55 protein-coding genes (2 of these 55 running past the window's edge) are annotated in these 57,671 nt (G+C 42.2%); 23 read left to right on the plus strand and 32 right to left on the minus strand.

The window, feature by feature from the left end:
* From treC to ACTWP7_RS08430, 3 genes are all read right to left on the minus strand, one after another.
* A protein-coding gene (gene treC, locus ACTWP7_RS08420; protein ID WP_443122912.1) for an alpha,alpha-phosphotrehalase crosses the window boundary here: on the minus strand, positions 1-254 show its start. 1,429 nt of this gene lie to the left of the window's left edge; the window shows 254 of its 1,683 coding nt (coding positions 1-254); it begins with the start codon at positions 252-254; its stop codon lies beyond the left edge, outside the window.
* Between the two features lie 15 nt (positions 255-269).
* Positions 270-1,679, minus strand: coding sequence for a PTS system trehalose-specific EIIBC component (gene treP / locus ACTWP7_RS08425; RefSeq protein ID WP_443122805.1), 1,410 nt, complete (start codon positions 1,677-1,679; stop codon positions 270-272).
* Between the two features lie 137 nt (positions 1,680-1,816).
* Complete coding sequence (locus ACTWP7_RS08430; RefSeq protein ID WP_443122806.1) at positions 1,817-2,020, minus strand: PTS glucose transporter subunit IIA; 204 nt, start codon at positions 2,018-2,020, stop codon at positions 1,817-1,819.
* A 389-nt stretch (positions 2,021-2,409) separates the two neighbouring features.
* Here ACTWP7_RS08430 and ACTWP7_RS08435 point away from each other — a divergent pair, with 389 nt between their 5' ends.
* The 4 genes from ACTWP7_RS08435 to trhO all read left to right on the plus strand — a co-directional run bounded on the left by ACTWP7_RS08435 (position 2,410) and on the right by trhO (position 7,456).
* Positions 2,410-3,597 carry an MFS transporter gene (locus ACTWP7_RS08435; RefSeq protein ID WP_443122807.1) on the plus strand — a complete coding sequence of 396 codons (1,188 nt, stop codon included), beginning with the start codon at positions 2,410-2,412 and terminating at the stop codon, positions 3,595-3,597.
* A gap of 779 nt (positions 3,598-4,376) precedes the next feature.
* Entirely contained in the window at positions 4,377-4,925 is a 549-nt protein-coding gene (locus tag ACTWP7_RS08440) for a cysteine hydrolase family protein (protein WP_443122808.1), read from the plus strand.
* A gap of 141 nt (positions 4,926-5,066) precedes the next feature.
* Positions 5,067-6,428 carry an MFS transporter gene (locus tag ACTWP7_RS08445; protein ID WP_443122809.1) on the plus strand — a complete coding sequence of 454 codons (1,362 nt, stop codon included), beginning with the start codon at positions 5,067-5,069 and terminating at the stop codon, positions 6,426-6,428.
* Positions 6,429-6,514: 86 nt separating this feature from the next.
* Entirely contained in the window at positions 6,515-7,456 is a 942-nt protein-coding gene (trhO, locus tag ACTWP7_RS08450) for an oxygen-dependent tRNA uridine(34) hydroxylase TrhO (RefSeq protein ID WP_014645063.1), read from the plus strand.
* A gap of 38 nt (positions 7,457-7,494) precedes the next feature.
* Here trhO and ACTWP7_RS08455 read toward each other — a convergent pair whose 3' ends face one another.
* From ACTWP7_RS08455 to thiD, 3 genes are all read right to left on the minus strand, one after another.
* Entirely contained in the window at positions 7,495-7,944 is a 450-nt protein-coding gene (locus ACTWP7_RS08455) for a regulatory YrvL family protein (protein ID WP_014645064.1), read from the minus strand.
* 96 nt (positions 7,945-8,040) lie between these two features.
* Complete coding sequence (locus ACTWP7_RS08460) at positions 8,041-8,676, minus strand: Type 1 glutamine amidotransferase-like domain-containing protein (protein WP_014645065.1); 636 nt, start codon at positions 8,674-8,676, stop codon at positions 8,041-8,043.
* 58 nt (positions 8,677-8,734) lie between these two features.
* Complete coding sequence (gene thiD / locus ACTWP7_RS08465; RefSeq protein WP_014645066.1) at positions 8,735-9,535, minus strand: bifunctional hydroxymethylpyrimidine kinase/phosphomethylpyrimidine kinase; 801 nt, start codon at positions 9,533-9,535, stop codon at positions 8,735-8,737.
* Between the two features lie 115 nt (positions 9,536-9,650).
* Here thiD and ACTWP7_RS08470 point away from each other — a divergent pair, with 115 nt between their 5' ends.
* From ACTWP7_RS08470 to ACTWP7_RS08485, 4 genes are all read left to right on the plus strand, one after another.
* Positions 9,651-9,995 (plus strand): MGMT family protein, encoded by a 345-nt coding sequence (locus ACTWP7_RS08470; protein WP_443122810.1) that lies wholly within the window; start codon positions 9,651-9,653, stop codon positions 9,993-9,995.
* A 31-nt stretch (positions 9,996-10,026) separates the two neighbouring features.
* Complete coding sequence (locus ACTWP7_RS08475; protein WP_443122811.1) at positions 10,027-10,962, plus strand: PD-(D/E)XK nuclease family protein; 936 nt, start codon at positions 10,027-10,029, stop codon at positions 10,960-10,962.
* Between the two features lie 96 nt (positions 10,963-11,058).
* Entirely contained in the window at positions 11,059-11,691 is a 633-nt protein-coding gene (locus ACTWP7_RS08480) for an SDR family oxidoreductase (protein WP_224895793.1), read from the plus strand.
* Positions 11,692-11,840: 149 nt separating this feature from the next.
* Positions 11,841-13,103, plus strand: a complete 1,263-nt coding sequence (locus ACTWP7_RS08485; RefSeq protein WP_443122812.1) for a tetratricopeptide repeat protein — start codon at positions 11,841-11,843, stop codon at positions 13,101-13,103.
* 29 nt (positions 13,104-13,132) lie between these two features.
* On the opposite strand, the gene ACTWP7_RS08490 is transcribed toward ACTWP7_RS08485, so the two are convergent.
* Entirely contained in the window at positions 13,133-14,008 is an 876-nt protein-coding gene (locus tag ACTWP7_RS08490) for a 5'-3' exonuclease (RefSeq protein ID WP_014645071.1), read from the minus strand.
* 199 nt (positions 14,009-14,207) lie between these two features.
* On the opposite strand from ACTWP7_RS08490, the gene exaC reads away from it, so the two are divergent.
* Positions 14,208-15,728, plus strand: a complete 1,521-nt coding sequence (gene exaC, locus ACTWP7_RS08495; RefSeq protein ID WP_443122813.1) for an acetaldehyde dehydrogenase ExaC — start codon at positions 14,208-14,210, stop codon at positions 15,726-15,728.
* Between the two features lie 24 nt (positions 15,729-15,752).
* Complete coding sequence (locus ACTWP7_RS08500; protein ID WP_443122814.1) at positions 15,753-16,118, plus strand: DUF779 domain-containing protein; 366 nt, start codon at positions 15,753-15,755, stop codon at positions 16,116-16,118.
* A gap of 35 nt (positions 16,119-16,153) precedes the next feature.
* Here the strand turns inward: ACTWP7_RS08500 and ACTWP7_RS08505 are convergent, their stop codons facing one another.
* The gene (locus ACTWP7_RS08505; RefSeq protein WP_443122815.1) at positions 16,154-16,864 is read right to left on the minus strand and encodes an alpha/beta fold hydrolase; all 711 of its coding nucleotides are present in this window, start codon (positions 16,862-16,864) and stop codon (positions 16,154-16,156) included.
* Positions 16,842-17,606 (minus strand): GNAT family N-acetyltransferase, encoded by a 765-nt coding sequence (locus ACTWP7_RS08510; RefSeq protein ID WP_443122816.1) that lies wholly within the window; start codon positions 17,604-17,606, stop codon positions 16,842-16,844. Before ACTWP7_RS08510 ends, ACTWP7_RS08505 begins: the two co-directional genes overlap by 23 nt.
* 148 nt (positions 17,607-17,754) lie before the next feature.
* Between ACTWP7_RS08510 and ACTWP7_RS08515 the strand changes: the two genes are divergently transcribed.
* The 5 genes from ACTWP7_RS08515 (at position 17,755) to ACTWP7_RS08535 (ending at position 20,688) form a co-directional block, all read left to right on the plus strand.
* Positions 17,755-18,765 (plus strand): NADP-dependent oxidoreductase, encoded by a 1,011-nt coding sequence (locus ACTWP7_RS08515; protein ID WP_443122817.1) that lies wholly within the window; start codon positions 17,755-17,757, stop codon positions 18,763-18,765.
* A 265-nt stretch (positions 18,766-19,030) separates the two neighbouring features.
* Complete coding sequence (locus ACTWP7_RS08520; protein WP_443122818.1) at positions 19,031-19,600, plus strand: biotin transporter BioY; 570 nt, start codon at positions 19,031-19,033, stop codon at positions 19,598-19,600.
* 366 nt (positions 19,601-19,966) lie between these two features.
* Complete coding sequence (locus ACTWP7_RS08525; protein ID WP_041601458.1) at positions 19,967-20,176, plus strand: helix-turn-helix transcriptional regulator; 210 nt, start codon at positions 19,967-19,969, stop codon at positions 20,174-20,176.
* Positions 20,169-20,480, plus strand: coding sequence for a hypothetical protein (locus ACTWP7_RS08530; protein ID WP_051005613.1), 312 nt, complete (start codon positions 20,169-20,171; stop codon positions 20,478-20,480). Before ACTWP7_RS08525 ends, ACTWP7_RS08530 begins: the two co-directional genes overlap by 8 nt.
* Before the next feature lie 31 nt (positions 20,481-20,511).
* A complete protein-coding gene (locus ACTWP7_RS08535; RefSeq protein WP_014645080.1) occupies positions 20,512-20,688 on the plus strand; it encodes a hypothetical protein in 177 nt (58 codons plus the stop codon).
* Positions 20,689-20,700: 12 nt separating this feature from the next.
* On the opposite strand, the gene ACTWP7_RS08540 is transcribed toward ACTWP7_RS08535, so the two are convergent.
* From ACTWP7_RS08540 to ACTWP7_RS08550, 3 genes are read right to left on the minus strand one after another with little or no spacing between them, the layout of a single operon-like run.
* Positions 20,701-21,069 (minus strand): thiol-disulfide oxidoreductase DCC family protein, encoded by a 369-nt coding sequence (locus ACTWP7_RS08540; protein ID WP_443122819.1) that lies wholly within the window; start codon positions 21,067-21,069, stop codon positions 20,701-20,703.
* 33 nt (positions 21,070-21,102) lie between these two features.
* Positions 21,103-22,827: an aminodeoxychorismate synthase component I gene (gene pabB / locus ACTWP7_RS08545; RefSeq protein ID WP_443122820.1), complete on the minus strand. Its 1,725-nt coding sequence runs from the start codon at positions 22,825-22,827 to the stop codon at positions 21,103-21,105.
* Positions 22,824-23,471: an anthranilate synthase component II gene (locus ACTWP7_RS08550; protein WP_443122821.1), complete on the minus strand. Its 648-nt coding sequence runs from the start codon at positions 23,469-23,471 to the stop codon at positions 22,824-22,826. Before ACTWP7_RS08550 ends, pabB begins: the two co-directional genes overlap by 4 nt.
* A 146-nt stretch (positions 23,472-23,617) precedes the next feature.
* Between ACTWP7_RS08550 and ACTWP7_RS08555 the strand changes: the two genes are divergently transcribed.
* The 3 genes from ACTWP7_RS08555 to ACTWP7_RS08565 all read left to right on the plus strand — a co-directional run bounded on the left by ACTWP7_RS08555 (position 23,618) and on the right by ACTWP7_RS08565 (position 26,426).
* Positions 23,618-24,970 (plus strand): sensor histidine kinase, encoded by a 1,353-nt coding sequence (locus ACTWP7_RS08555; RefSeq protein ID WP_443122822.1) that lies wholly within the window; start codon positions 23,618-23,620, stop codon positions 24,968-24,970.
* On the plus strand, positions 24,951-25,571 hold the full coding sequence (locus ACTWP7_RS08560) for a response regulator (protein ID WP_041601778.1): 621 nt from the start codon (positions 24,951-24,953) through the stop codon (positions 25,569-25,571). Before ACTWP7_RS08555 ends, ACTWP7_RS08560 begins: the two co-directional genes overlap by 20 nt.
* A 132-nt stretch (positions 25,572-25,703) precedes the next feature.
* On the plus strand, positions 25,704-26,426 hold the full coding sequence (locus ACTWP7_RS08565) for a Bax inhibitor-1/YccA family protein (protein WP_014645086.1): 723 nt from the start codon (positions 25,704-25,706) through the stop codon (positions 26,424-26,426).
* A 43-nt stretch (positions 26,427-26,469) separates the two neighbouring features.
* Here the strand turns inward: ACTWP7_RS08565 and ACTWP7_RS08570 are convergent, their stop codons facing one another.
* Both ACTWP7_RS08570 and ACTWP7_RS08575 read right to left on the minus strand, forming a co-directional pair.
* Positions 26,470-27,774: an alpha/beta hydrolase gene (locus tag ACTWP7_RS08570; protein ID WP_443122823.1), complete on the minus strand. Its 1,305-nt coding sequence runs from the start codon at positions 27,772-27,774 to the stop codon at positions 26,470-26,472.
* 591 nt (positions 27,775-28,365) lie between these two features.
* Entirely contained in the window at positions 28,366-29,541 is a 1,176-nt protein-coding gene (locus ACTWP7_RS08575; protein WP_443122824.1) for an MFS transporter, read from the minus strand.
* Positions 29,542-29,713: 172 nt separating this feature from the next.
* Between ACTWP7_RS08575 and ACTWP7_RS08580 the strand changes: the two genes are divergently transcribed.
* Positions 29,714-29,884, plus strand: coding sequence for a putative holin-like toxin (locus ACTWP7_RS08580; protein WP_443122825.1), 171 nt, complete (start codon positions 29,714-29,716; stop codon positions 29,882-29,884).
* A 147-nt stretch (positions 29,885-30,031) separates the two neighbouring features.
* Here ACTWP7_RS08580 and ACTWP7_RS08585 read toward each other — a convergent pair whose 3' ends face one another.
* The gene (locus tag ACTWP7_RS08585) at positions 30,032-30,496 is read right to left on the minus strand and encodes an NUDIX hydrolase (RefSeq protein WP_443122826.1); all 465 of its coding nucleotides are present in this window, start codon (positions 30,494-30,496) and stop codon (positions 30,032-30,034) included.
* 330 nt (positions 30,497-30,826) lie between these two features.
* Between ACTWP7_RS08585 and nagZ the strand changes: the two genes are divergently transcribed.
* Positions 30,827-32,065 (plus strand): beta-N-acetylhexosaminidase, encoded by a 1,239-nt coding sequence (nagZ, locus tag ACTWP7_RS08590; protein WP_443122827.1) that lies wholly within the window; start codon positions 30,827-30,829, stop codon positions 32,063-32,065.
* Positions 32,066-32,106: 41 nt separating this feature from the next.
* Here nagZ and ACTWP7_RS08595 read toward each other — a convergent pair whose 3' ends face one another.
* Positions 32,107-33,504, minus strand: coding sequence for an amidase (locus ACTWP7_RS08595; protein WP_443122828.1), 1,398 nt, complete (start codon positions 33,502-33,504; stop codon positions 32,107-32,109).
* Between the two features lie 191 nt (positions 33,505-33,695).
* Here ACTWP7_RS08595 and ACTWP7_RS08600 point away from each other — a divergent pair, with 191 nt between their 5' ends.
* Complete coding sequence (locus ACTWP7_RS08600) at positions 33,696-34,331, plus strand: hypothetical protein (protein WP_443122829.1); 636 nt, start codon at positions 33,696-33,698, stop codon at positions 34,329-34,331.
* A 38-nt stretch (positions 34,332-34,369) separates the two neighbouring features.
* Here ACTWP7_RS08600 and ACTWP7_RS08605 read toward each other — a convergent pair whose 3' ends face one another.
* The 4 genes from ACTWP7_RS08605 to ACTWP7_RS08620 all read right to left on the minus strand — a co-directional run bounded on the left by ACTWP7_RS08605 (position 34,370) and on the right by ACTWP7_RS08620 (position 37,952).
* Complete coding sequence (locus ACTWP7_RS08605) at positions 34,370-35,125, minus strand: CAP domain-containing protein (protein WP_443122830.1); 756 nt, start codon at positions 35,123-35,125, stop codon at positions 34,370-34,372.
* A gap of 184 nt (positions 35,126-35,309) precedes the next feature.
* Positions 35,310-36,449, minus strand: a complete 1,140-nt coding sequence (locus ACTWP7_RS08610) for a DEAD/DEAH box helicase (RefSeq protein WP_443122831.1) — start codon at positions 36,447-36,449, stop codon at positions 35,310-35,312.
* 108 nt (positions 36,450-36,557) lie between these two features.
* A complete protein-coding gene (locus tag ACTWP7_RS08615) occupies positions 36,558-36,998 on the minus strand; it encodes an SRPBCC family protein (protein WP_443122832.1) in 441 nt (146 codons plus the stop codon).
* A 93-nt stretch (positions 36,999-37,091) separates the two neighbouring features.
* A complete protein-coding gene (locus ACTWP7_RS08620; protein WP_443122833.1) occupies positions 37,092-37,952 on the minus strand; it encodes a GAF domain-containing protein in 861 nt (286 codons plus the stop codon).
* A gap of 208 nt (positions 37,953-38,160) precedes the next feature.
* Between ACTWP7_RS08620 and ACTWP7_RS08625 the strand changes: the two genes are divergently transcribed.
* Positions 38,161-39,570 (plus strand): Na+/H+ antiporter NhaC family protein, encoded by a 1,410-nt coding sequence (locus ACTWP7_RS08625; RefSeq protein ID WP_443122834.1) that lies wholly within the window; start codon positions 38,161-38,163, stop codon positions 39,568-39,570.
* Between the two features lie 439 nt (positions 39,571-40,009).
* Here ACTWP7_RS08625 and ACTWP7_RS08630 read toward each other — a convergent pair whose 3' ends face one another.
* The 4 genes from ACTWP7_RS08630 to ACTWP7_RS08645 all read right to left on the minus strand — a co-directional run bounded on the left by ACTWP7_RS08630 (position 40,010) and on the right by ACTWP7_RS08645 (position 45,788).
* A complete protein-coding gene (locus tag ACTWP7_RS08630) occupies positions 40,010-40,537 on the minus strand; it encodes an RDD family protein (protein ID WP_443122835.1) in 528 nt (175 codons plus the stop codon).
* Between the two features lie 130 nt (positions 40,538-40,667).
* Positions 40,668-41,873: a type III PLP-dependent enzyme gene (locus tag ACTWP7_RS08635; protein WP_443122836.1), complete on the minus strand. Its 1,206-nt coding sequence runs from the start codon at positions 41,871-41,873 to the stop codon at positions 40,668-40,670.
* Positions 41,874-41,897: 24 nt separating this feature from the next.
* Entirely contained in the window at positions 41,898-43,886 is a 1,989-nt protein-coding gene (locus tag ACTWP7_RS08640; protein WP_443122837.1) for an IucA/IucC family protein, read from the minus strand.
* Between the two features lie 6 nt (positions 43,887-43,892).
* The gene (locus tag ACTWP7_RS08645; protein WP_443122838.1) at positions 43,893-45,788 is read right to left on the minus strand and encodes an IucA/IucC family protein; all 1,896 of its coding nucleotides are present in this window, start codon (positions 45,786-45,788) and stop codon (positions 43,893-43,895) included.
* Between the two features lie 241 nt (positions 45,789-46,029).
* Between ACTWP7_RS08645 and ACTWP7_RS08650 the strand changes: the two genes are divergently transcribed.
* Entirely contained in the window at positions 46,030-46,776 is a 747-nt protein-coding gene (locus tag ACTWP7_RS08650) for an IucA/IucC family C-terminal-domain containing protein (RefSeq protein ID WP_443122839.1), read from the plus strand.
* A 916-nt stretch (positions 46,777-47,692) separates the two neighbouring features.
* On the opposite strand, the gene ACTWP7_RS08655 is transcribed toward ACTWP7_RS08650, so the two are convergent.
* The 8 genes from ACTWP7_RS08655 to argC form a co-directional block, all read right to left on the minus strand.
* The gene (locus ACTWP7_RS08655) at positions 47,693-48,178 is read right to left on the minus strand and encodes a GyrI-like domain-containing protein (RefSeq protein ID WP_443122840.1); all 486 of its coding nucleotides are present in this window, start codon (positions 48,176-48,178) and stop codon (positions 47,693-47,695) included.
* Positions 48,179-48,383: 205 nt separating this feature from the next.
* The gene (argF, locus tag ACTWP7_RS08660) at positions 48,384-49,340 is read right to left on the minus strand and encodes an ornithine carbamoyltransferase (protein ID WP_443122841.1); all 957 of its coding nucleotides are present in this window, start codon (positions 49,338-49,340) and stop codon (positions 48,384-48,386) included.
* Between the two features lies 1 nt (position 49,341).
* The gene (gene carB / locus ACTWP7_RS08665; RefSeq protein WP_443122842.1) at positions 49,342-52,362 is read right to left on the minus strand and encodes a carbamoyl-phosphate synthase (glutamine-hydrolyzing) large subunit; all 3,021 of its coding nucleotides are present in this window, start codon (positions 52,360-52,362) and stop codon (positions 49,342-49,344) included.
* Entirely contained in the window at positions 52,355-53,419 is a 1,065-nt protein-coding gene (locus ACTWP7_RS08670) for a carbamoyl phosphate synthase small subunit (RefSeq protein ID WP_443122843.1), read from the minus strand. The genes carB and ACTWP7_RS08670 overlap by 8 nt, the downstream gene beginning before the upstream one ends.
* A 108-nt stretch (positions 53,420-53,527) precedes the next feature.
* On the minus strand, positions 53,528-54,688 hold the full coding sequence (locus ACTWP7_RS08675) for an acetylornithine transaminase (RefSeq protein WP_443122844.1): 1,161 nt from the start codon (positions 54,686-54,688) through the stop codon (positions 53,528-53,530).
* Positions 54,685-55,494, minus strand: a complete 810-nt coding sequence (gene argB / locus ACTWP7_RS08680; protein ID WP_443122845.1) for an acetylglutamate kinase — start codon at positions 55,492-55,494, stop codon at positions 54,685-54,687. The genes ACTWP7_RS08675 and argB overlap by 4 nt, the downstream gene beginning before the upstream one ends.
* Positions 55,463-56,692, minus strand: coding sequence for a bifunctional ornithine acetyltransferase/N-acetylglutamate synthase (argJ, locus tag ACTWP7_RS08685; RefSeq protein WP_443122846.1), 1,230 nt, complete (start codon positions 56,690-56,692; stop codon positions 55,463-55,465). Before argJ ends, argB begins: the two co-directional genes overlap by 32 nt.
* Before the next feature lie 20 nt (positions 56,693-56,712).
* Positions 56,713-57,671 carry the 3' portion of an N-acetyl-gamma-glutamyl-phosphate reductase gene (gene argC, locus ACTWP7_RS08690; protein ID WP_443122847.1) on the minus strand. 79 nt of this gene lie beyond the right edge of the window, so only the last 959 of its 1,038 coding nucleotides appear in the window; its start codon lies beyond the right edge, outside the window; its stop codon occupies positions 56,713-56,715.

The raw sequence follows: 57,671 nt of genomic DNA on the forward strand, positions 1-57,671 counted from the left end.
AGCAGTTGTTCAAAGTCCTGCATGGTTCCATATTCATCGTGAATGTCGTAATAGTCACTAATGTCATAACCATTATCATTTTGTGGCGATTTATACATTGGCGTCAGCCACAGCACATCCACCCCTAGTTCATTTAGATAATCCAGCTTCTCAATGATGCCTTGGATATCTCCGACCCCATTGCCAGTCGTATCATTAAAGCTTTTTGGATAGATTTGGTACACAACAGCTTTTTTCCACCATGGTTGTTCAATCACAGTAACGCCTCCTTACACATCTTTTTTACGTTTCGCGTATAAATACGTACCTACAAGCGGCAGTACGATAACGATAATCATCCCAATAATAAAGTCAAACCAATAATCCGATACGATAGAAAAGATACCCGGAACACCGCCGACTCCAATGGAGTTTGCGAGTACGCCCTGAGCTGAAATATACAATCCAGCGATCGCTGATGAAGAAATAGCAATAATAAACGGATATTTGAATCGTAAGTTAACACCAAACAACGCAGGCTCCGTAATACCTAGCCATGCGGAAACACCAGAAGATAATCCAAGACCTTTCAGTTTCTCATCTCTTGAAGCAAGCATGATCGCAAATGCGGCAGACCCTTGAGCGATGTTGGAAAGGGCTAGCATTGGCCATAAGAACGTTGTATTTGTACTACCGATCAATTGGATATCAACCGCTAAGAAAGTATGGTGCATACCTGTAATAACAAGCACTCCGTAAAGTGCACCGTAAATGAGTCCTCCAAGAGCAGCAAAATTATCGAAAATAGATACAAGTCCGTCTGTAATAGCATTACCGATCGCAAATGTAACCGGTCCAATAAATAAGAAGGTTAAGAAACCTGTTACAAGGAGGGCAACCGGTCCGACAATAAGTAGTTGAATACTATCTGGTACACGGTTTCTCATGAAAACTTCAATCTTAGTTAATACATAGGACGCAACGAGAACTGGTAATACTTGTCCCTGGTAGCCTATCTTTTCAATTTCCCATCCGAAAAGATTCCATGTAGGAACGGTACCTTCTTTTACGGCTTCCCCGTAGGCCCAAGCATTTAGTAACTCTGGATGAACGAGAATTAGACCCATGACTATACCTAAAATTGGACTACCACCGAATTTTTTAACGGCAGACCAACCAATTAATCCGGGTAAAAACGTAAAGGCTGTATTCGCTATAATGATAATCATGTTGGCAATATCCGACCATTGCGGATAAACATCAATAACAGATTGCTCGTCCCAGAATATTCCTGGAGCGGTAAGTATGTTGTTTATACCGAGTAGCAAACCAGCTGTAACAATGGCTGGAAGAATCGGAATAAAGATATCGGCTAACGTTTTAATTGCTCGTTGAATTGGATTCATCTTTTGTGAGGAAGCTTCTTTGACTTCTTCTTTAGATGATTCCCCAATTCCCGCTAAAGCTACAAGTTCTTTATATACTTTATCTACGGTACCTTGCCCTATCACAATTTGAAATTGACCATTGGTAGAGAATGATCCTTTTACGGCATCAATATTGTTCAATTTTTCCTGATCGACTATGCCTTCATCGTGAAGGGCCAATCGAAGTCGGGTGACACAATGAGTAGCAGCTGATAAGTTCTCTTTTCCACCTATTGCTTCCAAAATCTGCTCGGCTTGCTCTTTGTGATTCATTTTCATTCCTCCCGAGTGTGGGTTATTTTTTCTTGACGCTCAACAATGTTACTTGAGCCACTGCAGCTTGAGTTTCACTCGCAGCCCGAACCACGTAATCATCACGGTTTGTAACCATGACAGGTGTGATTATAATGTTATCTTCTTCCTTCCATACCGACAGTTTCCAAACCAATGTGAATAAGGGTGTCTGCTTCTTTTAGTGCTTTAATCCCTACCGCATAAATAGTATGGAAAATTTGTACAACCTCTCCTTTCACTGGATTAAGATTCATTCCATCAGCTGATTCGATGGCCATGACTTCTCTCCTCAACTTTTGGGAGAACACAGGAGTCGGCACTTCTCTCAGAGCTACAACTTTTCCATCTTGGGTGCCGCTAAGTTAACCTCCCCTTTTTTATTTCCAAAAAGCTTCATGAACGTGAATCTTCCTCCAGATCGCAAACTTGTATATACATCAATTACTTATAATTATAATTTGTATATACAAGTTTTGCAACCGTTAACAAAACATTCATAGTAGTCATCTATCACTCTTTCATCTTTCCAAAACCTGGTGACGTAACCTTTTTTAATAGGATATTACTAATTCTTAATGTATAGAGTAAATTTCCTTTTATATAGCAGAAATTCGTGGTATATATTTAGAGTGTCGAAATATTTATTTTTTTGGAAGAAGTGATCTCTATCCTTGGGACAAAACATCAAACACAAAAAAATTTATGGATTATGTGGTTTGCCAATTTTTTTATTGCCGGAAGTATCACAATGGTTTTACCCTTTTTGTCTTTATATATTGATCAATTAGGTGATTTTTCAGATTCATTTGTTCAAACATGGTCCGGCTGGATTTTTGGAATCACCTTTGTGACGGCTTTTATTTTTTCTCCGATCTGGGGTCGCATTGGTGATCGATACGGCAGAAAGAATATTTTGATTATGTCTGCTGTTGGTCTAGCCTTCTCTGTGCTGCTTATGGGTTTTGTATCAACTGTGTGGCAATTATTCTTACTGAGGTTGTTTATGGGGGTTTTTACAGGATTCATCCCTATGTCTCAAGCGCTTATTTCAACTCAGACCCCAAAAGAAACAGCAGGACAAGTTCTTGGAACTCTTCAGACAGGAAGCATAACAGGCAGCTTGCTTGGGCCTATGCTTGGAGGGTGGATTGCTGACCATATCGGATACGCCACTACATTCCAACTGGTATCGATAACGGTAGCTCTATCCGCCGTAATCGTTTTCTTTGGTATTTCAGAGGAACGGGTGGAAAGAGAAGGAGTAAACGAGAAAACCAGCTATAATTCAAAAGAAGTACTTTCTCACATTATGAAACACCCTGTACTTCTAATTGTTATGGTTATTTCTTTATTTGTTCAGGTAGCCCATTTCAGTATTCAGCCGATCCTCTCACTATTTGTAGGAAATTTACATGGTCCTGAAAATTTAGCTCTATTCTCTGGCATTGCCTTTTCGGCTGCCGGATTAGGTAACCTGTTGATGGCCAAACGATGGGGAAGAATATCAGATCGCAAAGGTTATATTAAAATATTAACCTTCCTTCTTTTTATGGCAGGAATCGTGTACCTTCCCGCTGCGTTTGTCACAAATATATGGCAGCTAGTAATATTACGATTTTTGTTAGGGATATCCATTGGAGGAATTATCCCTGTCCGAACAGCATATATACGTCAGGAAGCCCCTCTTGCTATGCAGGGGGAGGTACTTGGATATAATACAAGCCTTCGTTTTTTAGGGAACATTATCGGTCCTGCTATGGGTGGTCTTTTGTCGGGAGCATTCGGGTTTTCAGCTGTGTTTTTCGTCACAAGCAGTCTCTTGATTTCTTGCGGAGTTCTTTTACTGCTTACAAAACAAAGACATCCAAAGTCAGTAACTCAGGCTGCCTCTTATTAGATGAGTCTCCTCTTCCTTATCCTTTAAGTTCTGTTAAATCTTCCTGTAAATCTTATAGAAAAGCTCCCGATACTTGAAGACTCAGTTTCAAGATAAATGGGTCCGTTACGATAGATGGATAAGGGTTGGTGGGGAAATAACTCGCTTTCCTGTGGGGGAACTGGTGAGCCTCCTCAGTCGTTTCACTCCTTGTGGGTTCTCACCTAGATCCTTCTCCCACGGGAGTCTCGCCATTTCCCCACTAACCCCACTATAATATTGTGAACGGACCCGGCCAGTAGAAAAAAGTGGGAACCATAAATCGTCTTAAATGCTTCTATAGCAGCGTTTATACCCTGGAGAGACTCAGTATTCAGCGTCGATCACATAGGATAATCTCCCTCATATGCAGGCATTTACGTAAATGATTTCGAGCTTTCAATGATCGCAATGGGGCGGAAGGGAACGGCGAAGACTCCTGCGGGATGAACATGATCGGTGAGATCCCGGAAGGCGAAGCTTGAGGAAGCTCACCACAAGGGATGTTCGACTAAGACCGCCACGTCCTGTGGCAACGTTGAACGCCCCTGCGTCGTGCAGGGCCGCGGAAAGCGAATCATCCCCCGCAGGACCTTTCTTCTCATACAAATATCTCGAAACTGAGTCTTCCACAATCCGGCCCTATAGCTCAATAAACTACTTTCGAAAAAATCAGCAGCCCCTTTTAACAGGGCTATATTTAATGTGGAAAGCATTTCTGTCTGTTAATATATGTGTATAGACATATTAGGAGGGATTGGATGAAACAAGCCTTGCTCGTTATTGATTATACGAATGACTTTGTAGCTCCTGAAGGGGCGTTAACCTGCGGGGAACCTGGGCAGAAGATTGAAGGAAGCCTCACTAAATTGTGTGAAGAATTCTTATCCAATGATGATTTTACGGTACTCGCGGTGGATCTTCACGAAGATAATGATCCATACCATCCAGAAACAAAGCTTTTCCCACCTCATAATATTCGCGGTACTGAAGGCAGACGATTATACGGAGAGCTCCATCATTTGTATGAAAGAAGTCAGTTCAAACCCAGCCTCTACTATATGGATAAAACCAGGTATAGTGCTTTCGCAGGAACAGATCTTGATATAAAACTGCGTGAAAGAGGAATTACAGATGTACATTTATCAGGGGTCTGTACCGACATCTGTGTTCTCCACACAGCTGTTGATGCTTACAACCTTGGCTATAATCTTACAATTCATAAAGATGCTGTAGCCAGTTTTAATCAACCTGGTCACGAATGGGCTCTTGGACATTTTGAATCCGTATTAGGAGCCACTATTAGATAAAACTAAGACCGTCTTAGAAGTTCAAGGCGGTCTTTTTATTTTTATATTTTCAAACCGGCTTCTCTATGTTTCCTATTAAAGGATGTTATGGTATAGTATTTCGAGTGTCTAAATATTTTACGAGAAAGGAAGGGACAAAGAATGAATGAGAACCCCCGCCCTTCAAATAAACACTTCCGTACGGTGCTCATTTTGAGTGCTTCTATCCTGATAGTCGTTATGAATACCACTATGTTTAATATCGCATTACCCAATATCCTTAGAGACTTCTCTTTACAACCTTCAGAAGGGGCCTGGATTGTATCCGGATATTCAATTGTCCTTGCGATTTTTACGATTACATTCACTCGTCTTTCTGATTACCTTCCCATACGAAAGCTTCTGACCATCGGCATTTTAATCTTCGGTTTATCCTCCATTCTTGGCTTCTTTGCTGACTCCTATCTCTGGCTGTTAATTGCGAGACTTTTCCAGGCCTCTGGCGCAGCAGCTATCCCCGGGTTATCGATGGTGTTCGCCGGAAGATATATTCCGATGTCGCGCCGTGGAAGTGCTTATGCTCTAATTGCTTCCGCTACTTCATTAGGGTTTGGTCTTGGTCCTGTCGCGGGAGGTTTTATTACAGATTATTTAAACTGGAATTTTTTATTTATCGTCACTATTTTAGTCGTTTTCGTCATCCCTGTTCTCTATAAATATATGCCGTTAGAAACTTCTACGAAAACTAGTTTTGATGTGTTGGGGGCTTTGCTTTCTGGAATCAGCGCCACCTTGTTTCTAATATATATATCTACCTTTAACAGTCTGTATCTTTTGGGCGGTTTGCTTTCTGCTGCCCTGCTCTGGTGGAGGATCAACAGAGCATCCACGCCTTTTATACAGCCTGCGTTAGTCATGAATAGACATTACCGCCGCATTGTTTTTATGAGTTATATCGGATTCACCCTCCATTTCGCTGTATTATTCTTAATGCCTATCATGCTTGAACAAGTATATGATCGGGGAGCAGCTGCTATTGGGCTGATTATCTTTCCAGGAGCGATGCTTTCTGCGGTGGCCGCTATTTATGTTGGCCGGCTCATTGATGCATACGGAAACATTAAAGTACTCTTCCTGGCGCACGGGCTTTTACTAATCTCCGCTCTTGTCTTTTTCTTGCTAGCAAGAATGAGCCCTTATATGATTATGCTGGCTTATATGTTTACTAGTTTTGGCTTTTCAAGTTTATCTTCCAGTTCCACAAACGAGGTATCCCGAATATTACCAAGTGAGCAAATTGGTGCAGGGATAGGATTAAAGCAGCAGGTCCATTTTATAGGCAGCGCAACTGGATCCGTGCTGGCTGGTATTTTGCTTGAGCTGAATCGTCAGCCTTATACTGCTCAGGATTTCAGCCTCCCGTTTGGTATTCTAATCGTGCTCATGCTTGCTTCAAACGTTGTCCTGATGGTCTATTCTGTTAGAATTAAGAAGTTTACACCCGTTCAAGAAATTGACATTTGAAATTTAAGATCGAATCGAATATGATTGAGTATGGACATTTATGCTAATAACTGATATATATAGATCCAATATAGGAGGAATCACTTATGAGCTCAAAAGATTATCGAGTTCTGCTGTATTATAAGTATGTCGACCTTCCTGATTATGAAGAATACTGTCAAAACCACCTGAAGTTCTGTAAAGACCTTGGTCTTAAAGGACGAATTATTGTAGCTCCAGAAGGAATAAACGGAACCGTTTCCGGCACTGTGGAGCAAGTTGAGCAATATATGGACTACGTCCGCTCAGATGAACGTTTTGCAGATATCCAGTTTAAGATGGATGAACATGAGGGCCATGCCTTTAAGAAGATGCATTGCCGTGTGAAACCAGAACTTGTAAACTGGAGCATTGAAAATGATGATATTGATCCAAAAGAATTCGGTGGAAAACACGTAAAACCAAAAGAATTCTATGAGCTTCTTCAAGAAGATGACACGGTGGTTATTGATGGTCGTAATGAATATGAATACCGTATCGGTCATTTCCGTAACGCGATCCGTCCAGAAGTGAACCACTCTCGCGAGTTTCCAGAATGGATTGCTGAAAACGCAGATCAGTGGAAAGATAAGCGAGTGATCACCTACTGCACAGGTGGAATTCGCTGTGAAAAGCTGACTGGAATATTGAAGAAGAATGGTGTAGAGGATGTCTATCAACTAGAAGGTGGAATTAATACGTACAGCAAGGATCCTGAAGTAAAGGGTCAGCTTTTTGATGGTAAAATGTACGTGTTTGACGAACGTATCTCTGTACCTATTAATCAGATAGAGGAAAAAGTTGTCGCAGAGTGTGAACACTGCGGTAAACAAGAAGACCGCATGATCAATTGCAGTAACCCTGTGTGTAATAGACAATACGTTTGTTGCGAGGACTGTGAAGAAAAGCATCACGCGGCATGTACAGTAGAATGTAAAGAGCACCCGGAAAATCGCTGGGATGCTGAGCAAAAAAAACAAATTGATAAGTATGACAGGGTTTCTAAATAACTTGAAATCTTCGTAAAAAAACTCGCCTTGACTCAAACTCAGGCGAGTTTTTTAGTTTGTTTCTTTTCATCAAACACATAATCGGCAGTAACTAGAAGGAAGGTAAAAAACCATTCTGACCACAACACCATTGTCACTTGAGAGACAAGTTCATCTACTGTGTAAATCGTCAGCCAGGTAAATAATAAATCAATAAAAATACGCCAAATCAAAAATACAGAAGGAGAAGGTTTACTATATAAGCTGATCATTTTAACGATTTTGGCTGCCGCTTCAAAGAGCAATCCCAGAATAAAAATAAGCACTCCAAACAAGATCAGTGACGAGACAGATTCATACGAAACTCCCATCAGTTGAAATAGACCGACCATGCCAAAGAAAAATACGCCAAATATTATGGTTATTCCAAGCAGAAGCAGGAAGCCAACACTTATAAATACCTCGGACTTATCTTTTCTAAAAGAATGACGAAATCTATGTTTTTTCATTCTTCTCCTCCCTCATAGTCCCCATTATATCCTTTAACTTCCACCTCAGGTCATCCATAAATTGGATGACCTGAGGTGGAAAAGTTTACCTAACCTTTAGTAGTGGCTTTCTATATGAATATAGCCTTCTATATCGTTAAGGCTTCCATTTTTCAAATAAACTCCTGAGTTTTCTGCAATTCCATATCCTTTGGCTACATCAGTCTTCTGCACAGCCGCTTTGAGATTTACTTCCTCTTCCCATTCAAGATAATGAGCTGAAATCACTACATCAGAGAGAATACCTAAACCTTTTTCGAAGAGCTGGACTTCTTGATCGTTATCGTTAGGAGAAATAACACATTCTTCTGGTGAGATCAGTGCTCCCGCTGAGAATCCTGCTAAAGGTTTCCCCTCTTCAAACAAATTTCTTACTACTTCCCCAACCGACGTTTCTACAATAAATCTCCTGTATAAAACAGTGTCTCCTCCCCCTATGATAACTGCATCTGACTCTTTGAGAGCGGCTAAATCCTCTGAAGAATATTCGTTTCTTAAAGGCAGATAATAAATTTCAGAATCGGAGAGACTTAAACAATCGGTGTAAAGGGGAAGGTAGTCTTCAGACCCCTCCCGCTCGATATAAAGGACAGCAATTTTGCTGCCCTCTGCTAACCTTTTAAATTTTTCTCCCAGGTTCGGTGTAAAGGGCGGCCCTGAACCAAATAAGAATAAATGAGTAGAGATTTTCAACTTTCTCCCCCCTCTTTAAACATCTAATACTTAAATGTTTGTAAAGGATTATATGATCCTAATTCTTTGTTCGGTGAGCAGCATGATAAGCAGAACCAATTCCTCGATCAAACGACAAGGCATAGACGATGGCGCTTGTTACAAATGACTTCGCTTTCCGAACGGCTTCTTCTACTGTTTTTCCTTTTGCAAGTTCTGCTGCAATGGCGGCGGAATAGGTACAGCCTGCTCCACTTGTATGAACGGTCTTTACACGCTCTGATTCAAGCTCTACCATACTTGTCCCGTCAAACAAAATATCAACAGCAGGATAGTCTTTTAAAGCACCGCCTTTAACAAGGACATAATCCGGCCCAAGACTTTGCAGATCACGCGCCAATGCCTTCATATCCTCAGGGCTTTCCGGCACAGGGGCATCTAATATCCGGGCTGCCTCCTGCAAGTTCGGGGTGATAATGGTAGCCATTGGCAGCAGTTCCTTCACCAGCGTATCAATAGCTTCATCTTTTAACAGTTGCGACCCCATTTTACCTACCATGACAGGATCAACGACTATATTTCTGACTTCAGAGTAACGAATCAGTTCAGCCGAACGCTTAATAATATCTTCGGTAAACAACATCCCTGTTTTAAGAGCGTCTACCCCTACATGTTCAAGAGACGCATACACCTGCGCTTCAATCGCTTCTAAAGACTGGGTAAAAATCCCTTGATTAGTTGTTTTATTATTAGCCACTATGGCTGTAATGGCGCTCATTCCATACACATCAAACTCTTCAAATGTCTTTAGGTCAGCCTGGATTCCCGCACTTCCTTGTGACGCAGAACCTGCAATGGACAATACTCTTGGTATACTCATACTTAATTATCCCCTCTCGTAATCTTATTTAAATTGTAACAAATCCTTTTTTCCAGAATCTATTCATACCTTATTTTTTTACTGTAAAATTAATAACATAAGGAGGGATGAACCTATGCAAACCTTTACCCAGAACGTCCTGAGGATTATTAAGCTGATACCTGAAGGAAAGGTGATGACCTACGGGCAGATAGCGCGGCTAGCCGGCAACCCTCGTGCAGCAAGACAAGTATCCAGGCTCCTTCACTCCATGAGCCAAAAACACGAACTGCCGTGGCACAGGGTAATTAATGCCCAAGGAAAAATTGCCATTCAAAATGAGGAAGGTGCAGAGAATCAGCGAATGGCACTCGAAGATGAAGGTATACTCGTTATTCAATGGAGAATCAACTTGCAGGAATTCCAAGCAAGTGACTCCGAACTCCCTATTGATTCTAATATTCTGGAAGATCAATTATAATAAATGGTACATATGCAGTTGGAGGTTTTCTATGTTTGAAATCAAGCCCTACCCCGAATTGTCCTGGTCCCTTTCGCGTCACAAGACAATGCTGACGTGTGTTCGTAAATATGCTTATGATTACTATTTTTCACATAATGGCTGGCTGAAAGATGCTGACTCTCTTGCACGACAAACCTATCGTTTGAAGAAGATCACCAATCTGGAGATGCATTTTGGGAGTGTCGTTCACGACCTGATCTATCAAACCATTCAGCAAGTTCTTAAAAATCAGCACATCCCAGATGAACAAGCCCTCACCGAGGAAATAAGGAGGCATTTAAATCGCGGTTTTATTGAATCCACTCGGAAAGAGCATTTATGGATGAACCGCCCCAAACACTTCACGATGCTTCACGAGATCTATTATAGCCAATTCAATAAGCTTCCCGAGGCTAAAGTTAAGAAGATAACGAACCGTCTTCAGGCTACGGTTAAGAATTTTTACTCCAGCCGTTCTTTTCAAGACGTTTTAAATAAAAAGCACATGCGTTTTATCGAGTCAGAGGATTTCCGTTTTATGAAAGCCAATGGAGTTAAGATATTTATTGTGATGGATCTTGTCTATAAAGACTTACAAAAAGATCAATGGATCATTGTGGACTGGAAAACCGGTAAAGCTTCCGATGAAGATCGAAACCAGCTCGCTCTTTACGCCTTGTATCTCAAAGAGAAATATGACATCCCGTCCATCGAGGATATCGTTATCCGTAATGAATACTTACTGGAAGGGACCCATATTGAATACCAACTAAAAGAACAGGATTTAATCAATGTCCAGCATCTATATCAAATCAGTATGGAGCAAATGAAAGCTTATCTGGAAGATTCCTCTAAAAACAAGCCTCTTCCGATCGAGAATTTTCCCATGCAGGAGGACCCCCGGGTCTGCGCTCGTTGTAACTATCAAGAGCTATGCTTTCCATAATTCACCCTCCTTTTGACCTGTTCGTATGTTTTAAGCTCCGAAAAAAAGGCTACATAAGGAGTGGACAACATATCTATCGGAAGGAGTCGTTTTAGCATGCAAGTACTAGTAGCAGGAGCAAACGGACATACAGGCCGTTTACTTATTCAATATTTAAAAGAAGATGGTCATGAGCCATTTGGTTTGGTACGTAAGGAAGAACAGAAGGCCAAGATTGAAGAACTTGGAGGAACTCCAGTATTAGCGGATCTAACTAAGGATGTGGGTCACGCGATTAAAGGTAAAGATGCTGTTATCTTCGCAGCAGGTTCCGGAGCAAGTACAGGAGCCGATCAAACTGAAGCGGTTGACCGCGACGGTGCTATTAACTTGATCAAACACACAGAGAACTTAGGCATTAAGAAATTCATTATGCTGAGCTCCATGGCTGCCGGAGATCCTGAGCGCGGCCCGGAAGAATTGAAGCATTATTTACAAATGAAGGGCGAAGCGGACGATTACTTGAAGTCCACAGAGCTTGACTTTACAATTGTTCGTCCAGGCGGACTAACGCATGAAGAAGGAACCAGCAAAATTAAAGTAGGCGAGACGGTCGAACAAGGTTCCATTCCTCGCGCAGATGTGGCCAAAACCATGATTGCCGCTCTCCAAGAGCAAAGCGTTTTCCATAAAACGTTTGAAATGATCTCAGGCGACACTCAAATTGAAGAAGCTCTACGCTCCCTATAATTAGATTATAAAAGCCATCTCCGCCTGGAGGTGGCTTTTTTGTTTTCTTTTATTTTGGAAAGAACCGAGAAAAAATAGAGAAAAACACGAAGGAGCAGCGTGATTTGATATAATATACATACTTATGCGCTTTAAAGGAGTTGTGCACAGTGAAAGGTTCATTAATTAAACAACATCGTAAGTTCAATAATATGACCCTGGAAGATCTGGCGACCGGGATATGTTCGGTCTCTTACCTGAGTAAAATTGAACATAATACTATAAATGCCAGCGAAGAAATATACAGACTCCTTGGAGAACGTTTAAATATAAAGCTGAACGATATTAATCAGGATTTTGATGAAAAGATTTACCAGGATCTTCTGGAGTGGCATGAAGCTGCTCAATTAAGAGACTTGGCATTAATGGATGATTTGAAAAGAAAGTGTGAGCTGGCTCTTGAAGATAATCTTAACGTTGAATTAGTACATTTATATAAAATCTTTCAAGCTCGTCACATTCTTACTAAAGAAGATCAACTGCTTAGCAAAAGTTTACTCAAAGAATTGGCGGACATTTTTCCTGATTCTACGCTAGAGTTCCAATTCTTCTACCATAAAACATTGGGAATTAATCACTTAATGCTCGATGAGGTAAAGGAAGGCCTACAACATTTTTTGCAGGCTAACGAACGCATGGAAAAACTACCCATTAGTGAATTTGAGATCTACTTTCACCTTTCGCTTGCCTATTTAAAAACTCGTTCGTCTATTGAGTCCATTTATTACGGAGAGAAAGCTATAGAAGGGTATAAAAATAATCTTAATTATTCTAGGCTAATTGACACGTTCATGATCGTTGCTTTGAACTACAGATACTTGAACATTCATTCCGTAGCAGAGGAATATTTCCTTAAATTACTCAAGTTTGCTAAATATCACCTTCCCCAGTTGGAAAAAAGAAGAATATTTCATAATCTAGGTTATATCTACGCCAATCAAGAAAAATATCAAGAAGCCTTACATTATTTACAAAAGGCACAGGATATTGAAACGTCCGAAAAATATTTTGAAATTAGCACCCTCTATCTTCTCGCCTCTACAAGTTATTACTGCAACGACATGAAGGCTATGTGGGACTATATCCATTTAGGTGAGCAAGAAGCAATCGACTTTGATAGTATATTTTTTATGCATAAATTTTTCGTACTGCGTCACACCATTAATCAGACAACTCATGACGACGAATTCATTGACAAACTTGAGAATGAAATCGTACCAAGCATGCGAGAGCTAAACGAATACGAAGATTATAAAAACTATTTGGAAATGCTTGGGGATATTTTTTATCAAAAACGGTTGTATAAGAAATCGGCGACGTGCTTTAAAGAAGCCAACAACTTCAGGTTTACGCAAAAAAAAGATTTGTTATAAAAAAAGTCAGGAGCAGCTGCTCCTGACTTTTATATACGAACTAAATTCTTTTTCCAATTCCGGAACTCCAGTTCATTAAATTTAGCTTCCATTTTTTCATCATCAATATAGAATAGGGCGTCCTCCAGAGAACAGTTAACATCTGCTTCACAATTAATTCTGGCAAGCTGCCTGGATAAGTGAAGCATTTCTAAATCCTGCTCAATCTTGGTACGCTGCCCCTTTGTCAGTTTATCTAAGTTTTCAAGAATCCCTTCAATAGTCTGGTGCTCCATTAGAAGTTTGAGAGCCGTCTTTTCACCGATGCCTTTAACTCCAGGATAGTTATCACTGCTGTCTCCCATTAAAGCTTTTAAATCTACCATTTGAGAGGGTGTGATCCCTTTTTCCTCATAAAAGGAGTCTTGATGGTATTCAGCATAATTACCGTACCCTTTCTTCAATAGAACCACGTGAACATTAGGTTGCAATAATTGAAGCAGGTCCTGGTCACCTGTAAGCAGAAACACTTGAGAATGCTCACTATAAAGGCGGCTTAATGTTCCCATACAATCATCTGCCTCATAACCAACCTGCCCCACATTTGGTATATTAAGAGATTCGACCACCTCTTTAGCCAAATCAAACTGTGGAATTAATTCCTCTGGCGGGGCCCCGCGGTTAGCTTTATAATCCGGAAATAAATCATTGCGGAATGTCTGACTTCCCATATCCCAGCAGCACACAACATGCGTAGGCTGATAGGTTTCTATAGCTGTAAAAAGGTGCTTGACCATGCCATAAACGGCATTGGTTGGTGTCCCCTTACTATTAATCATATAATAATTGCTCATGGCTGTAGCATAGAAAGCACGGAATAACAAAGCCATCCCGTCCACAACCATAATTCGATTCGTTGTTGTCATTCACCTGTTCCCCTTTATTGATAAGTTGATTCTATTATAACAAAAAGGAGCAAGCAGGCACCAAAACGTTTATATCCCTCTATTCTTCTAATAATTGACAAAATTCTGATAACATGCTAGTTTCAAGATAAGTGTCTACTCTTTACATAAAGTTTTTTGTAAGCGTTTACACTTTATTATGCACTGAGGAGGAATAAGAATGGTCTATGCATTTCCGAATACGGAAGGATCGATTGTCCAATACAAAGAGCGTTACGATAACTTCATTGGTGGTAAATGGACGCCCCCAGTAAACGGGGAATACTTTGAAAACGTGACACCTGTCACAGGTCAGAATTTCTGTCAGGTAGCCCGTTCTACAGAAGAAGATGTGGAATTGGCTGTTGAAGCTGCCCATCAGGCAAAAGACGCCTGGGGAAAAACCTCCGTGACCGAACGATCGCTGATCCTTAACAGGATCGCAGACAGGATGGAAGAGAACTTAGAAAAATTGGCAGTAGCTGAAACTTGGGAAAATGGAAAAGCGGTACGGGAAACTTTAAATGCAGATATCCCTTTAGCTGTGGATCATTTTCGCTATTTCGCATCTGTTATTCGTGCTCAGGAAGGGTCAATTGGCGAAATTGATCAAGATACCATTGCTTATCATTTCCATGAGCCCTTGGGAGTCGTAGGTCAGATTATTCCGTGGAACTTCCCAATTTTAATGGCAACATGGAAGGTTGCACCGGCTCTTGCAGCAGGAAATGCGATTGTACTAAAACCAGCCGAACAGACTCCGGCATCGATTTTGTACTTAATCGAATTGATTGAAGACCTCCTTCCTTCCGGTGTATTAAACATAGTAAATGGATTCGGGCTTGAAGCAGGTAAGCCTCTTGCTCAGAATCCACGCATTAATAAAGTAGCTTTTACTGGTGAAACCACAACCGGACGAATGATCATGCAGTATGCTTCCCAGAACATCATCCCTGTCACGTTAGAACTTGGAGGGAAATCACCAAATATTTTCTTTGAGGATGTGATGCGTGAAGATGATGACTTTTTAGATAAAACGATTGAAGGCATGGTCATGTTCGCGTTAAACCAGGGTGAGGTCTGTACATGTCCATCAAGAGCTCTTATACAGGAATCGATATATGACCAGTTTATGGACCGTGCTATTGAACGTGTGAAAGCCATCAAAACAGGTAATCCACTGGATCCTGAAGTTATGATGGGAGCTCAGGCTTCCTCTGAACAGCTGGATAAGATCTTATCTTACCTGCAAATTGGCAAAGAGGAAGGTGCAGAATGCCTTGTAGGCGGCGAAAGGAACCAGCTGGACGGCGATTTTAAAGATGGTTATTATGTGAAGCCTACCATGTTTAAAGGAACCAACGACATGCGTGTCTTTCAGGAAGAGATCTTTGGACCTGTTCTTTCTGTTACCACCTTTAAAGACAAAGAAGAAGCCATGTCCATTGCAAACGATACACTGTATGGTCTGGGAGCCGGAATATGGACGCGGGATATGAATACGGCCTATCGTTTCGGACGGGGAATTGAAGCCGGTAGAGTCTGGACCAATTGTTATCATACTTACCCTGCCCATGCAGCCTTTGGCGGATACAAAATGTCTGGTGTTGGGCGTGAGAACCATAAAATGATGTTAAGCCACTATCAACAGACCAAAAACATGCTCGTCAGCTACAGTCCTCAGAAACTAGGATTCTATTAACCTTAAGTGAGGAGGTGACAATAGATGGTCGAACGTGTGACTGCCACTGATGCCGCCCTCGAACTGATTGACAAGCTGAAAGATAAGCATGGACCTTTGATGTTTCATCAGTCCGGAGGGTGTTGTGACGGAAGTTCGCCAATGTGTTATCCAGATGGTGACTTAATGATAGGCAAGCAGGATCTTCTATTAGGTGAAATTGGTTCTTCCCCCTTTTATATAAACAAAAAGCAGTATGAATACTGGAAGCATACTCAATTGATTATTGATGTAGTAGATGGGCGCGGAGGAATGTTTTCTTTAGAAGGCGTAGAAGGAAAAAGATTCTTATCAAGGTCACGTGCTTTTACAAAAGAAGAAGCAGCAGAACTTCAAAGCATAGAACGATAAGGAACAGCCCTCTTTATTGCATGAAGAGGGCTGTTTTATGTTGTTATTTTTCGAAGAAACTGCAGGAGAATATGGTTATAAATAACTGGTTGATCTTTATGAACAGAGTGGCCGGCAAAAGGAAGTACCGCTTTATGAATATAAGGACAAGCTCCGTAAATGTAAACGCCAGATGCTTCATACTGAACGGACTCCCCCGCTATGAAAAGCACAGGTACCCTCAGGTCAGCTAAACCTTCGGATAAATAAAACGGATACCAGTCCGGGTTTCTAGCCAGGTAAATAAATTCTCTCCAGTTTGTATTATGAAGGAGGTTGTAATAATCTATCTGAGTCTTATCTCGAAGCAGACGCCTTTGTTTCTCGGTCTCTTTTCTATGCAGCTGGTTCCAACGGGCAGGTTTTTTGGGATAAATACCCGAAACCGTTAAACTCTTTACTCTCTGAGGGTGATTTCGGGCCAATAAAATCCCGGCAAATGCTCCTAAATCACTGCCGATAATGTGAGCTTCCTTCACTTGTAACTGTTCCATCGTTTCAGCAAGATCCTGAGCTGTATTCTCAAAGAAATGGTTAAATTCATCACTGAAAGAATTGCCGTGTCCCCTTAAGTCAGGAAGGATCACCTGAAACTGATCACACAACTGGTCACATTGGTATTCAAAATCTGTAACCCCTGTTTCCAGCCTGCTATGAAGAAATATTATTGGCTCCCCTGTCCCTTTAATAGTGGTGTGAAGAATCATCGAATCCCCCTCTATTCGACCTTTTAAATAATTTAATGGTTTCTGTAACCTCACAGCCGTTCCGTTGAAGTACGGAAAGCATAGGATGGTTGTTTACACTTGTAGCTCCTACACTATATAACGCTCCAAATTCTTCTTTCAACATATACAATCCCTGTCTATAAAGAATCGAGCCTTTCCCTTGACCTCGAGCTTCCGGAACCAGCCCAAAATAAAACATCCGACCTTCATCTTCTGTTCCGGGCTCAATGTGAGGCATTACCACACCAATGGCTTCCTTGTTTTCATAAGCCACATTGCACGTATCTATGTAAGAAGAACCCAATTCCTTTCTTACGCTTCCTATTTGTTCGTCCATACTTAAATATGACGAAGCGTTTAAAGATCCTTCCATAGATCTTTTCCATACGTCCTTAAAGTGTTCCACAGGAATATCTCTCAGCGATTTCATAGTAAAAACCAACGATTCCTTCACCACTTTGCTGAGGTCAAATCGGACAAAGGTTTTCTCATCATGAATTTGGAATTGGCAGGAATTTAGATACTTCTCGACTTCTGTTGATCGATCGCTGTTCACTAGAATCGTTAGGTTGTCCACCTGCTGAATATCTTTATCTGTAACTAAGAGATCCGTTAACTGACAAAGTTCCTGGTCTGTTAAGTGACCCGTTTCTTCTATGGTTATAAAATTATCTCCTATTACAAATTTGACTTTTTCATATAGATTTTGCTTCTGCTCCATAAATCCTCCTAAGATTTTACTTCTACACTGTTCCCCTATCATCCTACCTTATCTGAGCCAGGTATGGGAATAACAATCACATTATTTTCATTTTATGAACCTTACGCGATACAATATAGGTTGAGATCGAGGAAAGGAGTTTTATCAAATGAATCGTGAAATACATTTAGTAGAAAGACCAAAAGCTGCACCTACGCATGAACATATTAAAGTTGTAGAAAATAACCAGCCTGAACCAGGTTCAGGAGAAATACTCCTGAAAATGTTATACGTATCCGTAGACCCTTACATGAGAGGTCGAATGAGCGACGCCAAATCCTATGTTGCACCTTTTCAACTAAACGAACCTATTGAAGGCGGTGCTGTCGCAGAAGTGGTGCAATCCAACGCTGACCAATTAAGTGAAGGCGACATTATTACTGGAATGCTTCCATGGAAAGAATATACGGTACAAAAAGCAGACGGCCTTCGTAAAATTGATCCGAGTCTCGGACCGATCACTACTTCTCTAGGTATTCTTGGCATGCCAGGCCTTACCGCGTATTTCGGCTTAATGGACATCGGACAACCTAAAGAAGGAGAAACGATTCTAGTCTCCGGAGCAGCAGGCGCTGTTGGTTCCACCGTTGTTCAAATCGGTAAAATTATGGGCTGCCGCGTTGTTGGTATTGCTGGCACAGACGAAAAAACCAGTTATTTAAAAGAAGAACTAGGCGTAGACGCGACCATCAACTACAAGACTGAAAATGTATCTGAAGCTCTTCAGGAGAAATGCCCGAACGGTATTGATGTATATTTCGATAACGTAGGCGGAGATATCTCCGATGCCGTCTATCCGCTTCTGAATAAGTATGCAAGAATTGCCCAGTGTGGTGCCATTTCTTCTTATAACGTCCCGAATGACCAGGGACCGCGTATTCAAATGCACTTAATTAAATCCAGTGTATTAATTAAAGGATTCACTGTAGGGGATTATCAAAACCGCTTCTCCGAAGGTTTCCAGCAATTATCCAAATGGTTGAGCGAAGGAAAACTCACTTACGAAGAAACGATCACCGAAGGCTTCGAAAACATTCCTGACGCTTTCTTTGGTCTGTTTGAAGGAGCTAACCTTGGTAAACAGCTCGTTAAAGTAGCAGAACCTTCTCAAAAATCTTAATAGGTAACAGAGCAGGTGTACGGTTTTTTTCGCCTGACTATTTAAGAGAGCGTACAGATGTTGTACGCTCTCTTTTTGTTTTATATCGTGCCAATTCTCTTTGTTCGAACATGCGTTAATAGCCAGTGCCTCAAAAAGGGTTCTTCCCTATCACGGGCTCCCTCAGAAATGAAAAGTTAATTTTCATTTCTTCCAAAAAAATGTATTCCCTTTCAAACTATTTATGTTAACCTGAAATAAAATAAGTTAACAAGGTGGGATTAATTTGAACTCCGAGAGCAGAAGACTTCGAATGATGATCAACTGCGCCATTTTTGCAGCCATTACAGCTATACTGGCTCAAGTAGAAATTCCTCTTCCAGTAGTTCCGATCAGCGGTCAAACGTTGGCGGTGGGATTAACCGCTACTATTTTAGGAAGCCGTCAGGGAGCGGCAGCAATGACTTGTTACGCTGCTTTAGGAGCAGCCGGACTACCTGTATTCGCAGGTTTTAAAGGCGGGGCTCAGGTACTGGCTGGTCCTACGGGAGGATATATCATTGGATTTATTGCTGCGGCATTTGTCACTGGGTATATCTTAGAAAAAACTTCATTCAACTTACCAATGGCTTTAATAGCCAATACGGCCGGAATGATTGTCACCCTTTTGTTTGGAACGATCCAATTAAAATTTGTTTTAGATCTCACTTGGACGCAAGCCCTTGCCGCCGGTGTCTATCCTTTTATCGCTGTAGGATTAATCAAAGCCTTTCTGGCAAGCTGGATTGGAATAACTGTCAGAAGGCGTCTTGTACAGGCGAACTTAATTCATTCTTCCAGGAAAACTGTGGCTTAAAATGGGGTTAATCATTTGAGCCACACTGCTAGAAGAAAGTTCGATGAAGAAAACGGCATAGTGAGGAGTTTCCCTCATTGGCTCATGATGGAAAATGTAGTAATTATCTTCCGCCTACTTCGCACTGAAAAGTCCATCATTCAACTCCCACCCCTTTTTCTATCGAGGTGCAGGGGATTCTCCCTACAAACGATAAACGAAGGGAAAAGTTTCATCGTTCATGATTAAGAAAGGTTTTAAATAAGCCAGGACTCCGCTCCGGCTTATTTTTTTTACTTTCACCACACATTCACCTTGACGCTCCCCACAAAAGTAAAGTAAACTTAACGTTAAGTTCACTTTACAAAATCACACTTGGAGGAAGCTATGAAAAATATCATCAGGGATCAGCGAATCGATCATCAATTGACCCAGGAGCGACTCTCAGAACTCCTGAATGTGTCGAGACAGACGGTGATATCTCTTGAAAAAGGAAAGTATAAACCTTCTCTAGTCCTTGCCCACAAGCTTGCCCAGATTTTTAACTGTCATATCGAAGATCTATTTATCTTTGAAGGAGATGAAAACATTGAATGACTTCTGGAATAACATGATTGGACTTACAGGATTGGTTGTGGGGTTATCCATTGCACTAGCGGTTATTTTGATTAACCGTAAGTTTATGAAGAAAAACAGACAACTTGATGAGCGTCAGCATACCATCAGTGTGCACGCTCGCGCAGGTGGCTGGATGGTTACCTCAGCCCTGATCATTATAGTCTGGGCTGTGGAAATCGTAGTAGAAGGAGTTACCTTTTCTTTCTTCCTGCTCACTTTTCTATATGTGGGGCATATGACAGCCTATGGTTTCTTTGCTTATCATCACGCTGCAAATAACTAATTTTTAAGTCAGGAAGCTAAGGAGGACAGCTATGAATACGATCTCGCTCATGATTTTTCTTTTACTTTGTTTATTGTTTCTCGGGAATGGAATTTATCAGGGTATTGCCAACGAGAGCTGGACAGCGCTTATTATAGCCATTATCGTTATTATTTTCGGGGCAAGAAGCATGTGGAAACGCCAGAACAAAAAACGCCCCCGTGACTAGGGGGGCGTTTCACTAGGAATATCTCGGGTATTCATAGCGTCCGAACCATTGGTATCGGTGGCTTGAAAACCATTGATAAAGAGGGGTTCCGATAAGATGCAAACCTGGTAAATAAAGAAGAAGACCAATTAAAGAAACGGGTGGCAATACAAGCATCAATCTGCGTATCGTAAAGAACCCTTTCTTGATTTCTCCCTCCTTCGTCAGCATATGAATCTCATCCAGGGTGTTTCGGCCTTCTAAGTAGGGATACTTTCCACTTTGCTCAATTGCTTGGACAGACACCCACTTAATTTGGTCCAACCAGTCAAACTTGCTGAAAACTCTCTTAATCTGGTAACAAAAAGGACACTGAGCATCATAAAAAACCACATGTTTCATTCTATCATCTCCTTTGTTCCATCGAAGTGCTGACTAATCCATGAGATGGACTCTAACCCACCCGCGAACGCTATTAATCATCCATATTTCCTGGTATTTTTCCAACTCTTCTTTCCTCAGAACCCGCTCCTTAAGTTTTCCTTCTTCGACTAATTGTTTTCGGTAAGTACCTGAAAGCAGGCCGCAGGAAATGGGTGGCGTGTAAAATTCTCCATTAAATTTCACCACAAGATTAGCGATGATAAACTCCGTTAATTCACCTTTTTGGTTCCATAGCAACACCATTTTATTTTTCTTTTGATGTTTTTCGTAAACTTTTCTGTGAGTCGTTTTATGGAATAAAAAAGGGTCTTGCTCATTTACGGGTTGTTCGGCCAATTCGGCTGCTAAATCTGACGGGAATTCATCTAATGTTTTGCACTCAATTTCAGGATTCCCTTCTTCATCCACCAACATTCTTAGCTTGTGCAGCCCTTCTTGATAAAGGGAAGTAATTTCACCTATTTTCCTTAACAGCAAGGCCTGGTCAACTTTAAACCCAAAATAATCACTGGAATTTTGTACACGTTTCAGGTGATAAGGAAGTAAAGAAATCCTTCCATCGTCCAACCTCATTGTTTCTAACAACCGGAATTCAGGCACAGTTTCAGTGAGAAGTTTAGCCTTTGTATGGATCTCCTCATACTCTCCCTCAGACGTAGATTCCCATGTTACTCCCCCGCCTGTTCCATAGGCTGCCGTTCCATTATTCAACATGACTGTACGAATTGGAACGTTGAAAACGGCTTCCTTTTCAGGGGTCATATACCCTATGGCTCCGCAATACACCTCACGCGGACTGCGTTCTAACTCTCGAATATATTCCATCGTCCGAACTTTAGGAGCGCCCGTAATAGATCCACACGGGAATAAAGCTTGAAAGACTTCCCACATACTGAAGGAATCATCTAGTTGTCCTTTTATCGTGGAGGTCATTTGATGGACGGTTGGATAAGTCTCCACTTCAAAGAGCTCAGGTACATGGACGGAACCGGGTAAAGCAATCCTCCCGAGATCATTTCGAAGTAAATCTACTATCATCAGATTTTCAGATCGCTCTTTTTCTGAACGAAGAAGATCAGCTTTCCGTTTTTCATCTTCTGCAAGAAACCTACCCCGGGGGGCTGTTCCTTTCATCGGCTTCGTGGTGATCGTCCCATCATCGATACGAAAAAATAACTCAGGTGAAGCGGATAATAGCTGGTGTGTGCCCGTATTAATATAAGCACTGTATGAAGATTTCTGCGCGGCAGACAGTTGTCTATAAAATGCAAATTCATTTCCTGAGAAGTCGGCCTTCAGCCTGGTTGTGTAGTTTACCTGGTAAGTCTCTCCCTGCTTTATGGCCTTTTTTATCTCGCTTATCCCTTTTTTATACTGGCTGTAATCGCCTTCCATGAGCCAATCTGATACTTGAAACGAGTCCGAATGGGCATTTGCTTCGCTAGAGACAGGTTCATGAAATATTCCAAACCAGACCAGCGGCCATTCCGAGTTCGAATGAACTTGTAAAGCCTTGTCAAAGGCAGGTGCAGCTTCGTAGGAAACAAACCCCGCGGCATAAAAGCCTTGCTGCAACGCCTGTTCAACTTCAAGAAATGCTTGCTCCACCTGTTCGACCGTTTCAGCAGAAATAACACGCTCCGGGTCAACAAATCTTTTTGGGCTCTTGTCTCCATAACGATCATCAAACTCGAATAATAAGGTTGGCCCTTTCATTGAAGCGCTCCCTCCAATTCCGGACTACTTTTGGAAACAGCGGAGTGATAAGCATTAACAAGCATCTGATACCCGTAATCTGTCATGATGGACTCAGGATGAAATTGAATACCTTCTATAGGCAGTGTCCGATGCCTCACAGACATCACTATACCATCTTCCGAAGCAGCACTAACTTCCATCATAGGAGGAATATTCTCCGGCGGGGTATGAAGGGAGTGGTAACGCGTGACTTGGACTGCCTCTGGAATGTTCCGGAAAATGGTCTTCCCGTCATGATTGATTTTCGTGACTTTTCCGTGCATGGGCCGGGCCCCCTCTCTCACCGTGCCCCCAAAGAAATGAACGATTAATTGATGGCCCAAACATATGCCAAGAATAGGTTTGGACTGATGAAACTGCTTGAGAACGTCCCGGCATACCCCCGTCTCTTCAGGTGACCCAGGGCCGGGAGACAGAACAATAAAGTCGGGATTAAGACTTTTGATACCCTCAATGGATATTTGATCGTTTCTATATACTTTTACGTTTTTGTCGATTTGTTTAAAATATTGAACAAGATTATAAGTAAATGAATCATAATTATCTAAGATTAAGATCATAATAGCAGCACCTTCACTTGATGTAATGGTTTCTATTATCATTATACAAGCTTTCTCATTTGATTCTATAATTTCTTATAGGAAAAATCATCACGTTATAGTAACGCTTTTACGTAAAAAAGAATCGAAAAAATTCTTTTCCTGTATTAGAATGAAAAGAAAGAATGCTCGGCGTTAGGATGATTAGGATGAATAAAGCTTTATTACGCTCCAAAAGTATCTGGATAAAAGTCCTTCTGATCGTACTTGGGATATCGATGCCTTTATGGCTCAGCGTAGAGGTGTCCGGGCTTGGCAGCTTAATGAGAAGCTTAAAAGAAGAACCGGATGGAAGCACGTTGATGATGGCCGCTTTCGCTCTTGTCCTATTAAACACCATTCGCGCCCTTCCGCACTATATAGGAGCCTTGCTTCTAGGAGATGAGATCGGCGCCTATTACGGAAAACCCTGGCTTAAGGTACTCATTCCCTTATCCATTATTCCACTAAGTTACCTGATCATTAACGGGTATAACTCCATTAATTATCATTTCGGCGCCCCTGCCCTGATTCTGTTATTGTCCATTATGCTTCTGCATATGCTCGGTAAAGGAAGGCTTCGTCCTGTTTTTAAATCCTTTGTGTTAGCGCAATTGCTCTTTGGAGTTCAATGGCTCGATACCGTATTATTTTTAAGTGCCTTTGGATTTGGAGGCGGCACGATTTCGATAGAAGTCAAGGCGATCGCTGAACAACTTGGCTTTGGTACGACGCTGTCATTTTACAGTCTGGTTTTCAGTGCCGTATTTATCGTTAACGCTATTGTTCTGGCTGTTTATTTAACGGTCTCGGAACAGAAATGGAAAATGCGCCAGGACCTCGACATTGCCCGCCTGGAAATGGTGGAGTCACGGTCTGGTCGAGAAGCCCTGCACCTTGTGCATGACCTGAAAACCCCCCTCTCTTTAATGGAAGGGTTAAATTCATTAATTCAAATGAAAACAGAGGATCCTGAAATTCTCCGCTATACCAATAAAATCTCTTCCTCTATTCAATCAACCAGCGACATGGTTTCTGAAATCTTGTACCATGAAAAGAAAAATTGGTGTACATTAAAGACATTCATTGAATATGTACGAGCTAATAAACTTTCGGATTCGGCCACCATTTATGATTTTGATCTGCAGGCAGATGAGAATATTCAGATCTACATTAATAAAATCCGAATGACTCGAGCACTTGTGAACTTAATTGATAACGCAAGTGATGCCGTAGAAGGTCTGAGTGACGCCACCGTAACGATCTGTTCAAAAGTAGGGGAAGGCGGGGTCTATATCGGTGTAAAAGATAATGGACACGGGATTAGTGAAGAAAATATAGAGAAAATCTGGAATGCCGGATATAGTACCAAGTCCCACCCTGGGGTCGGCTTGACGTTTGTAAAAAATGTAGTCCAAGAACATGAAGCCGACTTGTCCATTGAGAGTGAACATGGAATTGGCACTACATTCTGGATTCATATACCGAAGGAGAGAGTGAATGATGAAGATCCTGATCATTGATAATGACGAATCCCTGCGCTTTATGCTGACGGAATTCTGTAAACATGCAGAATGGGAATCCGATACAGCAGTGAATGGCAGAGAGGGTATAGAGAAATTCCTGAAAGGCGCATTCGATGTGGTGTTAGTTGATTATCATATGCCCGAGATGGATGGTTTGCAGACCGTCCGCGAGCTGCGCAAACATAATCAGCAGATCCCGATCCTTGTCCTGACGGTAGATGAACGACAGGAAGTGGCCGACCGCTTCCTTGAAGAAGGCGCAACTGATTTCGCATTAAAACCCGTGAAGGCGCCAGATTTAATATCACGGATTCGTCTTCATGCTCAAATTGCGAATATGAAGAGTGTCCAGGATGAGGAAGAGGACGTTTTCACGGTGAAGGGGATCAGTAAGGGGACATTACAAACCGTTGCCCGTTTCCTGAAGGAACACAAATCCCCGATTTCAGTAGATGGTATTTCTAAAGAAGTTGGTCTTGCCTACCCTACCGTTTACCGCTATCTTATGCATCTATTAGAAGAAGGCAAAGTAAAACAAGTGGTCAGTCACCAGAAAATCGGACGGCCGAAAAAACTTTATAAATGGTACACCCATTGAATAGTTTCTAAATCTCCAACGCGCGTCTCTACGTGTAATCTCATCCTGTTAGGGTACAATCTTACAGTAATGAAATACATTTCGCTCTAGTATATTACTATGACAAGCTATTTAAAGGAGGGACACCACACCATGAGAACAGGAAACCCTGTATTAAAAAACGATACTTTCCAAAGTCGCAGCCAAGGTGAAACCATGACGCTTGGCGGAACGGTTGCGAAAATTGCACTCTTATTTATTTTTCTTTTAGGGACTTCGCTATACACCTGGTATCAGTATTCGCTAGGAGCAGATGTTACAGCTATGATGCTGATCGGTGCAATCGGCGGCTTAATTTTTGCTTTGATTACGGCATTCATACCTAAAGCAGCTCCCATAACCGCTCCGATTTATGCTGCACTCGAAGGCTTCTTTATTGGAGGCATTTCAGCCTTTTTCGAAAGCAGCTACCCTGGCATCGTTATTCAAGCGGCATCCTTGACGCTCGCCGTTATGGGTGTGCTGCTGTTCCTATACGCGAGTCGAGTAATTAAGGTAACGAAAAACTTCCGTCTGATGGTTGTATCCGCTACTCTAGGCATTTTTGTCGTTTATCTCATTAACTTTGTCATGAACATTTTCTTTGGTATGGAGGTTCCTTATCTTCATTCAAGCGGGCCGATCGGTATTGGTATTAGTCTATTTATTGTTGCCATTGCTGCGCTGAACCTTGTTCTAGACTTTGATTTTATTGAAGAAGGCGTAAACCGCGGTGCCCCTAAACATATGGAATGGTACGGCGCTTTCGGGCTGATCGTTACACTTGTATGGCTATATATTGAAATTCTCCGTCTGCTACAAAAGCTCAGGAGATAATGAAAGGAGCCTTTCCATGCGCGGAAAGGCTCCTTTTACTCTTCTACTTTACCCCATGCTGAGTCAAAAAATCCATAATTCCTGGCACTAATTCCTCTGCTAAAGGTAAATCAGGATTTCCATATGTCTTTAGATTCCCCTCCCGGTCTTCGGGAGCCTTTTTCAGAACATGATTCATACCTTCGATAAGGAGTAACTCTGCCTCAGGATTAGCATCTGCTAAAATTTGAGCATCCTTTTTAGTAACTTGAAGGTCGTTTGTTCCATTCACAATAAGGGTTGGGATTTCCGTTTCTCTCATCTGTTCAGCGGGGTCATAGGCCATCCACGATTGTAAGAAAGGCTGTACAGAGGGATTGAACACACTCATTAGAGGATCACTCACTTCTTTAACGGTTTCCCCTTCTCTTAACCGCTCCAGGATCGTGAGGCTTTCCTGATATAAATCATCCGGCAAACTTTCAGAAAGCTGAGCTTCTAACAATTGATCAAACGTTCGTCCAGCTCCTGAGATGGATACAAAAGCATCTGTAATTCCTGATTCAGCTGCAATCATACCCACCAGGGACCCTTGACTGTGACCAATTACAACTACTTCGGAAAAGCGCTCATCTTCATTGAGTTTATCTATCCATTGCTTAGCATCATCTACAAACTGATCGAAGCGTATATCCCCTTCCTTCGTGACGGCTTGAGCATTTTTACCCGCTCCTCGTTTGTCGTAACGAACACTCGCTACTCCTCTATCCGCAAGTTCTTCCGCAAGAAGTTTCAGACTATTATTTTTCCCTTCAATGCCAGGACTGTTGCCATTACGATCCGTAGGTCCCGAGCCAGGAATAATTAAGGCTACCGGGTGCTTTGAATCTTTTTCGGGTAAAAGCAGAGATCCATACAAGGTGCCGGTAATGGTTTCAATCGTCATAAAGTCTTCCTTACTTGCGCTGGAAGAAGAATCTTTCTGTTTCTGTAATTCAAAGTTAAAATTCTGGCCGGACTGAGTAAATGTTCCTTTGATTACGTCCTTTTCCACCGCTCCAATGAAACGAAGTGACTGACCGGAAATGGACATTTGAAACGTAAGTTCTCTCCCGTTTAATTTCACTTGATCCAAGGGATAGTCTTCTATATTCTGAGCAGGGATTGATATTTCACCTTGCAGAGATTCCTCATCCCGAAACTCCACGATGATATTTAGGGGCTGGTCAGGCACTTGAATGGAACCACTCCATTCCCCCTCTAAATCATCTCCTCCCACTTTATCACTTCCTTCAGATGTCTGATTTCCTTCACTACAGCCAGCTGTTATTAAAAAGACCAACATGATGATCGGCAGCCAAACACGCATAATGAACCTCCCTTTTTCCTCAAAGATACGCACTTAAGACAGAACAATATTCCACAATAAATGTTATAAGAAATTTAATAATTAACCTATTTATAACATATGTGTGCGTTAAAATCTGTAATTTCTAGGTTCTATTAAAGGTTATTGTTAATTTTTCATACCAGAGTGGTCTCCCGCCATTGGTCCGGATGTTGGGAGACTCGATTTCAAGCTATCTAGGGTCCGTTACGTTAGTTGGTGGAGAGCTGGTGGGGAAATAACTCGTCTTGTTCCATCACCCAGACACTCGAGACATTAGCCGTTCATCAACGGACGGGAAGACCACCGTCCTTTTGATGGTCGGCTAATGCTGGTCGTGTCTTTCGGGGTGATTCCACATTTGAACACTTTCCTATGGACCTACACGAGGTGGGGGCTGATCGACCCTGCGTCGTGCAGGGCCGATCCCCCCGCAGGACCTCCCACATAACCAATAAATCGAAATCAATTCTTACAGAAACGGGAACTTAACTGTAATATATTTGAAGATTTCACAGAGCTAATTTATAAAAAAGCATGGTCTTTGCGAGACCATGCTTTTTTATATCATTTTTACGATTCTTTTAATTGGCTAGACTTCTTACTATTCATGAATAAGGTTGTAATGAGCATGAGAAGCAAGAATATAAGCACAATGCTGAATCCTCCCGCCTGGCCGAACATTTCGGAGGCCAAGCCTACAATATAACCTGCAATACCGCCGCCGATACCGGAAGCAATATATATTAAACCAAGTGCAGAACCGCCATTTTTGGAAAGCTGTGTACCAAAAGCTGTGGCAGTAGGGAATAATGTGGAGAAGAACAAACCTGCACCCGAGAATAAATAAGGGAAATCATTAGCAAACATGAAACTTATTCCTACCATAAGCAGAGAACCTGCAGAGAACGTAATCAATATAATGCGTTCATTGATCCAGTTGGTTAGGTAAGCAATAGCGAGTCTGCCTGCCATGAAAAATACGGAGAACAGCGATAGAATGGTGGCTACCATGTCTTCTTTAGCTTCAGTAGAAATCCCACCTAAATCAAGAGATTTAAGGTAACTCGGAAAGAAGTTCATAAAGGAGACTTCCGCTGAAACTTCAAAGATTAAGAAAAACATAAGAAATACGAATTGAGCATCTTTTAACATAGGAATGAAGGCTTTCAAATCAATCTTCTCAGCCTTTCCAGACGGGAAATGGACGGAAGTGATGTAGATAATAACGGCTACAAGGCTTGCTGCAATTCCCATATAGAAATAACGCCAGGAAGCAAATTGGAAAAGATAGTTCAAGAACTGAGGAAAGACAACCATACCTAGTCCATATACGCCCATAGCTAAGTTAAACATCTGATTTTGGCGGTTTGGATATGCAGCGGGCACGATTGCGTTAGAAGCAACTCCTAAAGAACCCAGGCCAAAGCCGACGATCATATAAAACCCTAAAAAGAACGTAATATTAGGGGCAAGGCCAGTACCTAGAAATCCAAGTCCCATAATAATTGAACCGACGATTGTCATAATGCGAAGCCCTTTTTTATCGGTATAGTACCCGATCAGCACACTGGCAAGTGTAAAACCTAATTGAAATATAAAAACGACAAGTCCGAACTGGCTCATATCAAGTCCTAAATCCTGTTCCACCTGATCAAGCACAATTCCTTTTGTATTCGTCACCCCACCCGATATAAACTGGGTGAACATGAGGATGACAAGAGCGTGAATACTCTTTCCGCGGGACATGTGAGTTACCTCCTGATGATTGTAATATATCATGAATCTGTTTGATTGCTTGGAGGGTTTTCCCACGGTTTATTTACTTAAAACTATAAAAATATATGTAAACGATTTATTATATTAAAAAAATTATAAACCTATTATTTTCATTCTATTGACCTAGATATGTTATGATAAAATGACAACCAGGCAGTGTTTCTATATAGGAGGTCGGCTGCCCCCTTATCGAAGTGGAAAGGGGGTGAAGCCTTTTTTGAGTATCTATGAGGTGTTTATGGTTCTATTTTCTTTCGGAACTTTCCTTATTGCCCTGCTCGCGTTGGTCATTAAAATGACCAATAAAAAATAGACCTCCTGTCTGGTAACGGGAGAGGTCTATTCCTCAGTGAGTAGCCGATCCCTTCGGAACAGCTGCCGGTCTGGCCGCAGTGGACGCTGCGGCCTTTCAAATGTTCAATTCTGACTTTATTGTACCACAAGTATATGCCGTCATCCATCAGCCTATAACGGGTGGCTGCTTGTTTATGTAATCATCCAAGAATATTCTGTGCTTTTCAAATATTTGATCCGGTAATTGATCCAAGGGGAAAAAGCGAGCATCTAATGTCTCTCCATCATGAAAATTAAAGGTCCCGGTGAACTCTTTGCAAGTAAATAAAATCTGGACGAGAGCAACTTGATCACCATTTGGAAACGTTTTATGCAGCTCTTTCCCTGAATACACACCAAACAGTTCCATTTCACCAAGCTCAAGTCCTGTTTCCTCTTTCGTTTCACGTCTGGCAGCGTCTTCCACTTTTTCATCCATCTCCATAAAGCCTCCCGGTAACCCCCACGTCTGCGTATCAGCCCGTAATTGTAGAAGCACACGGTTGTGTTCATCCATAACAAATGCACCGCATACCGTCATAATCACTCGCTCTTTCCCTACTTTCGAACGGATGTATGTAATATAATCCATAAATAATGTACTCCTTTATCTTTATTTACACTCGCCTCGTGCCATTCGTTTCTACCTCTAATTGAATCACTTTTTCATCTTCCCATTCAAGTTATCCAGACTCTAATAAAGAAGAGTCCACTCTCCACAGCCTGTGTTAGAATAAATCAAATGGTAATATCTGTTTGACCTGAGGTGGTAAAATGTGGACATACTTACCTGTCAAAAGATGCTTCTCTTAGTTTTTATAACGAGCTCGATCCTATTGAATCGTGAAGTCCTCAATGGCTAAAGAATGCTTAAAAAAACAGACAGCAGTAAAAACTCTCATTTTGAAAGCGAGGAATAACTTTGAAACGCACCCTTACAGCTATTGGACTAACGCTTATTGCCGTGTCGGCTGTCATTCTAATAATGAACATCAGAGGTGACACTCAGAACGAGTCAAAAGATGCATCCCCCCACTCCCAAATGCCACTAAGAGCAAACGAAAAGAAAGGTACCCGCTCCCCTCTTTTACAGTGGTCTATGGAAGAAAAAGTATCCCAGACCCTGTATATTGGCATCCAGGGACTTACTTTAAGTAATCAGGAGAAAGAAATGATCAGCCAGGAGAAGGTAGGAGGTGTGATTTTACTCGGGCGAAATGTTGAAAGCGCCCCACAGCTACAGAATTTAGTGGATTCGATTCGCCAGGCAAATGCAAACAATCCGATCCCCTTGTTTTTAGGGGTTGATGAGGAAGGCGGCCGTGTAAGCCGTATCCCGGACAATGCTATCATGAATCTTCCTGCCAGCAAAAAAATTGGTGACACAATGGATGCAGAGCTTGCTCAAAAAACAGGACGGCTATTAGCTGAAAAAGTGAAAGCATTTGGCTTTAATATGAACTTTGCTCCTGTGCTTGATATCGTAAACAATCCGAATAATCAAGTGATAGGAGATCGTTCCTTCGGCGAAACTCCAGAACGTGTTAACAATCTGGGGATCCCCGCGATGCAAGCCATACAAGCGGAACGGGTCATTCCCGTGGTCAAACACTTCCCAGGCCATGGAAATACGTCTGTGGATTCACACTATGACCTTCCTGTCGTGGATCAATCCATAGAGGAGTTACAGGATTTCGAATGGGTACCTTTTGAGACGGCTGTTGAACAAGGGACAGATGCCATCATGACTGCTCACATCTTATTCCCTGAACTAGACCAGAAATATCCTGCTACTCTTTCTAAAACAATTATTACAGGTATTCTCCGAGAACAGCTGGATTTCAATGGGCTTGTCATTACGGACGATATGGCTATGGGGGCTATCTCCAATAATTATGGGACAAGCGAAGCAGCCGTACTATCGATACAAGCAGGGGCAGATATGGTGTTATTAACAGATACAAGTCAGTTTGAGAATGTGAAAGATTCGCTTATGAAAGCTGTAAGAGACGGCCAAATTCCAGAAAGTCAGTTAAATACTAGTATCAAACGAATCCTCCAGAAAAAAGAAAATTATAAATTAAGTGAAACGTATGAGGACACCGCAGACATCTCTCAGCTCAATAAGCAAATTGAAGAGGTATGGAATCAGATCCAATAAGCGTGCTTCCCCCTAATCGTCGGGAAGCACGCTTTTCTTTTTTAAATCTCTTTATAACGATGCCACCAGGGTTTAGCTTCCTCAAGCTGGGCGGCTAGTTTAAACAGCGTAGCTTCATCTCCGAACTTCGCCATAAAATGTGAGCCGATTGGCACGTTCTGATTATTCCAGTACAATGGGACACTCATAGCAGGCTGTCCTGTCACGTTGGCAATAGGAGAAAGATGAGCATATTGAGCAGACACCGCAAGAATTTCATCAATCGTATTTTCTTCTCCATTATAGCAGCCGAGCGGCAATGCCGATTTAGAAGTAACCGGATGGAGAAGCACGTCATATTTTTCAAAAAATCGATGAACCTTCTCACTTTCAGAAGCTAAGAACATCCGGGCTTGCTCGTATTCCATAGCTGTAAATTGGGAAGCTTTATCAATCAAGGTAGAAAGCATTCTTTCAAGATTCTCAGCAGATGGATCTTTTCCATTCATTCGGGCGGCATCCTGAACAGCCAGAGCCCCTCCAAGCACCCATACCGTCACGTAAGCGTCCATGAAACGGTGCAAATCAAAATCAGGATAAGCGACTTCCACATGATGCCCTAGGGTTTCCAGCAAATGGGCTGTCTCATTCACTGCTTGCTGCACATCGGGTGCAATGTCCATCAATTCCCCGAAATCAGCTAGATAGCCCACCTTTAGGGGGTCTAACTCCTCTTTAATTACCTCCGTGTAAGGTTTTTCGTAAGCAGGAGTAGCAAACAAATCCCCCATCTGCGGACCTTCCAAAACGTCTAGAAGTGCCGCACTGTCCCGCACAGAACGGGTTAGAGCATGACTAACCGCGAAACTATTCAAACGCATGGAAAAGGGTGTCCGTCCTCTGGTCGGTTTGAGTCCAAACACTCCACAGTTCGATGCTGGAATTCGAATGGATCCTCCTCCATCACTGCCATGAGCAAACGGAATCATGCCAGATGCTACAGCCGCTCCAGCTCCCCCGCTCGACCCACCTGGAGAATAGTTTTGGTTCCACGGATTCTTCGCGAAACCAAGATGAACAGATTCCGTAGCCGGAGTAAAGCCGAATTCAGGTGTATTCGTTTTACCGAGAATCGTTAATCCTGCATGCTTATAACGTCTAACAATCTCATCATCTGCTGATGCCTTAAATCCATCCATAATCTTTGAACCGTAGGAAAGAGGATACCCCTTCATAGCATTTAAATCTTTAATTAGAAACGGAATTCCTCTAAATACACCATTTCCATTAATATTTGCTGCATTCTCAAAAGTCTTATGTACAACTGCGTTGAGCTCAGGGTTCTTTCGATCGATCATTGTCTTATAATGCTCAACAATTTCTTCAGGCTTCAACTTATTTTCTTCAATTAAACACCGCTGTCCTATCCCATCTAACTCATGAAGATCATAAATTTCCATTTGATCAGCCTCCCTTTCCTTTCTCATTTTCTATGAAATACCATCAAAAATAAACTATTTACTACTTCGCTTCCTTTTAACCATAAGTAGAAAAACAGCGCTTGGAAATTTCACCAAAAAATTTAAAAACCAGCGTTTATTATTATCCGGCCAGGGAAAATTATAGCAAAGTCAAAGGAGAGGATACGTGAATGAAATACCATTTCCCCCTTAGAAGTCAAAAGCTTGTTTGGATTATTGGATTCGCCTCTTTCCTTATTGTTTTATTCACATTGAATTTACTTACTCCTGATCCCGCTGTAAACCTTACACGAAGCCTCGTCGCTTTTGGTGCTGCTCCTTTATTTATCCTGTATGCGAACCAAAACCATCTCTGGTTTCGTAAATCCTTTCGATGGCTGGTATCAAGCAGCCATCTTCTGCTTTCCAGCGCTACAATTTTCTTTTTCGGGGTCATAGTCAGTTTTGAAGTTCTCTCTATGATTCCGAGTAGATACGGCTTTTTTCTCCACCTCTTCCTATTAGCTGTTTCCTCCGTTATTTATTGGGCACCTCTACTGCTTTCCTGTCCGTTTCACAAATCTAAGCCATTCATGTCACGATTTGCTTATTTCACTCTCACAACCCTTTTGTTTTTTATTTATCACGAGGCTGCTTTTTACTATTACGGGGCCCGTCCGTCGGCAGGCTTTATGAATACAGGCCTCGCTGCCATGCTTATCACTTTATTCTATATTATTACTCAATGGTCTAAGTTGGAAAGCCACACCGACCGACCTACTGTAAAAGGTTATGTGCATTCTTTGACGGAAGAAAAGAAGTCATAAAAAAACAGCCAGCGTAGCTGACTGTGTTGAAGAGTGTTCTATCTGGGCTTCATAAATAGTTGAGTCCAGTACGTTCCGTATTTCCCGGAATCTTCTATATAGCCTACACCAATGTGTGTAAACTGATCATTTAAAATATTTGCCCGGTGTCCTTCGCTATTCATCCAGCCTTCCACGACTTCTTCAGGAGTTCGTTGACCAGCCGCAATATTTTCACCGGCGGCCCAATAAGAGAAGTCAAATTCATCCATCATCTCAAATGGCGAGCCGTAGGTAGGAGATGTATGACTAAAATAATTTTTTTCAGCCATGTCCTCGGATTTTACAACCGCAAGTCCACTTAGACGATTGAACATTTCAAGAGGTTTCAAGCCTTCTTCAGCCCGTTCTTCATTCACCAGCACTACTACTTCTTTTTCATATTCAGAAGGTTCATAATCTTTAAGAGAAGAAGAAGAAAGATCGGTTTGTTCATTGTTAACTTCTTCTCCAGAACGGTCTTCAGGTGCGGCACTATGGTTATCCTCAGGGTCCATAGGTTCAGGACTAGTTTCTATTTGAGGTTCTGGGGCAGGTTCCGGCATTTCACCGCTTCCAAAATATTTCTTCAGTTCTTCTATTAACGGGCTGGAAGCATCCCAATCACTGAACCAATTCCCCACTTGATGGGCTTTTTCCGTGACTGAACCGAGGTGGTCGTCTTTATTTTCCCATATTTCCTGAGCATAGGACGGGGCAGCTATTGTTCCAATAATTACAGCTACTATTATTACTAACAGGAGTTTTTTAATCATCTACTCTGCTCCTTATCATCAAGTTGCCTAAAGTCTGGAGGTTACTGATAAGTCTATTATCTCATCCACAGGAAGGTACCACAAGCAAAGGGGCTGAACCAATCGTTTCCAGAAATTACTTACTGGTTTATCCATACTAAGTTTTCACAACTCTTTACTAAAGAATACCCCATCAACTCATTAATCAAGCATCTTTTAAAGAACCTTTATAAATCACTTTCTCATGCAACGACAAATCAAGATCGCGAGCATGCTTCATCAAGCGTTTTTGCTCAACTGGATTCACAAGGGATATGACTGTCCCGTCGGATGCACCTAACCGGGCTGTACGGCCAGCTCTATGAATATAAGCCGTAGCATCTTTAGGAACATCTAAATTCACAATGTGGTTAATATCTATAATATCAAGGCCCCTCGCCGCCACGTCAGTTGCTAACAGCAGTGAATAGTCCCCTTTCCGAAATTCTCTAATCGCTTTAGCACGCTGTTCTTTATTTGCATCACTATGCAAAAGACCGAGGTCTAAGTTTTTATAGGTTAATTTTTCGGCAAATACATTCAGCTTCGCGATATCCTGCAGAAAAGCAAGCCCTTTAAAACCATCCATCCTGGCAAGCTTACGGAGGACTTCGATCTTATCCCGATCTTCACACACCATATACGTATGCTCGACATCCGGCTTTTGTATTTCTGTTTCTACACGCACGACTTCGGTCTCTTCATCCATGAACTCCTGGGCTACCTCAATTACCTCTTCAGGCATCGTTGCTGAGAACAAAAGGATTTGACGATCTTTGAGCATGCTTTCCAGAATGTCATTGACCGTTCGAATATGTTCTGGGACAAGCAGCTGATCGGCTTCATCCATGACCACTGTTTTAATTTCATGAGCTTTTACTTTTTTCTTTTTCATTAATTCATAGACCCGTCCAGGAGTACCAATCACTACTTGCGGCTTCTTCTTCAGTTTTTCCATTTGTCGTTTGATATTTGCTCCGCCGATAAGGGTAGTACTGTTAATCCCGCTTCCTTTCGTCCAATTCTGAACTTCTTCATTAATCTGCATGACCAGTTCATGAGAAGAAGCTAAAATAAGAACCTGGGTGTGCTTTTGGGCAGGATCAATCTTATGAAGCAGCGGAATAAGATAGGCAAGTGTTTTCCCACTTCCGGTAGGGGCTTCCCCCAACACATCCTCTCCATTTAAAACGAGCGGGATGGCGCGTTCCTGTACCGTTGTTAGAGTGTCATACCCGGAATTGCTCCATGCTTCTTTTAGAAAAGGGGATAGTTCATTAAACCATTCTGTTTGGTGGTTACTCATATTTTTCATATCCTTTCTTTCGATCATAAAAAAAGAGGCCTCATACCATATTGGATGGTTAAGAGACCTTTTATACATAATCCATAGCTTGCTTTATATTATACACGATTAACGTTTAGTTTCGATATAATTTTTCAAGTGGACAAGATGGTCCTGGTCCTCTTTTCTAATAATTCTTTCAATCAAAGGTCTGGCGAGCTTATTACGAAGCCCTTCTGTATAGAGTTCTCCCCGAAATTCCACCTTCGTACCATCACTCACTTCGGAAAACGTATAATGGTATCTCAAGTCAAGACCGTTCTGGACGCTTTGTACAGAATAACGCTGGTTTTTCAGAAATTTAGTCACTTCAATCACAGAGGAGGCTTTCCGGCCTCTGATCTCTCTTGTTTCTTTAAACTGATAACCTTCCCGAACCGGCCCTTCTGACAATAGTTCAACTTTAATTACAGCATCCATAATTTCAGGGCTGTTTTTAAAATCAGTAGCAGCTTCAAAGACTTCATTGATGGGCTTGTTAATGGTTATACTTTTTTCAAGAAAAGACATAAAAACCCTCCGCAATAAACAGAATCAATCCTCAATAAATAGTTCTCTACTCCACATTATTTCCCTGCCTCGATCACACAATATAAAAACAGGTTACCCATTTCTTTTTAAAGAAAAGCCCAGTTTTTTTAGCGCACTCCCTAAGTTTGGCTGACTGTCCACTTCTTTTAATTCATCTCGAATATCAACAGCCTTCACAGCTAGGTCTGGCTGCATCCCTGTGATCACTGGAGTAACCCCAATCAGCTTAAGTATATTCACGATTTTTAACAGAGAGGCCCCGACTGTCTCATCGATATCCGAAATTCCTGACAAATCTATCACTAGATCATCGAGCTCCCATTCCTGGCTTTTCTGCAAAGTCATCTGGATGATCATATCAGCCCTCTCTTCACTAATCTCTCCGATTACCGGTAGGATCGCTACGCTTTCCGTGATGGGAACAAGAGGTGCTGACAATTGATTAATCTGCTCTTTAGCACGCTCAAGTTCAAGTACATAGGTCAGGAGAGAAGCCATGGTTTCGAACAATTCGATGTTCTCCCTGGAGAAATAAGTCGGCTTTGAATGCAGCCCGCAGATGGTTCCATAATTGGATCCATCTTTATAAAAAATAGGAACGGCTATAAAGCTACCTTCTTCCAGCGGCCGTTTTCCCAAAATAGCCTGGCCTTTTTCTTCTTTCGTAAGATCAGAAATGATAAATGCTTTCTTTCCGTGCTCGAGGCTTCTTTGGCAAAGAGTACCATCTAAAGGAAAAGTTTCACCCTTTGATACCAGGGGTTCGTTTTGGCTGGCTACTTGTATAACTTTACACGTTTCTCCGTCATCTGAGGTAAAAAACAAGGTATCAAGATTAGTGGATTGATCCATCAGTTCAATAATACTCTTTGCTACTTCTTCAAAATCCTGAAAATTTCTTGGTATTAGAAACTTTTGAGGTGGATGATTCATAACTAACTCACCTTTCTATACTCTTACGTCACTTTATATTGACTATACTGGAAAATGCTATTCGTTATCTACCCTTTTACAGTAACAAATATGTCACTATTAAGTAATGTTTTTAATCAAAGTTGAAATTCGATTAGCGAAAGGAATATCTTTTGCCAACTCCACACAACCTATAAAAATCAATCGTGCGAAATGAGGTACATATATTATGGACTGGATTGCCATTATTCCTTTTATAGTCGTCATATTAGCAGCCATTTGGACCAAGCAGGTGATCCCAAGTTTATTATTTGCCGTTATTGTAGCTGGATACTTGGTAGATCCACATTGGCTCAGAGGTATGATGACAGGGTTCATGTTCATCGTTCAAGGTTTGACAGATGAGAATAATATGAAAATTATTATTTTTCTCTACGCCTTTTCCGCCTTAATAGGAATTGTGAAAGTGTCCGGAGGTATTAAAGGTTTTGTTCAGGAAGCCACAGAACGTATTGATAAAAAAAGAGGCGCTTTTATCCTTACCTGGCTATCCTCACTCGGGACGTTCAGTGCACCTAGTTTTCGCATCGTAACCATTGCTCCTGTTATGAAAGCCATGCGAAAAAAAATTCCGATGAGTAAGCAGGAACTTGGGTTTGTCATCGAAACGACAGCTTCCCCTCTAGTCGTTTTGATCCCTGTAGCTACTGCCTTCGTTGGTTACATGACATCTGTGATCGAGTTGTCGTTACAGCAGGCTAATGCGGAAGGTGATCCTTATTCTCTTTACATCAGCAGTATACCCTTTAATTTCTTTGCTTTTTCTATGCTGGTTGTAGGTTTCTATTTAAGTTTTTTCCATCGTAATAAAAAACCTGCCACAGATGCTGAAGATATGAGTCAGGATAAGGGGAAGGACGATGATGATTGGCAGGACTGCCACCCTGCCGTAACCAAAGAGCTGCCGGCAAAGCCCTGGAACTTAATTGTGCCGCTCGCGAGTGTTATCGTATTAACCTTCTTTTTTATGTATATGGTAGGAGTCGAGGAAGGCGAGCAGGGATTTAAGGCGCTGATCAACGATGCTGTGTTAGACGCCATGGTCTTAGGTGTAGTTACAACACTGATCGGATTCGTCATTTATTTAAAAATAACAGCATTGCCGCTTAAAAAAATTATGGACAGTTTAATCTATGGGGGTAATGAGATTATGGGAGTTATCCTCTTACTGGGAACTGTGTGGGGGCTTAGTAAAGGTTCTGAAGCTCTTGCGTTTGCAGATACGATTTCATCCTGGTTCGGCTGGATTCCTCCTGGTTTCGTAGCCGTCATTATCTTCATTGTCGGCTGCGGGCTTTCTTATTTTATTGGTTCATCATGGGGAACCTGGGGAATTCTTATGCCGGTTGGGGTTTCCATAGCCGCCGTTGCGGGCAGTTCTCTGCCGATGGTTATCGGTGCCGTGTTTGCTAGTGGGACATTTGGTGCTTTTGCTTCCCCCTTGAGCGATGATACCAATACGACCGCGGGGATTTTAAATTTGAATGCCATTAAATATGCTAAGTTCAAGTTGAAGCCTGCTTTATGGGCCGCTTCGGCTGCAGCAGTTTTATACTTTGGCCTCTCCTTTTTCTTTTAGATACCCCCTATTTCCGAATTCCAATTAAAGATAAGCTCCCGTTTGTTTAAGACTCAGTTTCGAGATAGTTGGGGTAGATGATCCTTGTTCACTGAAAGGTGTTTATTCAGAGAATTTCGAGCTCTCCATGATCGCAAAGGGGCGGAAGGGAACAGCGAAGACTCATGCGGGATGAACATGACAGGTGAGGCCCCGGAAGGCGCTAGCCTGAGGAGACTCAGCGGAAGGGATGTTCGACTAAGATCGCCACGTCGTGTGGCCACGTCGAACTACCCTGCGTCGTGCAGGGCCGCGGAGCGAGCCGTTCCCTTCCGCCCCTTTCTCCACACAATATCTCGAAACTGAGTATTCAACTATACGATCCTTTAGCTTAACAATTCTATTTAATATAACTAATAACATGTTTAACAAATTATAATTATTCAAAGAACTTCATCTATTAAGAAGTTCTTTGTGTATTTATCACCACTGTACCTGCACCCCAGTCATAGACACTTCTTCGCTTTGGATTCGTGAGAGGCAGGATTAAATACAAAAACACCGTGATATATACAGCGCTTAATATGACATAAAGAGTCATCTCCGAAAAACCAGAGGGAAGCATTAAATTCCAGACTACAAAATGAGCAGCTTCCCACGGAAGAAATTTAATCGTTGTGCGAAGGATAGAACGTCCTATTCCTATCCGCTTTCCTGCTTGATCAACAACACGAACCCCCATCATCCTTTTTCCAACGGTCCCCTGCCAAATCGATTGCTCAGCGATCACGAAATAAAGTGAAACAGGCAATGTGATAAGAAGGAAGCCTGTCCATTGAGCCGTGACTGGAGAATGTGAGAACAAAGGGGTAATAGTAGATCGCAGTATAAAGGAGATACCTCCCACCACCAGCACCCCATATAATACAATGATGAGATAATCCAGCAGAAAAGCATATAATCGAGTTTTGAAGAGGGAAAAAGACATAGCTGACACCTCTCCTTTACATTTTTAATGCCTCACCATTTTCCTGCACCTTTTGAAACTATTATACCCTTCGCAATTAAAGAAAAGCACCCCCATCTACCAATGGAGGCGCCCAGCTGAATAAACTGGCCTATTTTTCAGTTGCATTTACATAAATAATCTCGGGATAGGGATGACTTAAGAATTCGTGGTGTGAAATGGTCCAGGCATAGGCACCTGCATATTCAAATATGACGATGTCTCCTGCCCGCAGCTGATCCACATACTCCTTTCGAACGAGCACATCATTTGGTGTGCATAACTCCCCCGCAACCGTAACATCCGTTTTTAAAACTTCCGGCCGTGCAAAAGGATAGTTCCATTCTTCCACTGAATAAACTCGAAACGGATGGCTCATCTTCCAGGCAGCAGGGAGACGAAGATGATGCGAACCGCCCCGGATCACGGCAAAGTGCTGATCGTGATTCTTTTTTATATCGAGCACCTCCGTTACATAAGAGCCGCAGGCTGCCGTCATATAGCGTCCGATTTCTATAATTAAGGTAAGGTCTTCAGCTTCCGTTCTTAGTCCTGTAATACCAGACGCAAGTATTTCCCAGTCAAAAGGATCCTCTGGGTTCCAGTAGTTGATTCCAATACCTCCGCCCAGATCCACGATCATACCGGATAAACCAAACTGTTTTCGCCACAATTTTGTTTTATCTATGCAGACTTTAACGAAACGAACGTGGGACTCTGCATCTAAGTTGTTCGACATAGCGTGAAAATGAAATCCTTCAATCGAAACAAATTCAGCGTCAAGTGCTGCCTCAATAAAAGAGGGGACCTCACGTTCGTCTATTCCAAACTGAGAGGGTACACCAGACATGCGCAGATGGCTGTCTGAAATGTTTACACTCAAATTGACGCGAATAAGAATAGGTACCGTTACGTTTTTCTGTTTGGCTATATAATTGATTCGATTCAGCTCATGGAAGCTTTCTACGTTCAAGTACTCTACGTTCGAATGGATAGCCGCTTCAATTTCACGATCTTTCTTTCCAGGACCCCCAAAAATCATTTGTTTTTCTGTTTCTGCTACCACTTTGTTTATTTCACCTTCTGAAGCCACTTCAAATCCGTCGACGATTGGATCTAATGTCTCTAACAAGGGTTGATCAGAGTTGGCTTTTGCGGCATAGTACAGCCGGCAGAAAGATGGAAGACTGTTCTTAATAGCAGCTGCATGGTCTCTCAGCTGCTTTAAGTCATAGATATATGCGCAGATCGGATCCTTCGTTTGTTTACGCTTTTCTTTTATATACTTTTCTAATGTAAGTTCTTCATTGGTAATCAAGACTGACTCCTCCGGCTTTCCTGTTTAATACGCTAACGGGTTTGAGACTTTATTATAGCCGTATTCCTTACTGTCCGTTAGCCGCATTTTTGTGAGTGACTTATGCTTCACAGAAGATTGATATAAAAAAGCACGATCCTCTTCTACCGCTTCCTTTAAATTTGGATCTTCCCGCAGCGTTTCAAAGGTTTTCTCACAAGTTAACTTTACCTGCTTCCAAAAATCCTTTTCTTCCAGGCCTGAATATAGCACCAGCTGCCTGATTATCTCACCCAGGTGGTTTTGAAAAACCGTATAGTACAACTTGTTATGCACCTCAGATAGTTCACTGGTGACGGAAACCGAACCTGTAGCAAAAGAAGGATTCAGGTTTTGCTTTCGAATTCTCTGTTCATGTACGCGGGCTCCACCCCAATCCCTGAAAAAGAAGCGAGTCAGCCGTCCTTTTCTAAAGACAGGAATGCTATTTTGAAGATGCCCTTCAAGCGCGACCCCATATTTAACCATCAAAGTAACATACGCAGGAATTACGGTTTGAATATAATCATTAAAAAACTCTGCCGCTGCCTGCGCTTTCGTCAAGCTCTCCTCTACCTTGAGCTGTTCTGCCAGTTCCTTAAGCATTGTTGTCTCTGTAACAGGAGACTCTGCATAAAGAGCCATTCCCGCAATAGCAGCTTCTTCTTCCTCAATTTTCGCATCAATATTTTCACGAATTAGCATCGTAATATTTCTGCTTTTCAACTGATCTTCTGATCTAAAAGCCGCTCCTGATAATTCATTTAGCGGCACAAATCCATTCAAATGCCCCTCTTGATCCATAATTTTCGCGATCATGGAAGAAAATATGGTAGAGTTCATAGCTGTTTGTGTGGAAATCGAACGAACCGTAGAGGTCATCTGACTATTTACGGCAAGCTTCAGGACCGGCGCTTCATTGTCCATCGGAGCCACCGTTCGAAATGAAGAAGTTGCTTGTGCGCTTAGCTTTGGATCTTCTAATAGGATGATAATTTCACGGTAAATCTCTTCTTCATAGATAGAAGGAACGGCATGTTCAAACTGCCATGGATGGACCGGCAGCACGTCAAATTCATCAGCATTGTATCCTCTATCATTCAACTCTTTGACAGCATCATGCCACTCCTTCGGGAAAAATCTCTTCAGTATACTCCCCTTATCCAGGGTCGATCTAAGATAATCCCTTCGAACTGCTGCAAAACGGACTCCGAATGACTGATGGAATTCCCCAGAGTACTGAAAAACATCCTGAAAAGATAAACCAAGCTTCGTTTTGGCTCCTGGGTGTAAATGGTGACCATCCACTACAAGCTGTTCAAAGAATAAACTTTTAGAGAAGTCGGGCGTGCGCTTTTGCTTTTCCTCTAAGTACTCAAACGTAGTTGCCGCCCCCAGCTGAGAAGCTTCTCGTTTAATGACCTTTTTCCAGCTGTCATTGTACATATAAGCGAGCGCTAAATTCGCTGTCCCATTATCCAGTTCCTGAATAAAGGCATTCCTGTTCGGATACTCTTCTTTAGTGAACATTAATCGAACAAGCTCCGAGGCCACTGAAATGTTGCGGATCTCATGCTCGCCCAGATAAACAAGGTCACCACTCGTTTCAACGAGATGAAACGAGTATTCTCGCTGGACAGGAAAAAGGATAGCATATCGCTTAAACTGAACCATTTTATAACTCAAACCTTCCTGAAGAGGAAAATCCTGCAGTCGCTTGTAAATCCCTTCCCATGCATGTGGCTTTTCATTAATGAACAGGGTATGTCCCTGCTTTTTCAAATCAATAGCATCGCTATAATACTCATTAATATTTTCCCTTAAGATAGAGTCCGCTAATTTATGGAGAATTCCTTTTCTTCCTTTTTCCATATAGGTAAGAAACTGAGAAACGTACTCTGGTTTCTTCTCGTATAAAAACCGTAAACAGTTCTGCTCTTCTAAAAGTGGTTGTACTTTACCATGTTTCTCAAGTTTAGGTAAAGGAATCGTCATGATTGGTTACACCTCACTTCCGGGTGAAAATGGATTGGCAATGTCGACATAACTATTTTCCGTGTATTGATTCAATAAGCGCATCCTCACAAGGGCTTTCATCCTTGAAGGTCTTGAAAAAATAATGGCTGCGTCCTCTACAGCATCTTCAGCTGTCAGAGTGTTCTCCTCTAACGATGCATATACTTCGCGCAGGACTCCTTCTACCGCTTCCCATAACACACCCTCTTCGATTCCTGATTGTCTGACTAAGGCGACAATGATTTCCCCAAGATGGTTATGCAGAACAGCATGCGAGAATATATCCAGAAGCTCTCCCCGTCGTTCTGTCAATACGTTCGTACTAGGGTCGATCGGCTGTTGAGAAAAGAAACGATTCAACCGCTCATTCATTATTCGAATACCTCCGTGGTCCCGAAGAATGACCCTTTGCGCCTGTCCATCTTTAAATACAACCACACAATTCTGAAGGTGAGCTTCCATACTAATCCCGTACTTTGTAATAAGCGTAACGATTCCAGGTAATAAAGCCCGAGCATATTCCTGAATAAAAGCTGCAGCTGACTCTGCAAGGCCTGCTTTCCCTTGACGCTTGACCAGTTCTTCGACGATTAAATCCCCCGTTATCGGAGATTCAGTTAACAAAGAAGCAGCAGGTACAGCTATTTCATCTTCAGCGAGCCTGTTCTCCGGGTTTTCACGAAGAATAGACGCTAAATTCTTCTGTAAAAAGTGACGTTCCTCTTCATTGACTGCCCCTTCCGGCTCGTAATGAATCCCTGAAGGTTCACTCATGATCGTTAAGGAACGAGCAAGCGCGGAATCGTTTACGAACACCTCTTGAAACAATCTCGATAAGATGGGTCCATTTTGAGTAGAAGCTGCGGAAACCGTACGGATCGCACTTGTCATTTGCACGTTCACAGCCGTTTTTATATGGTGATTCACCCGATTCTGATATGGAGCCAGAGTTCGGAAAGAAATAAGCGCAGCCATCTTAATCCCTGCATCTTCTAAAGGGATGATCCTCTTTCTTTCTAATGCTTCCTGGTAATAAACAGGAAGTGTATGACGAAACTGCCATGGATGAATAGGAATAATTTCATATTCTTCAGGATTGCAATCTCTCTCGGCACACATCTCCTCAAAAGACTTCTTCAACTCTGGATACTCTTCAAATAAAATCGACTTGACTGTCTGTCCCTCTTTAGTGGTCATCCTGCTATATTTATGATGAACCGCCAGCGGAATAACGCACGGCTTCCCTTCCCATTCCGGTGCATACCGGGTCATATCCTTTAAGGAAATCCCCAGTCGTGTACGGGAGCACGGGTGAATGGTATGACCCTGAATGACCCACTGCTCAAAGAAGGTTAAAGGACTGAATGATGTACTCTCCTGCTTTTTCTTAAGAGCATATGAAATAGCATCTGGGGCTTGTAACCCCCGTGCTTCTTCCGTTACAGCTAACGCACGGTGTTCAGCAATGGTTAGTGCAAGCCCATAATTCTCAACACTATTCCTGATCTCTTGATAAAAAGCTGATTGAGCCTCAGAAATCTCGTTGTCCTCAAATAGTACATCTAGACAATCTTCAGGTGAGTGGATAGTATGACTGTTACCTCTCTCATACACATACTGGACATGGCCTTCTATATCGAGATGCCCTAAACGGTACCTTCTGGAAACCTTTATACGCAGGTTCCCTCTCTTTCTCAATGGAATAGAGATCGTGGACAAATCATCGTCCCATTCATAGCGAACAATTCCTTCACGTATAATGGCTTGAATCAGCTGATGAAGAATAACTTTTTCAGCTGTTTCTGCATGAGCAGGGTAAGTTTCTCTAAATTGGGGATACTCGTTCTGTATGAAGGATGTTGCACGCATTGTTTCTTCCATATTTATTTCACCTCTATAAAGAATTGCCAGTAATAGTCGCTTTTTCAATTATATATGCTTTGCTAGACGATTTCTAAAGCTAGGATTGTAACTTGCTTGCCGCTTCAACTAGCATACGTTACACACCCTATTAATTATGATTGCAAGCTGTTGTTGGAATTCTAAAAATATTTTATAATTGATAATAGTTATCATTTCCAAGGTTTTTGGTGGAAAAATATAAAATGTGGGAGTCATAGTTATGAACACTGCATTTGAACAAATCAAAAACAATCATCGAATCTATATTGGCGAGTCATACGAAGATCAGGTCTCCTACAAGGTGGCTGATCTCATTCATGATAGAGAAAATATTCAGCAGCTCATCCAAATTCAAAAGCATCAATTAGGTGCTCCGAACATTGCCATTACAGGACTTCTTTTTGGAAAAATGTATTCAGTTATTACCATGGGATTATTTGAAATGATTGTAAGACATCATCTCATTCTCGATATGACACCCTCAAATGTTGGTATTGAACTGCAAGAAAAAAACAAGATGAATTATATCATTTCAGAAGACGCTGTTTATTCAACTCATGATCTTACCGATGAAAAGGTAAAGGAATTGATTCATACGTACCTTGTACAACATTTACAACCCTTATTTCAGCAGGTCGCTCAAACCACAGGTTGTAAATCAACTCATATGCGGTCTATTGTTTCTCATAACCTTCATCAAAAATACAGAGAATTTATTCAGAACCACCCCCAGCACGAGGAATACGCAGAAAAAGTTTTTCGCTGGTTTACTAAGGAAGTATGTTTTAGCAACAATATGAGGAACCCGCTTCACTTCGATTTTCGTTTTTATGAAGCAGACAATGGTAAGAAAACTTATGTTCGCAGGTATTGCTGTATGAAATATATGCTCCACGGAGCCAATAAAGCCAAATGCTGTCCCACGTGTCCACTTATTTCTGATGAAGAACGGGACGACCGGCTATAAGAAAAGGAACTTCCCGAGAGTGGAAGTTCCTTTTTAATAGTTTTGCTCATTTCATTTCTTCTTTTTCGCGAATAGCAGAGCCGCCCGAAGATACTGAATTTCCTAGCGGATTCATGCGCAGTAGTTTAGTAAATTCTTCAACTGCCAACGTTTCAATCATTTAGCATTTATTAGGTCTGCCCTATCTCCAATTGACCTTTGAATAATCGCCATATTAACTCACTTTGCACTTCACAGAAAAGCTCCCATTACTTGAAGACTCAGTTTCGAGATAACTCGGGTCCGTTGCAAACATTAGATGAGGGCGGCTACGGAAACAACTCGCTTTCCTACGACCCTACATGAAGTAGGGTCGATCGACGTTGCCACAGGACGTGGCGATCTTAGTCGATCCTCCTTTTAGCACAAGCCTCCTCAGTCGTTAACACTCCTTGTGGGGTCTCACCTAGCTCCTTCTCCCGCGGGAGTCTCGTCGTTTCCACCGCCACCCCAATGATATCTAGTGAACGGACCTTGCTATAGAAGACAGGAGCCAAGCTGTATCTGCCTCAAATGCTTCTATAACAGGGTTCCTACACGTAAACACACGTGAAAACCAGTGTGGATCTCGTTCATTGGAAAGCGATTATGGAAAGATTTTCGAGCTCCCCATAAACGCAAAGGGGCGGAAGGGAACGGCGAAGACTCCTGCGGGATGAACATGATCGGTGAGATCCCGGAAGGCGAAGCCTGAGGAAGCTCACCACATGCCCGCGGAAAGCGAGCGGTTCCCTGAAGCCCTTTCTCCACAAAATATCTCGAAATCGAGTCTTCAACAATTCGGCCCTATTCTTTAATAAGCTGCTTATGATAACAACAACATACAAGAAGATTATAAAAAAGCAAGGCCCGCTTCATAAGGGCCTTGCTTTTACTGTTATTCAATCGGCAGATAGAGAGAATATTTCGTTTTAGATCCTGTATAAGGGTGATAAACCTCAAAGCCAAAACCGTCTACAGGAGTATATCCCTTTTCCTTTATCCATTTATGCAGGTAAGGATAAGGGTCAAAATCGTGGACGGACGGGTCATATTCTATAACAGCATACGTGTGAGCCGGGATCGTTTTCGTAATCATATCTTGCGGGATCTTCTCATAGCTATCCACTTCTACAGCAGCAATCCAATAGAAAGACTCGGTGTCTTCATTCCAATTAGGAGGATCTACAAACATTCCTATGGAACAAGGACGGTTAATGCGGTTTTTGACTTCATGAAGCTTAGAAGTATGGAAACGCTCCATCAACCTGGGAATTTTAACATTCCTCTCGTCCATCATCGTCTGACAATACATACCGACTATCTTGAAGTTGGACTTTTTCACGACCTTAGGTTCTACAGCCGTTGAAATTTGTTCACTCATTCTATGAGCCACTCCTTTATGATTTTAGTCACTCTCCCTGACTACTTCCACACGAAAGATCGTATTCCTTGTTGAAATGTTGGATTCGATTTTATTCGTAGTATTTCGCTAAAATCTTTCCCAGACACAGGATACAGGAGTAGAAAAGCCTCATTGACTATCATAGTATAGGACCCTGGCATTTTATGACGAGTTTATTAAATTTTTATTGGAAACCAATAACTGCCTGAAGGATGGCTTTCTGAACATGCATACGGTTCTCAGCCTGCGTGAAGACTTTAGAGTGTTTCCCGTCGATTACCGGAGCCGTCACCTCCTCACCGCGATGAGCTGGAAGACAGTGAAGGAAGGTCACGTCAGTTTGTGCTTTACTTAAAAGCTTTTCGTTAACTTGATAGTCTTGAAAAGCCTTATAACGATCATCAAATTCTTCTTCCTGTCCCATACTTGTCCAAACATCTGTATAAATAACATCTGCATCTATGACAGCTTTCGAAGGCTCATTCACAAAGGTCACCGAACCGTTATGCTGATCAGCTATTTCCTTCGATTTTTCCACAATTTCCTGATCCGGTTCATAACCTTCCGGGGTAACGATGACAAATTCCATTCCCATCATTGCCGCTATGATCATGAGAGAATGGGCCACATTATTTCCATCTCCAATATAAACTAATTTAACCCCGCAGAGACGCCCTTTCTCCTCAAGAATGGTAAATACGTCGGCTAACGCCTGACAAGGGTGATAAATATCACAAAGGCCATTAATCACGGGAACAGATGCATGGTCCCCAAGCTCTTTAAGTTTTTCATGAGAGGTTGTTCGAAACATGATCGCATCTACATAGCCGGAAAGCACTTTAGCCGTGTCAGCAATCGTTTCCCCACGTCCGATTTGAATATCCCTTGAATTCAAATATAAAGCATGCCCCCCAAGCTGAACCATCCCTACCTCAAAAGAAACACGCGTACGGGTTGATGATTTTTCAAACACCATTGCCAGGGTTTTCCCAGCTAACGATTTGGAGTGCGGATTTTCTTTAAGGTATTGAGCCTGGGCAAGCAGATTAGAAATTTCCGATTGATTAAAATCAAGCCAGGTCAACACGTTCTTACCTACAAGCGATTCATTTGTAAACGTCATTTGTTCCATTAGATTCATCTTATCGCACTCCTTCTGTAATATTGCCGGGCAATGGGGTCGGCTCAGCATTCTTAATGGTTAAGGATTGTAAATAAGCTTCAAAAGTGGAGGGTTCACTGAATACCGTAATCCCATACTTTAACGCTTGAATCCTTTTCTCTTTAGCAGCAGGAGTTACTTGATCATTCACGTAAATGGCTGCCTCATCAGTTTGTATCCACTCTTCAAACGTTGGCTTATTAAGGTCTTCATAATCATTATCTGCATCTATAAAACAGGCCTCCGGGTGTAACTGAATATCAGGAAGGTGAGAAAAGACTTTAGCCAAAGCCTCTGCAACTGTACTTCCAAGACACATCCCTTCTCCTGTAGACTGCATATTTGCCCCCAGTTTATGGTCAATTTCAGGAAGAGCATGAGAAGAGAATAAAGGATATTTAACAGCAACATGCTTCCACGAAGGAGCAGGAACGGTGGCAAGGTCACATTCTGGATCTTCAATTAACAGGCGCACCGCCAGGTCAACCAGCGAAATGCCTGAAACTTTACTAATAATAGGAACGGTTCGGCTGGACCTTGGGTTTACTTCCAGTACATATACATTCTCTCCGCTCCATAAAAATTGAATGTTCATAATTCCTTTGTATTTGGAGTGGCGAACAATCTTCTCGCTATACTCTGATACAGCTTCCTTCACATAGGCAGGCAGTGAAGACGGAAAAACCGCCATACTGTCCCCAGAGTGTACCCCTGCCGGTTCAATGTGTTCCATAACTTCTGGAATGAAGATACGTTCCCCATCAGCAACTAAATCAACTTCTACCTCTTTTCCGGTCATAAACTGGTCGAGTACAATCGGATAATGACGAGCATCGGTTTCCTGAAGCGCTTGTTTAAGCTCCTTTTCATTCTTGACCTTAACCATACCTTGACCGCCGATTACATAGGATGGACGGCACAGAATAGGATAAGAATATTGACTGGCAGCTTCTAGAGCCTCGTTTTTTGTATGACAGGTACTCCCTTCAACATGAGGGATGTTCAATTCTTTTAAACTGGAGTAAAAACGGTCACGGTCCTCCAGTCCGTCCAGCATATCCGTACTGACTCCCGCCAGCGGAATGCCGGCCTCTTCCAGTTCTTCTGCCATATTGATCGCTGTCTGTCCCCCAAATTGGGTAAAAACGAGATCAATATCCTCGTGCTCCACAATAGATGCAATAACTTCTTTCTGGATGGGATCAAAGTAAAGCCGGTCGGCTGTTTCATAATCCGTACTGACTGTTTCGGGATTGTTGTTGATCATGACAGTAGTCCAACCAGCGGCCTGAAGGCTTTCGATAGCCTTAACAGCGCTATAATCAAACTCTACTCCCTGCCCGATACGGATGGGTCCGGAGCCAATAATCAACGCCTTTTTGCTTCCTTTCAAAGGCTCAATCTCATTGACACCTGCATACGTGCTGTAAACGTAATTCGTAGCTGCTTCGAATTCAGCTGCACAGGTATCAACCATTTTGAAAGCAGGGATAATTCCGTAGCTTTTTCTTAAATCTGCCAAGTTATTCTCCTCGCACCCTAGCAGGTCAGCTATGGATTGATCAGTAAAGCTGTACAGTTTGGCAAGCTTAAGAACACCTTCTGGAATAGACTCAATAGTATAACTGGCTAAAGTATTCTCCATCTCCACCAGGTTCTGTAGTACATTCAAGAAAAATAAATCTATATGAGTGCTTTTGTGTATGTTTTCAATACTTTCACCCTGACGGAGCAGCTCTAATATTGCGAAATAACGCAGGTCTGTAGGCAGGGTGAGATGTTTATCGAGATCAGTAAGAGCAGGAATCACTGTATCCAACGACTGAACCGCTTTTTGGAAGGCCCCTTCCAGCGTACGATCTATCGCCATGACTTCTCCCGTTGCTCTCATTTTAGTGCCAAGCTTCCGATCAGCTTCCGAGAACTTATCAAACGGCCACCTTGGAAATTTAACCACTGTATAATCCAGTGCTGGTTCAAAGCTCGCGTACGTATGACCGGTAAGTGGATTTTGCAGCTGATCCAGCGTGTACCCGAGCGCCACTTTCGTTGCAAGTTTGGCAATTGGATAGCCTGTAGCTTTAGATGCAAGTGCGGAGGAGCGGCTGACCCGGGGATTAACTTCAATCACATAGTATTTCTTACTGTAGGGATCTAATGCGAGCTGCACATTACATCCTCCAATTACATCTAAAGCTGAAACAATATCAAATGATGCCGTCCGAAGCATTTGATATTCTTGATCCGACAGCGTCTGAGAAGGAGCTGTGACAATCGAATCCCCCGTGTGAACGCCTACAGGATCAAAGTTCTCCATATTGCAAACGGAAATACAGGTTCCGTTCGTGTCTCTCATAATTTCATACTCGATTTCTTTGAATCCGGCAATGCTCTTTTCAATGATTACTTGATGAATGGGAGAAGCTTTCAACCCGTTATGAATCAGCTCTTCGAGTTCTGCCTCCGTCTCAGCAATTCCGCCCCCTCTGCCTCCGAGCGTATAAGCCGGACGACTGATGACTGGATATCCTACATGATCAGCAAATTGCTTCGCTTCCGATACAGATACGATCACCTCACTCTCAGGTACCGGTTGGTTGAGTTCGTTCATTAATTCTCGAAAGAGTTCGCGATCTTCTCCCTTTTGAATCGATTCCACACTGGTTCCGAGAAGTTCCACATTGTATTTCTTAAGGACCTCTGCTTTATCCAGCTCTACGGCTAGGTTCAGCGCGGTCTGCCCGCCAAGACTCGCCAACAGAGCTTCTGGTCTCTCTTTCTCAATAATCGAGGTAAGGCTTGGCACGGTTAATGGTTCACAATAAACGGTGTCTGCCACTGTGTGGTCTGTCATAATCGTGGCAGGATTGTTGTTAACAAGCACCACCTCATATCCTTCTTCACGAAGAGCAAGGCATCCCTGTGTGCCTGAATAGTCAAACTCTGCCGCCTGCCCTATTATGATAGGCCCGGATCCAACTACTAGTATTTTTTTAGACATGGACTTCCTCCCCCTTCTTGTTAGTTATGAGCGATATAAAGTGTTCAAATAACCACTCGGCATCAGCAGGTCCCGGATGGGCTTCTGGATGGAATTGCACCGAAAGGATCGGTTTTTGAGAATGCTCCAGTCCTTCAATGGAACCATCATTCACATTTAGGAAACGCTTAGATAACGGAGTAGATAGTAAGCTTTCTTCATCCACTACGTAATTATGATTTTGTGAAGACATAAAAACCTTTCCTGTTACGTCATCTTTAACCGGATGATTCGCGCCGCGGTGACCGAAGGACAATTTCTGAGTATCCGCTCCATAAGCAAGAGCAATTATTTGATGCCCCATACATATGCCAAAGGAAGGCAGAGCTTCAAGGAGGTTTTTAATATCTGAAAGATGTTCCTGTGCATCCTTTGGATCTCCCGGGCCATTCGAAAGAACAAGTCCATCAATGGATAAGCCCTGTAGTTGATGGGCTTTTGAAAAAGGTACCGTGGTAACTTTAATACCCCTGTTAAGAAATGAGGACATAATAGATTTTTTCCATCCAAAGTCTATTAATCCAATATGCACATCGCCTTCACCAAACTCCTCGATGTCTTTGTTTTCAGTTTGATAGATTTGACCAGTCTTTGGTTTTAGAAAATGAACTTCTGTTTTATTTGAAACGACTGCCTGTCTTGTGCCATCCTTTCTTATCGCCTTTGTAACTTCTCTAGTATCCACTTTTGTTATGAAAGGCACCTGGTTGGCATCTAAATAGTCGCTTAAGGAAATCGAAGCTTCGTGATGAGACGTCTGGTTTGCACAGTGAAACATAACTACACCACTCACCTGAATTCCCTTACTCTCCGAATATATATCGTTGATCCCGTAATTGCCGATTAAGGGGTAAGTAAAGACAACGATCTGATCTTTATAAGAAGGATCAGTCAATACTTCTTGATAACCCGTCATACCAGTAAAAAATACAATTTCGCCTTGTACGTCTTCTCCCCAAGTGCTGGAGACTTCTCCCTCGAACGATTGACCATTTTGTAAATGAAGATAACCTTGCATATTCTCACCCCATCATTATGAATAATTATAATATATGCTGTATTTTTATACAACAATGAGTTGAAAAAGACGGTGTTCCCCATTTGGGCTTCACCGCACTTTAACAAGTTAAGCGTTTTGTAAATCTTTAAACTGCTCTTGCAGCACCTTGCTGAGTATTTGTATAGCTGATGACATCTCATCATACGTTACATTTAGAGGCGGAAGCAGTCGTATAACTTGCGGGCCGGCTAGGACAGCAAGCATTCCTTCTTCTCTCAATGCATGAATGACCGGCATGGCTTCCTTCTGAAGCTCTATACCTATCATCATTCCCCTGCCTCTCACTTCTTTTACAACATTCAGTGGCTTCAAGGAGTTGGTAAGCTCCTCTTTCAAATAATGGCCTTTCTCTTCTACTTCACTTAAAAACGAATCGTTGAAGATCTTTTCCAGAGTGGCATTAACCGCTGCGGCAGCGAGTGGATTTCCTCCGAATGTTGTTCCATGGGAGCCTGCAGAGAAGGTTTCAGCAAGCTTTGCTTTACCCAACATAGCACCAACTGGAAATCCACTGCCAAGACCCTTAGCGGAAGAAACAATATCAGGATCCAAATTAAAATGCTGATAAGCAAATGGTTTACCTGTTCTTCCAATACCTGTCTGTACTTCATCGATGATAAGCAGAGCCCCAAGATCGCGGCACTTACTCTCAACAGCCTCAAGGAATTCAGCCGTACCCGGAACCACTCCACCTTCTCCCTGGATAACTTCTACCATGATCGCAGCTACCTGGTCATCTTCCAGCTGTTCCACAGCCTCTTTATCGTTATAAGGAAGATATTCAAAAGTAGGAAGCAGCGCGCCAAAACCTTTTTGAATTTTTTCCTGACCAGTCGCACTCATCGTGGCAAATGTTCTACCATGAAAAGACTGCTTAAATGTAATAATTTTTTCCTTACCGGTGTACTTACGAGCTATTTTAATAGCCGCTTCATTAGCTTCAGCTCCGCTGTTACAAAAGAAAACATGGTCGAGGTTGGTAGGTGCCACCAGCCGTTCAGCAGCTTCTTCCTGAGAAGGAAGCTGATAGAGGTTGGACACATGCCAGAGCTGATCCAGTTGTTTTTGTAAAGCGCTTTGCACTTCTTCAGGTCTGTGTCCAAGATTGCACACTGCAATACCTGAGACAAAATCTAAATAGTCCTTGCCTTGATCGTCTGTTACCGTCGTGCCTGATCCGGAAACCAATGTCAGTGGAAACCGGTTATACGTTGGGAATAGACTCATTCCGCTCTCTCCTTTACTGTCGCCCGGATCTTCGTGCCTTTCATACGATCTCCCTGAATTAAGGCATCTTCACCACTAACAATCATGACTTCTTGTAAATGTTCAGATAAAGCCGCCATGGCCGATTGCACTTTTGGAATCATTCCGCCATAAATACATCCACCGCTGATCAAGGATTCAATTTCTTCCGGGCTTGTTTCTTTTATTACTTCATCCTCACTAATGATACCTGGTACATCTGTAACAAATAACAGTTTTTCTGCTTGCATGGCTTTGGCAATCGCTGCTGCTGCAAGATCAGCGTTAATATTTACAGTCTGTCCGCTCTCTGTCTTTCCTAATGGAGCCACTACAGGAAGATACCCCGCCTGCATACAATGATAAAGAAGGTCCGTTTTCACTTCTTCCACTTGTCCAACAAAGCCTAAGTCATCCTGGTTTACGTAACTGGCGGTAAGTAAGGAAGCGTCGCAGCCTTTTAATCCAACAGGAAGGATATTCTGCCTGGCTAAAGCGGACGTAATCTGGGCGTTCACCTTTCCGCCAAGTACCATCTCCACCACTTCGAGGGTTTCCTTCGTCGTCTTTCTAAGACCTTCGTGAAATTCTCCTTCGATATCCATTCGTCCGAGTAAGGTGGTGATAGCTGGTCCCCCTCCATGAACGATTAAACAATGATAATGTTTGAGGAGTCCGTGAAAACTTTCATAAAACTCTTCTGTTAAGCGTTCGATCATACTTCCACCAAGCTTAATAACAATAACCGGCTTGTCGTTACGTACGGTAGCTTGCGTTGATTCTGACATAGTCATAGGTCAAGTCACACCCCCAGGCCGTGCCCTTGCCATCCCCTTCATTCAAATGGATCGCCAGCGTCACTTCTTCATTATCCAGATCCTCAACGGCCTGCTCTTCTGAAAAAGGACAAGGAGTGCCGTTACTAAATACGAGCTGCTCTTCAATATAAATATCACACGCATCTGCATCAACCTGAGCTTCGCTATGACCAATAGCTCCGACAATACGTCCCCAATTGGCGTCTAAACCATATACCGCTGTTTTCACCAGACTGGAGCCCACTACTTTTTTCGCAATAATACGTGCTTCTTTGTCTGAGTTCGCCCCAGAAACGTTTACTTCAATCAGCTTCGTAGCTCCCTCTCCGTCCTTAGCAATTTGTTTAGCTAAATCTTCACAGACAAGCTGAAGTCCGTACTGAAAACCATCCCAGTCTGGATGCTGTTCACTTAACGATTCATGATCTACATACCCATTAGCCATAGCAAGTACCATATCGTTGGTTGAGGTTTCCCCGTCTACGGTAATTTGGTTAAACGACCGCTCAATCGATTGACTGAGCGCTTTTTGCAGTAACTCAGGCTCAATCGTGGCATCAGTGGTAATAAAACCAAGCATGGTAGCCATATTAGGGTGAATCATCCCTGAACCTTTAGCTGCACCCCCGATGGTCACCGTTTTTCCTTCTACCTCCACTTGATAACAAGCTGTTTTCTCACATTTGTCGGTTGTAAGTATGGATCTTTGAAAATCTGATGCCCCATTCTTTGTTACTTCAACGGTTTCGCATCCGTAGGTTATTTTCTCCATAGGAAGTTGTTCTCCAATTACGCCGGTAGAAGCTACAGCTACATATTCTTCTGGAAAATGAAATCGTTCTGCGATCATTTTTCTCATTTCATATGCATTTTTCAAGCCTTCTTTGCCTGTACAGGCATTGGCTACGGCACTATTAATAACGAGCGCCTGAATCTTCCCTTCCTTTTCAATACTCTCTTGCGTCACTTTTAGTGGAGGTGCCTGAAAATGGCTCTGTGTGTAGACAGCTGCTGCAGAAGCAGGAGTATCACTGACCAATAATCCAAAATCTTTCTTCTTATAACGCAGCCCGCTGTGTATGCCGCCTGATTGGAACCCTCCTGGTGTCAGCAGTGTGCCGCTTTCTACTTTCTCAACCTTTTGATGCAAATTCGTAGTTTGGACCAAACCAACTCTCCCTTTCTTCTTTATGGGTAAACAGGTAAATCAGGAAGCCCTGTTTTTTCCTCATATTGAAATAATAGATTCATATTTTGTACAGCTTGACTGGCGGCACCCTTCATAAGATTATCAATGACAGCTACAATTGTTACCCGATTGGTTCTTGGATCGAGCGTGATCCCAATATCACAGTAATTTGAACCATACACATCTTTAGTACCCGGGAACTGCCCTTCCTTTCTGAACCTTACAAAAGGCTCCTCAGCGTAACAGCTCTCATAATAGCTCTTCAGTTCCTCAAGCGTCTGGTTCTCTTTTAAAGTTAAATAAATAGTGGCCATGATTCCTCTCGTCATGGGTACAAGATGAGTAGAGAAGGTAACTGGAACTGTTTCAGAACTCCATTCCGTCAGCTGTTGTTCAATTTCAGGTATATGCTGATGCTGATTTACTTTATAAATCTGAAAGTTTTCTTGTAGATGAGCAAAATGAGTAATGGCTCCGGGGTTCTTACCGGCACCTGATACTCCTGTTTTCGCATCAATAATGATCGAAGATGGATCAACTATTCCCTCCGATACAAGGGGACCCAGCCCTAGTAAAGCTGCTGTTGGAAAACAACCCGGATTCGCAATTAAATCAGCCGACTGTATGGCTTCTTTGTTCCATTCGGGAAGTCCGTAAGCAGATTTCTCCAGAATAGCGGATGATGCAGATTCCTTCTTATACCATTTCGTATAAGCGGAGCCATCTTTTAATCGTAAATCTCCGGATAAGTCGATGACTTTTGCCTTACCTCCAAGTAGTTCAGGAGTTAATCGTGTAGATACCCCTGCTGGCGTTGCTAAGAAAATAACGTCTAATTCTTCCTTCATTTCCTCAGGATTCAACTCTTCTAATCTATGATTTTGTTCCGTGCTCATTTGCGGATAAATGGAAGTGAATTCCTCTCCTGCATTAGAAGAAGAAAATAAGATTACTTGTC

Source organism: Halobacillus sp. B29 (assembly GCF_052246755.1).
GTDB classification, from domain to species: Bacteria; Bacillota; Bacilli; order Bacillales; family Halobacillaceae; genus Halobacillus; species Halobacillus halophilus.

Coding starts and splice junctions, on each gene's coding strand:
- treP (WP_443122805.1), bottom strand. CDS start 1,679: ATGAATCACAAAGAGCAAGCCGAGCAGATTTTGGAAGCAATAGGTGGA.
- ACTWP7_RS08435 (WP_443122807.1), top strand. CDS start 2,410: ATGTGGTTTGCCAATTTTTTTATTGCCGGAAGTATCACAATGGTTTTA.
- ACTWP7_RS08440 (WP_443122808.1), top strand. CDS start 4,377: ATGAAACAAGCCTTGCTCGTTATTGATTATACGAATGACTTTGTAGCT.
- ACTWP7_RS08445 (WP_443122809.1), top strand. CDS start 5,067: ATGAATGAGAACCCCCGCCCTTCAAATAAACACTTCCGTACGGTGCTC.
- trhO (WP_014645063.1), top strand. CDS start 6,515: ATGAGCTCAAAAGATTATCGAGTTCTGCTGTATTATAAGTATGTCGAC.
- ACTWP7_RS08455 (WP_014645064.1), bottom strand. CDS start 7,944: ATGAAAAAACATAGATTTCGTCATTCTTTTAGAAAAGATAAGTCCGAG.
- thiD (WP_014645066.1), bottom strand. CDS start 9,535: ATGAGTATACCAAGAGTATTGTCCATTGCAGGTTCTGCGTCACAAGGA.
- ACTWP7_RS08470 (WP_443122810.1), top strand. CDS start 9,651: ATGCAAACCTTTACCCAGAACGTCCTGAGGATTATTAAGCTGATACCT.
- ACTWP7_RS08475 (WP_443122811.1), top strand. CDS start 10,027: ATGTTTGAAATCAAGCCCTACCCCGAATTGTCCTGGTCCCTTTCGCGT.
- ACTWP7_RS08480 (WP_224895793.1), top strand. CDS start 11,059: ATGCAAGTACTAGTAGCAGGAGCAAACGGACATACAGGCCGTTTACTT.
- ACTWP7_RS08490 (WP_014645071.1), bottom strand. CDS start 14,008: ATGACAACAACGAATCGAATTATGGTTGTGGACGGGATGGCTTTGTTA.
- exaC (WP_443122813.1), top strand. CDS start 14,208: ATGGTCTATGCATTTCCGAATACGGAAGGATCGATTGTCCAATACAAA.
- ACTWP7_RS08500 (WP_443122814.1), top strand. CDS start 15,753: ATGGTCGAACGTGTGACTGCCACTGATGCCGCCCTCGAACTGATTGAC.
- ACTWP7_RS08505 (WP_443122815.1), bottom strand. CDS start 16,864: ATGATTCTTCACACCACTATTAAAGGGACAGGGGAGCCAATAATATTT.
- ACTWP7_RS08510 (WP_443122816.1), bottom strand. CDS start 17,606: ATGGAGCAGAAGCAAAATCTATATGAAAAAGTCAAATTTGTAATAGGA.
- ACTWP7_RS08515 (WP_443122817.1), top strand. CDS start 17,755: ATGAATCGTGAAATACATTTAGTAGAAAGACCAAAAGCTGCACCTACG.
- ACTWP7_RS08525 (WP_041601458.1), top strand. CDS start 19,967: ATGAAAAATATCATCAGGGATCAGCGAATCGATCATCAATTGACCCAG.
- ACTWP7_RS08535 (WP_014645080.1), top strand. CDS start 20,512: ATGAATACGATCTCGCTCATGATTTTTCTTTTACTTTGTTTATTGTTT.
- ACTWP7_RS08540 (WP_443122819.1), bottom strand. CDS start 21,069: ATGAAACATGTGGTTTTTTATGATGCTCAGTGTCCTTTTTGTTACCAG.
- pabB (WP_443122820.1), bottom strand. CDS start 22,827: ATGAAAGGGCCAACCTTATTATTCGAGTTTGATGATCGTTATGGAGAC.
- ACTWP7_RS08550 (WP_443122821.1), bottom strand. CDS start 23,471: ATGATAATAGAAACCATTACATCAAGTGAAGGTGCTGCTATTATGATC.
- ACTWP7_RS08555 (WP_443122822.1), top strand. CDS start 23,618: ATGAATAAAGCTTTATTACGCTCCAAAAGTATCTGGATAAAAGTCCTT.
- ACTWP7_RS08560 (WP_041601778.1), top strand. CDS start 24,951: ATGAAGATCCTGATCATTGATAATGACGAATCCCTGCGCTTTATGCTG.
- ACTWP7_RS08565 (WP_014645086.1), top strand. CDS start 25,704: ATGAGAACAGGAAACCCTGTATTAAAAAACGATACTTTCCAAAGTCGC.
- ACTWP7_RS08570 (WP_443122823.1), bottom strand. CDS start 27,774: ATGCGTGTTTGGCTGCCGATCATCATGTTGGTCTTTTTAATAACAGCT.
- ACTWP7_RS08575 (WP_443122824.1), bottom strand. CDS start 29,541: ATGTCCCGCGGAAAGAGTATTCACGCTCTTGTCATCCTCATGTTCACC.
- ACTWP7_RS08580 (WP_443122825.1), top strand. CDS start 29,714: ATGACAACCAGGCAGTGTTTCTATATAGGAGGTCGGCTGCCCCCTTAT.
- ACTWP7_RS08585 (WP_443122826.1), bottom strand. CDS start 30,496: ATGGATTATATTACATACATCCGTTCGAAAGTAGGGAAAGAGCGAGTG.
- ACTWP7_RS08595 (WP_443122828.1), bottom strand. CDS start 33,504: ATGGAAATTTATGATCTTCATGAGTTAGATGGGATAGGACAGCGGTGT.
- ACTWP7_RS08600 (WP_443122829.1), top strand. CDS start 33,696: ATGAAATACCATTTCCCCCTTAGAAGTCAAAAGCTTGTTTGGATTATT.
- ACTWP7_RS08605 (WP_443122830.1), bottom strand. CDS start 35,125: ATGATTAAAAAACTCCTGTTAGTAATAATAGTAGCTGTAATTATTGGA.
- ACTWP7_RS08610 (WP_443122831.1), bottom strand. CDS start 36,449: ATGAGTAACCACCAAACAGAATGGTTTAATGAACTATCCCCTTTTCTA.
- ACTWP7_RS08615 (WP_443122832.1), bottom strand. CDS start 36,998: ATGTCTTTTCTTGAAAAAAGTATAACCATTAACAAGCCCATCAATGAA.
- ACTWP7_RS08620 (WP_443122833.1), bottom strand. CDS start 37,952: ATGAATCATCCACCTCAAAAGTTTCTAATACCAAGAAATTTTCAGGAT.
- ACTWP7_RS08625 (WP_443122834.1), top strand. CDS start 38,161: ATGGACTGGATTGCCATTATTCCTTTTATAGTCGTCATATTAGCAGCC.
- ACTWP7_RS08630 (WP_443122835.1), bottom strand. CDS start 40,537: ATGTCTTTTTCCCTCTTCAAAACTCGATTATATGCTTTTCTGCTGGAT.
- ACTWP7_RS08640 (WP_443122837.1), bottom strand. CDS start 43,886: ATGACGATTCCTTTACCTAAACTTGAGAAACATGGTAAAGTACAACCA.
- ACTWP7_RS08645 (WP_443122838.1), bottom strand. CDS start 45,788: ATGGAAGAAACAATGCGTGCAACATCCTTCATACAGAACGAGTATCCC.
- ACTWP7_RS08650 (WP_443122839.1), top strand. CDS start 46,030: ATGAACACTGCATTTGAACAAATCAAAAACAATCATCGAATCTATATT.
- ACTWP7_RS08655 (WP_443122840.1), bottom strand. CDS start 48,178: ATGAGTGAACAAATTTCAACGGCTGTAGAACCTAAGGTCGTGAAAAAG.
- argF (WP_443122841.1), bottom strand. CDS start 49,340: ATGAATCTAATGGAACAAATGACGTTTACAAATGAATCGCTTGTAGGT.
- carB (WP_443122842.1), bottom strand. CDS start 52,362: ATGTCTAAAAAAATACTAGTAGTTGGATCCGGGCCTATCATAATAGGG.
- ACTWP7_RS08670 (WP_443122843.1), bottom strand. CDS start 53,419: ATGCAAGGTTATCTTCATTTACAAAATGGTCAATCGTTCGAGGGAGAA.
- ACTWP7_RS08675 (WP_443122844.1), bottom strand. CDS start 54,688: ATGAGTCTATTCCCAACGTATAACCGGTTTCCACTGACATTGGTTTCC.
- argB (WP_443122845.1), bottom strand. CDS start 55,494: ATGTCAGAATCAACGCAAGCTACCGTACGTAACGACAAGCCGGTTATT.